Annotated in this window: 50 protein-coding genes and 2 pseudogenes (2 of these 52 cut by a window edge); 30 read left to right on the forward strand and 22 right to left on the reverse strand. The window is 64.4% G+C overall.

Annotated elements, in window-relative coordinates; all coding sequences use genetic code 11:
- The 3 genes in view from K4A76_RS21660 to K4A76_RS21670 are tightly spaced (at most 47 nt apart) and all read right to left on the reverse strand, a layout consistent with a single transcriptional unit that may run on beyond the window.
- Positions 1-215 carry the 5' end (the start) of a chemotaxis protein CheW gene (locus K4A76_RS21660; protein WP_274411121.1) on the reverse strand. Its footprint begins 340 nt before the window's first position, so 215 of the gene's 555 nt are visible here — the first part of the coding sequence; it begins with the start codon at positions 213-215; its stop codon lies off the left edge, out of view.
- Positions 212-577 carry a twitching motility response regulator PilH gene (pilH, locus tag K4A76_RS21665; protein ID WP_054904977.1) on the reverse strand — a complete coding sequence of 122 codons (366 nt, stop codon included), beginning with the start codon at positions 575-577 and terminating at the stop codon, positions 212-214. The genes K4A76_RS21660 and pilH overlap by 4 nt, the downstream gene beginning before the upstream one ends.
- Before the next feature lie 47 nt (positions 578-624).
- Positions 625-1,026: a response regulator gene (locus K4A76_RS21670; protein ID WP_009682818.1), complete on the reverse strand. Its 402-nt coding sequence runs from the start codon at positions 1,024-1,026 to the stop codon at positions 625-627.
- A 242-nt stretch (positions 1,027-1,268) separates the two neighbouring features.
- On the opposite strand from K4A76_RS21670, the gene gshB reads away from it, so the two are divergent.
- The 14 genes from gshB to K4A76_RS21740 all read left to right on the forward strand — a co-directional run bounded on the left by gshB (position 1,269) and on the right by K4A76_RS21740 (position 15,103).
- Positions 1,269-2,222: a glutathione synthase gene (gshB, locus tag K4A76_RS21675; RefSeq protein ID WP_009682817.1), complete on the forward strand. Its 954-nt coding sequence runs from the start codon at positions 1,269-1,271 to the stop codon at positions 2,220-2,222.
- Between the two features lie 91 nt (positions 2,223-2,313).
- Positions 2,314-3,219: an energy transducer TonB gene (locus tag K4A76_RS21680; RefSeq protein WP_029887365.1), complete on the forward strand. Its 906-nt coding sequence runs from the start codon at positions 2,314-2,316 to the stop codon at positions 3,217-3,219.
- Positions 3,220-3,341: 122 nt separating this feature from the next.
- A complete protein-coding gene (locus K4A76_RS21685; protein ID WP_029887678.1) occupies positions 3,342-3,911 on the forward strand; it encodes a YqgE/AlgH family protein in 570 nt (189 codons plus the stop codon).
- Entirely contained in the window at positions 3,911-4,336 is a 426-nt protein-coding gene (gene ruvX, locus K4A76_RS21690) for a Holliday junction resolvase RuvX (protein ID WP_110677457.1), read from the forward strand. The genes K4A76_RS21685 and ruvX overlap by 1 nt, the downstream gene beginning before the upstream one ends.
- 49 nt (positions 4,337-4,385) lie before the next feature.
- Entirely contained in the window at positions 4,386-4,904 is a 519-nt protein-coding gene (gene pyrR, locus K4A76_RS21695; RefSeq protein WP_054914118.1) for a bifunctional pyr operon transcriptional regulator/uracil phosphoribosyltransferase PyrR, read from the forward strand.
- Between the two features lie 12 nt (positions 4,905-4,916).
- On the forward strand, positions 4,917-5,921 hold the full coding sequence (locus K4A76_RS21700; protein ID WP_009684474.1) for an aspartate carbamoyltransferase catalytic subunit: 1,005 nt from the start codon (positions 4,917-4,919) through the stop codon (positions 5,919-5,921).
- Positions 5,918-7,189: a dihydroorotase gene (locus tag K4A76_RS21705; RefSeq protein WP_029887681.1), complete on the forward strand. Its 1,272-nt coding sequence runs from the start codon at positions 5,918-5,920 to the stop codon at positions 7,187-7,189. The genes K4A76_RS21700 and K4A76_RS21705 overlap by 4 nt, the downstream gene beginning before the upstream one ends.
- A 212-nt stretch (positions 7,190-7,401) precedes the next feature.
- On the forward strand, positions 7,402-7,932 hold the full coding sequence (gene hslV, locus K4A76_RS21710) for an ATP-dependent protease subunit HslV (RefSeq protein WP_009682353.1): 531 nt from the start codon (positions 7,402-7,404) through the stop codon (positions 7,930-7,932).
- A gap of 76 nt (positions 7,933-8,008) precedes the next feature.
- Complete coding sequence (gene hslU / locus K4A76_RS21715; protein ID WP_054913958.1) at positions 8,009-9,352, forward strand: ATP-dependent protease ATPase subunit HslU; 1,344 nt, start codon at positions 8,009-8,011, stop codon at positions 9,350-9,352.
- Positions 9,353-9,495: 143 nt separating this feature from the next.
- Positions 9,496-9,873, forward strand: coding sequence for a gamma-butyrobetaine hydroxylase-like domain-containing protein (locus K4A76_RS21720; RefSeq protein ID WP_029886361.1), 378 nt, complete (start codon positions 9,496-9,498; stop codon positions 9,871-9,873).
- Between the two features lie 267 nt (positions 9,874-10,140).
- Positions 10,141-11,820 (forward strand): class II poly(R)-hydroxyalkanoic acid synthase, encoded by a 1,680-nt coding sequence (gene phaC / locus K4A76_RS21725; protein ID WP_173891350.1) that lies wholly within the window; start codon positions 10,141-10,143, stop codon positions 11,818-11,820.
- A 62-nt stretch (positions 11,821-11,882) separates the two neighbouring features.
- Positions 11,883-12,734, forward strand: coding sequence for a poly(3-hydroxyalkanoate) depolymerase (gene phaZ, locus K4A76_RS21730; RefSeq protein ID WP_029886363.1), 852 nt, complete (start codon positions 11,883-11,885; stop codon positions 12,732-12,734).
- 58 nt (positions 12,735-12,792) lie between these two features.
- Positions 12,793-14,475: a class II poly(R)-hydroxyalkanoic acid synthase gene (phaC, locus tag K4A76_RS21735; RefSeq protein WP_110677449.1), complete on the forward strand. Its 1,683-nt coding sequence runs from the start codon at positions 12,793-12,795 to the stop codon at positions 14,473-14,475.
- A 13-nt stretch (positions 14,476-14,488) separates the two neighbouring features.
- Complete coding sequence (locus K4A76_RS21740; RefSeq protein ID WP_029886365.1) at positions 14,489-15,103, forward strand: TetR/AcrR family transcriptional regulator; 615 nt, start codon at positions 14,489-14,491, stop codon at positions 15,101-15,103.
- Positions 15,104-15,214: 111 nt separating this feature from the next.
- Here the strand turns inward: K4A76_RS21740 and K4A76_RS21745 are convergent, their stop codons facing one another.
- Together K4A76_RS21745 and K4A76_RS21750 are read right to left on the reverse strand one after the other, a co-directional pair.
- The gene (locus K4A76_RS21745; RefSeq protein ID WP_125855071.1) at positions 15,215-15,994 is read right to left on the reverse strand and encodes a phasin family protein; all 780 of its coding nucleotides are present in this window, start codon (positions 15,992-15,994) and stop codon (positions 15,215-15,217) included.
- A gap of 10 nt (positions 15,995-16,004) precedes the next feature.
- Complete coding sequence (locus tag K4A76_RS21750) at positions 16,005-16,424, reverse strand: phasin family protein (RefSeq protein ID WP_009682364.1); 420 nt, start codon at positions 16,422-16,424, stop codon at positions 16,005-16,007.
- Positions 16,425-16,601: 177 nt separating this feature from the next.
- Here K4A76_RS21750 and K4A76_RS21755 point away from each other — a divergent pair, with 177 nt between their 5' ends.
- Positions 16,602-21,290, forward strand: a complete 4,689-nt coding sequence (locus K4A76_RS21755; protein WP_274411122.1) for a DUF6543 domain-containing protein — start codon at positions 16,602-16,604, stop codon at positions 21,288-21,290.
- A 12-nt stretch (positions 21,291-21,302) separates the two neighbouring features.
- Here the strand turns inward: K4A76_RS21755 and K4A76_RS21760 are convergent, their stop codons facing one another.
- A complete protein-coding gene (locus K4A76_RS21760; protein ID WP_009682366.1) occupies positions 21,303-21,578 on the reverse strand; it encodes a polyhydroxyalkanoic acid system family protein in 276 nt (91 codons plus the stop codon).
- Between the two features lie 124 nt (positions 21,579-21,702).
- Between K4A76_RS21760 and ubiE the strand changes: the two genes are divergently transcribed.
- From ubiE to K4A76_RS24000, 13 genes and pseudogenes are all read left to right on the forward strand, one after another.
- Entirely contained in the window at positions 21,703-22,473 is a 771-nt protein-coding gene (ubiE, locus tag K4A76_RS21765; protein WP_009682367.1) for a bifunctional demethylmenaquinone methyltransferase/2-methoxy-6-polyprenyl-1,4-benzoquinol methylase UbiE, read from the forward strand.
- Positions 22,473-23,096 carry a ubiquinone biosynthesis accessory factor UbiJ gene (locus K4A76_RS21770; RefSeq protein ID WP_274411123.1) on the forward strand — a complete coding sequence of 208 codons (624 nt, stop codon included), beginning with the start codon at positions 22,473-22,475 and terminating at the stop codon, positions 23,094-23,096. Before ubiE ends, K4A76_RS21770 begins: the two co-directional genes overlap by 1 nt.
- On the forward strand, positions 23,093-24,712 hold the full coding sequence (ubiB, locus tag K4A76_RS21775; protein ID WP_029886369.1) for a ubiquinone biosynthesis regulatory protein kinase UbiB: 1,620 nt from the start codon (positions 23,093-23,095) through the stop codon (positions 24,710-24,712). Before K4A76_RS21770 ends, ubiB begins: the two co-directional genes overlap by 4 nt.
- Positions 24,713-24,784: 72 nt before the next feature.
- On the forward strand, positions 24,785-25,177 hold the full coding sequence (gene hisI, locus K4A76_RS21780; protein WP_003249284.1) for a phosphoribosyl-AMP cyclohydrolase: 393 nt from the start codon (positions 24,785-24,787) through the stop codon (positions 25,175-25,177).
- 1 nt (position 25,178) lies between these two features.
- Positions 25,179-25,514 (forward strand): phosphoribosyl-ATP diphosphatase, encoded by a 336-nt coding sequence (locus K4A76_RS21785; RefSeq protein WP_009684306.1) that lies wholly within the window; start codon positions 25,179-25,181, stop codon positions 25,512-25,514.
- Between the two features lie 61 nt (positions 25,515-25,575).
- On the forward strand, positions 25,576-25,848 hold the full coding sequence (locus tag K4A76_RS21790; RefSeq protein ID WP_029886370.1) for a twin-arginine translocase TatA/TatE family subunit: 273 nt from the start codon (positions 25,576-25,578) through the stop codon (positions 25,846-25,848).
- 3 nt (positions 25,849-25,851) lie between these two features.
- The gene (gene tatB, locus K4A76_RS21795; RefSeq protein WP_110677441.1) at positions 25,852-26,229 is read left to right on the forward strand and encodes a Sec-independent protein translocase protein TatB; all 378 of its coding nucleotides are present in this window, start codon (positions 25,852-25,854) and stop codon (positions 26,227-26,229) included.
- The gene (gene tatC, locus K4A76_RS21800; protein WP_009684304.1) at positions 26,226-27,014 is read left to right on the forward strand and encodes a twin-arginine translocase subunit TatC; all 789 of its coding nucleotides are present in this window, start codon (positions 26,226-26,228) and stop codon (positions 27,012-27,014) included. The genes tatB and tatC overlap by 4 nt, the downstream gene beginning before the upstream one ends.
- A complete protein-coding gene (locus K4A76_RS21805) occupies positions 27,011-27,718 on the forward strand; it encodes a 16S rRNA (uracil(1498)-N(3))-methyltransferase (protein ID WP_054912124.1) in 708 nt (235 codons plus the stop codon). The genes tatC and K4A76_RS21805 overlap by 4 nt, the downstream gene beginning before the upstream one ends.
- A gap of 217 nt (positions 27,719-27,935) precedes the next feature.
- A pseudogene (locus K4A76_RS23985) lies at positions 27,936-28,832 on the forward strand (methyl-accepting chemotaxis protein); the annotation flags it as partial.
- A gap of 198 nt (positions 28,833-29,030) precedes the next feature.
- Complete coding sequence (locus tag K4A76_RS23990; RefSeq protein ID WP_443218429.1) at positions 29,031-29,735, forward strand: methyl-accepting chemotaxis protein; 705 nt, start codon at positions 29,031-29,033, stop codon at positions 29,733-29,735.
- A gap of 192 nt (positions 29,736-29,927) precedes the next feature.
- Positions 29,928-30,968, forward strand: a pseudogene (locus tag K4A76_RS23995) (methyl-accepting chemotaxis protein); the annotation flags it as partial.
- A gap of 198 nt (positions 30,969-31,166) precedes the next feature.
- Positions 31,167-31,871: a methyl-accepting chemotaxis protein gene (locus K4A76_RS24000; RefSeq protein ID WP_370691346.1), complete on the forward strand. Its 705-nt coding sequence runs from the start codon at positions 31,167-31,169 to the stop codon at positions 31,869-31,871.
- Between the two features lie 122 nt (positions 31,872-31,993).
- Here K4A76_RS24000 and K4A76_RS21820 read toward each other — a convergent pair whose 3' ends face one another.
- From K4A76_RS21820 to pip, 7 genes are all read right to left on the reverse strand, one after another.
- Positions 31,994-32,728, reverse strand: a complete 735-nt coding sequence (locus tag K4A76_RS21820; protein WP_110677437.1) for an amino acid ABC transporter ATP-binding protein — start codon at positions 32,726-32,728, stop codon at positions 31,994-31,996.
- A complete protein-coding gene (locus K4A76_RS21825) occupies positions 32,721-33,683 on the reverse strand; it encodes an amino acid ABC transporter permease (RefSeq protein ID WP_009684299.1) in 963 nt (320 codons plus the stop codon). Before K4A76_RS21825 ends, K4A76_RS21820 begins: the two co-directional genes overlap by 8 nt.
- 111 nt (positions 33,684-33,794) lie before the next feature.
- Positions 33,795-34,592 carry a transporter substrate-binding domain-containing protein gene (locus K4A76_RS21830; RefSeq protein ID WP_033690660.1) on the reverse strand — a complete coding sequence of 266 codons (798 nt, stop codon included), beginning with the start codon at positions 34,590-34,592 and terminating at the stop codon, positions 33,795-33,797.
- 235 nt (positions 34,593-34,827) lie between these two features.
- Positions 34,828-37,401 carry a glucans biosynthesis glucosyltransferase MdoH gene (gene mdoH, locus K4A76_RS21835; protein ID WP_054912121.1) on the reverse strand — a complete coding sequence of 858 codons (2,574 nt, stop codon included), beginning with the start codon at positions 37,399-37,401 and terminating at the stop codon, positions 34,828-34,830.
- A complete protein-coding gene (locus tag K4A76_RS21840) occupies positions 37,394-39,124 on the reverse strand; it encodes a glucan biosynthesis protein G (RefSeq protein ID WP_218277982.1) in 1,731 nt (576 codons plus the stop codon). Before K4A76_RS21840 ends, mdoH begins: the two co-directional genes overlap by 8 nt.
- A 263-nt stretch (positions 39,125-39,387) precedes the next feature.
- On the reverse strand, positions 39,388-39,825 hold the full coding sequence (dtd, locus tag K4A76_RS21845) for a D-aminoacyl-tRNA deacylase (RefSeq protein ID WP_009684267.1): 438 nt from the start codon (positions 39,823-39,825) through the stop codon (positions 39,388-39,390).
- Complete coding sequence (gene pip / locus K4A76_RS21850) at positions 39,822-40,793, reverse strand: prolyl aminopeptidase (protein WP_029885408.1); 972 nt, start codon at positions 40,791-40,793, stop codon at positions 39,822-39,824. Before pip ends, dtd begins: the two co-directional genes overlap by 4 nt.
- Before the next feature lie 148 nt (positions 40,794-40,941).
- Here pip and K4A76_RS21855 point away from each other — a divergent pair, with 148 nt between their 5' ends.
- Positions 40,942-46,395 carry a dermonecrotic toxin domain-containing protein gene (locus K4A76_RS21855; protein WP_274411124.1) on the forward strand — a complete coding sequence of 1,818 codons (5,454 nt, stop codon included), beginning with the start codon at positions 40,942-40,944 and terminating at the stop codon, positions 46,393-46,395.
- 28 nt (positions 46,396-46,423) lie between these two features.
- Here the strand turns inward: K4A76_RS21855 and hutG are convergent, their stop codons facing one another.
- The 7 genes from hutG to hutC form a co-directional block, all read right to left on the reverse strand.
- Positions 46,424-47,227, reverse strand: a complete 804-nt coding sequence (gene hutG / locus K4A76_RS21860; protein WP_274411125.1) for an N-formylglutamate deformylase — start codon at positions 47,225-47,227, stop codon at positions 46,424-46,426.
- 10 nt (positions 47,228-47,237) lie between these two features.
- Positions 47,238-48,443, reverse strand: a complete 1,206-nt coding sequence (gene hutI, locus K4A76_RS21865) for an imidazolonepropionase (protein WP_274411126.1) — start codon at positions 48,441-48,443, stop codon at positions 47,238-47,240.
- A 15-nt stretch (positions 48,444-48,458) separates the two neighbouring features.
- Complete coding sequence (locus tag K4A76_RS21870; protein WP_274411127.1) at positions 48,459-49,862, reverse strand: amino acid permease; 1,404 nt, start codon at positions 49,860-49,862, stop codon at positions 48,459-48,461.
- A 135-nt stretch (positions 49,863-49,997) separates the two neighbouring features.
- Entirely contained in the window at positions 49,998-51,530 is a 1,533-nt protein-coding gene (hutH, locus tag K4A76_RS21875) for a histidine ammonia-lyase (RefSeq protein ID WP_029885413.1), read from the reverse strand.
- A 105-nt stretch (positions 51,531-51,635) separates the two neighbouring features.
- Positions 51,636-53,309, reverse strand: a complete 1,674-nt coding sequence (gene hutU, locus K4A76_RS21880; RefSeq protein WP_054905303.1) for a urocanate hydratase — start codon at positions 53,307-53,309, stop codon at positions 51,636-51,638.
- 227 nt (positions 53,310-53,536) lie between these two features.
- Positions 53,537-54,109: a HutD/Ves family protein gene (locus tag K4A76_RS21885; RefSeq protein ID WP_274411128.1), complete on the reverse strand. Its 573-nt coding sequence runs from the start codon at positions 54,107-54,109 to the stop codon at positions 53,537-53,539.
- A complete protein-coding gene (hutC, locus tag K4A76_RS21890) occupies positions 54,106-54,816 on the reverse strand; it encodes a histidine utilization repressor (RefSeq protein ID WP_154211989.1) in 711 nt (236 codons plus the stop codon). The genes K4A76_RS21885 and hutC overlap by 4 nt, the downstream gene beginning before the upstream one ends.
- A gap of 144 nt (positions 54,817-54,960) precedes the next feature.
- On the opposite strand from hutC, the gene K4A76_RS21895 reads away from it, so the two are divergent.
- Complete coding sequence (locus K4A76_RS21895; RefSeq protein ID WP_274411129.1) at positions 54,961-56,325, forward strand: formimidoylglutamate deiminase; 1,365 nt, start codon at positions 54,961-54,963, stop codon at positions 56,323-56,325.
- Between the two features lie 230 nt (positions 56,326-56,555).
- Here the strand turns inward: K4A76_RS21895 and K4A76_RS21900 are convergent, their stop codons facing one another.
- Entirely contained in the window at positions 56,556-57,128 is a 573-nt protein-coding gene (locus K4A76_RS21900; protein WP_274411130.1) for a lipocalin family protein, read from the reverse strand.
- Positions 57,125-57,363, reverse strand: partial view of an outer membrane protein assembly factor BamE domain-containing protein gene (gene bamE / locus K4A76_RS21905; RefSeq protein WP_009681214.1) — the 3' portion only. The gene runs 16 nt beyond the window's last position; the window shows 239 of its 255 coding nt (coding positions 17-255); its start codon lies off the right edge, out of view; its stop codon occupies positions 57,125-57,127. The genes K4A76_RS21900 and bamE overlap by 4 nt, the downstream gene beginning before the upstream one ends.

Raw genomic sequence — 57,363 nt, forward strand, 5'->3', positions numbered from 1 at the left:
GGTACCCGGCTGCTACGCGGCTCGCGCAGCACCTCGGCCACCTCGCCCATGGGCGCGACGAACCATTGCCCGGCGGTGCGAAAGCCAATGCCACTCCACTCTTGCAGGCGGTTGTCTTGCGGCGGCTGGTCAGCGACCAGCAAACGGCAGCGCCGGTCGATGTCCAGCAACAACTCGAAGGCGGTCAGTGACGCGCCCTGCGGGCGGCTGGTCAAGCCCCCAGCACTTCTTTGAGCTTGGCGATCAGCGCCTCTTCGCCCACCGGTTTAGTGAGGAAGTCGCGGGCGCCCTGGCGGGTGGCCCAGATGCGGTCGGTCTCCTGGTCCTTGGTGGTGACCATGATCACCGGGATGGCACTGGTTTCCGGGTCTTTGCTGAGCTGGCGGGTGGCCTGGAAGCCGTTCATGACCGGCATGACGACGTCCATCAGCACGGCGTCCGGCTTTTCTTGCCGGGCCAGGGCCACGCCATTGGCACCGTTTTCGGCCTTGCTCACTTGATGGCCATGCTTTTCAAGAAACTCGGTCAAACGTTGCATCTCTGTCGGCGAGTCGTCGACAATCAGAACTCGGGCCATGCTGTTACCCCATCAGGAAAGTAGAACCGTGCCATGGCGGGGCGCGGTCAGGGTGCTTGTGGTTCAGGTGCCGCAAACCCGGGCACATGGGCACGGATTGCGTCGAGCAGTTCTTCCTTGCTGAACGGCTTGGTCAGAAACTGATCAGAGCCGACTACCCGGCCGCGGGCCTTGTCGAACAGCCCGTCGCGCGACGACAACAGGATCACCGGGGTGTCCTTGAAGGCGCTGTTGTGCTTGATGATGGCGCAGGTCTGGTAGCCGTCCAGGCGCGGCATCAACACGTCGACGAAGATGATGCCGGGGCGGTGATCGACGATCTTGGCCAGGGCATCGAAGCCATCGCTGGCGGTGATCACCTCGCAGCCGGCTTCACCGAGCAACATCTGCGCAGTGCGGCGGATCGTGCGCGAGTCGTCGATCACCATCACCTTCAGGGGTTGTTCCATAGACGCCTACCCGTGGGAATTGAGCTGCAAGTTGCAAGCGGCAAGTTACAACAAAAGCCCAGCCGGCACGCGGCTGCTTTTCTCTTGAGGCTTGGAGCCAAGGGCTTGCAGCTGCATTTTTAACACACTCCGGGTGGCCGTTCCATCTGCTCCGCCCCTTGACCAGCGGCGTTCACAGCGCCACCCTGAGCCACTTTTCTTTCGACCCATCGCGGCAACGCGCCGCCAAGAGGAACCACCCCATGAGCGTTCGCCTCGGCATTGTCATGGACCCGATCGCGTCCATCTCCTACAAAAAGGACAGCTCGCTGGCCATGCTGCTGGCCGCCCAGGCACGCGGCTGGAGCCTGTTCTACATGGAGCAGCGCGACCTGTACCAGGGCGAAGGCAAAGCCCGTGCGCGCATGCGCCCACTGAACGTTTTCGCCGACCCGGCCCGCTGGTTCGAGCTGGGCGAAGAACAGGACAGCCCCCTGGCCGAGCTGGACGTGATCCTGATGCGCAAGGACCCGCCGTTCGACATGGAGTTCGTCTACAGCACCTACCTGCTGGAGCAAGCCGAGAACGATGGCGTGCTGGTGGTCAACCGCCCGCAAAGCCTGCGTGACTGCAACGAAAAACTGTTCGCCACGCTGTTCCCACAGTGCACGCCACCGACGCTGGTCAGCCGCCGCCCGGACATCATCCGCGAGTTTGCCGCCAAGCATGGTGACGTGATCCTCAAACCGCTGGATGGCATGGGCGGCACGTCGATCTTCCGCCACCGGGTGGGCGACCCGAACCTGTCGGTGATCCTCGAAACCCTGACCGCGCTGGGTGCCCAGCAGATCATGGCACAGGCCTACCTGCCGGCGATCAAGGACGGCGACAAGCGCATCCTGATGATCGACGGCGAGCCGGTCGACTACTGCCTGGCGCGCATTCCGGCCAGCGGCGAAACCCGTGGCAACCTGGCTGCCGGTGGCCGCGGCGAGGCGCGCCCGCTGAGCGACCGGGACCGCTGGATTGCAGCCCAGGTGGGGCCAACCCTGCGCGAGAAAGGCCTGTTGTTCGTGGGCCTCGACGTGATCGGCGATTACCTCACCGAGATCAACGTCACCAGCCCGACCTGCATTCGCGAAATCGACAACGCCTACAACACCGATATCGGCGGCAAGCTGATGGATGCCATTGATCGCCAGTTGCAGGCGCGCTGACCGCCGACGCACGGCATTTACCCGGAGTGGGGTATGATGCGGGTCCCATTTGCCTGGCCTGCTGCCCCGCCCTGCGGTTGCTGGATACCCGATGACGCTGCCCGCTGACATCCCTTCCGACCTGCTGCCCCCACGCGTTCGCCCTGTGGACCGGCTCGGTTTCACGCTGTTCCTGGCTGCGCTGGTGCACCTGGCGCTGATCCTCGGCGTCGGTTTCACCGTGGTCAAGCCTGCCGAAATCCGCCATACCATGGACATTACCCTGGCCACCTTCAAAAGCGAAAAACCGCCGGAGAAAGCTGATTTTCAGGCCCAGGACAACCAGCAAGGCAGCGGCACCCTCGACAAGAAGGCGGTGCCCAAGACCACCGAACTGGCGCCGTTCCAGGACAGCAAGATCAACAAGATCACCCCCCCGCCGGCAGCCAAGCCGGAAGTAGTGCCGCCACCAACCCCGCAGAAGTCGGCGGTGGTGACCACCGCGCCCAAGGCGCATAAGGTCGAGCCCAAGCCCAAGCCCAGCAAGGCGCAACCCAAGCCAGCCGCGCCCGCCCCGGACTTCGACAGCTCGCAGCTGTCCAGCCAGATCGCCAGCCTGGAGGCAGAGCTGTCCAACGAACAGCAACTGTACGCCAAGCGCCCGCGCATCCACCGCCTGAACGCTGCCTCGACCATGCGCGACAAGGGCGCCTGGTACAAGGAAGAGTGGCGCAAGAAAGTAGAGCGGGTGGGCAACCTCAACTACCCCGACGAGGCGCGCCGGCAGCAGATCTACGGCAACCTGCGCATGATGGTCTCGATCAACCGCGACGGATCGCTGTACGAAGTGCTGGTACTGGAGTCGTCCGGGCAGCCGGTGCTGGACCAGGCAGCGCAGCGTATCGTGCGGCTGGCGGCGCCGTTCGCACCGTTTACCGGGGACCTGGCCGAATTCGACCGGCTGGAGATCATCCGCACCTGGCGCTTTGCCCGTGGGGACCGTTTGTCCAGTAACTGAACCAGGGCCGCTGCGCGCCCCTGTGGGCGCCGGCTTGCCGGCCACGGGGTGCGTAGCAGCCCTCAAATCAGGCATACCGAGAACCTTGTCAGCCTCGCCACCTGGCGCCACACTACTACCCCATGAAAACCCTCACGCCGAGCTACCTCAAGCATCAGTTCCTGATCGCCATGCCGCACATGGCCGATCCGAACTTCGCCCAGACCCTCACGTACATTGTCGAGCACAACGCCCATGGCGCCATGGGCCTGGTGGTGAATCGGCCGCAGGAACTGAGCCTGGCCGATATTCTCGAGCAATTGCGCCCGGACGAAACGCCGCCGGACAGCACCTTGCAGGTGCCGATCTACCAGGGCGGCCCGGTGCAGACCGACCGTGGCTTCGTGCTGCACAGCAGCGAGTGCAGCTTCCAGGCGAGCGTGGCGCTGGAAGGGCTGACGCTGAGCACGTCGCAGGACATCCTGCTGGCCATTGCCGCCGGGGTCGGCCCCAAGCAAAGCCTGATCACGCTCGGCTATGCCGGTTGGGAAGCCGGCCAGCTGGAAGCGGAGCTGGCCGACAATGCCTGGCTCAACTGCCCGTTCGACCCGCAAATCATCTTTGAAATGGCCAGTGACCTGCGCCTGGAGGCCGCCGCCGCCAGCCTGGGCATCAACCTGCACCTGCTGACCAGCCAGGCGGGCCACGCCTGATGGCCGAACTACGCCTGCTGCTGGGTTTCGACTATGGCAGCAAACAGATCGGTGTGGCCGTCGGCCAGGTCATCACCGGCCAGGCCCGCGAGCTGTGCACGCTGAAGGCGCAGAACGGCGTGCCGGACTGGGCCCAGGTGGAAAAGCTGATCGGTGAATGGAAGCCAGACGCCATCGTCGTTGGCCTGCCGCTGAACATGGACGGTACGCCCAGCGAAATGAGCGCCCGCGCCGAAAAATTTGCCCGCCGCCTCAATGGCCGCTTCAACCTGCCCGTGCACACCCACGACGAGCGCCTGACCACCTTCGAGGCCAAAGGCGAGCGCATGGCCCGTGGCGGCCAGCGCGGCAGCTACCGCGACAACCCGGTCGATGCCATCGCCGCGGCCCTGTTGCTGCAAGGCTGGCTGGAGGCCAATACCTGATCATCTTTGCCGCCGGCCATGCCCGGCGCACCCTTCCGAGGAGCCCGCAATGAGCCTACCCAACCCCGCCGAGCTGGTCCGGCAGATGGCTGTCGACCTTCGCGCCCACCTGGCCCGCCGCTGCATCAGCGGGCCGCGTTACATCGGTATTCGTACAGGTGGTGTCTGGGTTGCCCAGGCCCTGCAGGAGGCCATGGGCGACGAGAGTGCCATGGGTACCCTGGACGTCTCGTTCTACCGCGATGACTTCAGCCAGAATGGCCTGCACCCGCAGGTACGCCCGTCCGAGCTGCCGTTCGAAGTCGAAGGCCAGCACCTGGTGCTGGTGGATGACGTGCTGATGAGCGGCCGCACCATCCGCGCGGCGCTCAACGAACTGTTCGATTATGGCCGCCCGGCCAGCGTCACCCTGGTCTGCCTGGTGGACCTGGATGCCGGCGAACTGCCAATCCGCCCGAATGTGGTCGGCGCCACCCTGTCGCTAGCCCCCGATGAACGGGTAAAATTGACCGGGCCCGCACCGCTCGCCCTCGAGCGCCAGGACCTCGCCTCCGCTTCCGCCCTTTAAGAGTCCCCCGCGATGACGCCAATCGACGCCAAGCGCCCGCTGCAGCTCAATGACCAGGGCCAGCTGCGCCACTTCCTCTCGCTTGACGGTTTGCCCCGCGAACTGCTCACCGAGATCCTCGACACCGCCGACTCCTTCCTGGAAGTCGGTGCCCGGGCCGTGAAAAAAGTCCCTTTGCTGCGCGGCAAGACCGTGTGCAACGTGTTCTTCGAGAACTCGACCCGTACCCGCACCACCTTCGAGCTGGCAGCCCAGCGCCTGTCTGCCGACGTGATCAGCCTGAATGTGTCGACGTCCTCGACCAGCAAGGGCGAGACCTTGTTCGACACCCTGCGCAACCTCGAAGCCATGGCCGCCGACATGTTCGTCGTGCGCCACTCCGACTCGGGGGCTGCGCATTTCATCGCCGAGCACGTGTGCCCGCACGTTGCCGTGATCAACGGTGGTGACGGCCGCCATGCGCACCCGACCCAGGGCATGCTCGACATGCTGACCATCCGTCGCCACAAAGGCAGCTTCGAGAACCTGTCGGTAGCGATCGTCGGCGATATCCTGCACTCCCGGGTAGCCCGCTCCGACATGTTGGCGCTCAAGGCCCTGGGTTGCCCGGACATTCGCGTGATCGGGCCGAAAACCCTGATCCCGGTCGGTATCGAGCAGTACGGCGTGAAGGTCTACACCGACCTCGCCGAGGGCCTGAAGGACGTCGACGTGGTGATCATGCTGCGCCTGCAGCGTGAGCGCATGGCCGGTGGCCTGCTGCCCAGCGAAGGCGAGTTCTACCGGCTGTTCGGCCTGACCACCGCCCGCCTGGCCGGGGCCAAGCCGGATGCCATCGTCATGCACCCAGGCCCGATCAACCGGGGCGTGGAGATTGAGTCGGCGGTGGCCGACGGCAAGCATTCGGTGATCCTCAACCAGGTTACCTACGGCATCGCCGTACGCATGGCAGTGCTGTCCATGGCCATGAGCGGGCAGAACGCGCAACGTCAATTCGACCAGGAGAACGCCCAGTGACTATCAGCATTCTTGGCGCCCGGGTCATCGACCCCAACAGCGGCCTGGACCAGGTGACCGACCTGCACCTGGACGGTGGCCGCATTGCTGCAATCGGCGCCGCCCCGGCCGGTTTCAGCGCCAGCCGCACGATCCAGGCGCAAGGCCTGGTTGCCGCGCCTGGCCTGGTCGACCTTGGCGTGTCCCTGCGCGAACCGGGCTTTAGCCGCAAAGGCAACATCGCCAGCGAAACCCGCGCAGCCGTGGCCGGCGGCGTGACCAGCCTGTGCTGCCCACCGCAAACCAAGCCGGTGCTGGACACCTCGGCCGTGGCCGAGCTGATTCTCGACCGTGCCCGCGAAGCGGCCAACAGCAAGGTCTACCCGATCGGCGCCCTGACCAAGGGCCTGGAAGGCGAGCAACTGGCGGAACTGGTGGCCCTGCGTGACACCGGTTGCGTGGCATTCGGCAACGGCCTGAAGGAAATCCCCAACAACCGTACCCTGGCCCGCGCCCTGGAGTATGCCGCCACCTTCGACCTGACCGTGGTGTTCCATTCCCAAGACCGCGATCTGGCCCAGGGCGGCCTGGCCCACGAAGGCGCCATGGCCAGTTTCCTTGGCTTGCCGGGCATTCCGGAAAGCGCCGAAACCGTTGCCTTGGCGCGCAACCTCCTGCTGGTCGAGCAGAGTGGCGTGCGCGCGCACTTCAGCCAGATCACCAGCGCCCGTGGCGCGCGCCTGATCGCCCAGGCCCAGGCACTTGGCCTGCCGGTAACCGCTGACGTGGCGCTGTACCAGCTGATTCTCACCGACGAGTCGCTACGCGAGTTCTCCAGCCTGTACCACGTGCAGCCACCGCTGCGTACTGCTGCTGACCGTGACGGCCTGCGTGAAGCGGTGAAGTCAGGCGTGATCCAGGCGATTTCCAGCCACCACCAGCCGCACGAACGCGATGCCAAGCTGGCCCCGTTCGGTGCTACCGAGCCGGGTATCAGCAGCGTCGAGCTGCTGCTGCCGCTGGCCATGACCCTAGTGCAGGACGGCCTGCTCGACCTGCCCACCTTGCTCGCCCGCCTGAGCAGCGGCCCGGCTGCTGCCCTGCGCCTGCCTGCGGGTGAGCTGAAGGCAGGCGGCGCGGCCGACCTGGTGCTGTTCGACCCGCAAGCCTCGACCGTTGCCGGCGAGCAATGGCTGTCGCGGGGTGAGAACTGCCCGTTCATCGGCCACTGCCTGCCGGGTGCGGTGCGCTATACCTTGGTCGATGGGCACGTTTGCCACGAGGCCTGAGTAACCCTTTTCGCGGGCACGCCCGCTCCCACAGGATCACCACCATCTCGAAGCATGTGGTAACCCTGTGGGAGCGGGCGTGCCCGCGAATGCCCTCACACGGCGCCCCCGGCCTGGCGCGACCATTCATCCCCCACGGTTGAAATCCTTCCCCCCACCCCCATATGAGTCTGCATCAGGCACTTTCGCCCCGCTGCGTGGAGACTCTCCCCTTGACCACCATCGTTTCTGTCCGCCGTAACGGCAAAGTCGTCATGGGCGGCGACGGCCAGGTATCCCTCGGCAACACGGTAATGAAAGGCAACGCCAAGAAAGTGCGCCGCCTGTACCACGGCCAGGTCATCGCCGGCTTCGCCGGTGCCACCGCCGACGCTTTCACCCTGTTCGAGCGCTTTGAAGGGCAGTTGGAGAAACACCAGGGCCACCTGATCCGTGCCGCCGTCGAGCTGGCCAAGGAATGGCGTACCGACCGTTCCCTGAGCCGCCTGGAAGCCATGCTGGCCGTGGCCAACAAGGATGCCTCGCTGATCATCACCGGCAACGGCGACGTGGTCGAACCCGAAGATGGCCTGATCGCCATGGGTTCCGGTGGTGCCTACGCCCAGGCTGCCGCCCGCGCACTGCTGAACAAGACCGACCTCTCGGCCCGTGAAATCGCCGAGACCGCCCTGAACATCGCCGGCGACATCTGCGTGTTCACCAACCATAACCTGACCATCGAGGAGCAGGACCTGGCCGACTGACTCAGCTGTTCTGGCGCCCCATCCCGGTGATGGGGCTTTTCCACGCTGACTCATCTGCCCAAGGACCCAATTGATCATGTCCATGACCCCCCGCGAGATCGTCCACGAACTCAACCGCCACATCATCGGCCAGGACGACGCCAAGCGCGCCGTGGCCATTGCCCTGCGCAACCGCTGGCGGCGGATGCAGCTGCCGGCTGAGCTGCGCGCCGAAGTGACGCCGAAGAACATCCTGATGATCGGCCCGACCGGTGTCGGCAAGACCGAAATCGCCCGCCGCCTGGCCAAGCTGGCCAACGCCCCGTTCCTCAAGGTCGAAGCCACCAAGTTCACCGAGGTCGGCTACGTCGGCCGTGACGTCGAGTCGATCATCCGCGACCTGGCCGATGCCGCACTGAAGATGCTGCGCGAGCAGGAGATCATCCGCGTGCGCCACCGCGCCGAAGACGCCGCCGAAGACCGTATCCTCGATGCCCTGCTGCCACAGGCGCGGGTGACCAGCTTCAGCGAGGAAGCCGCGCAGACCAGTAGCGACTCCAACACCCGCCAGCTGTTCCGCAAGCGCCTGCGCGAAGGCCAGCTGGATGACAAGGAAATCGAGATCGAAGTCGCCGATGCCGTAGGTGTCGAAATTGCCGCGCCGCCCGGCATGGAAGAAATGACCAACCAGCTGCAAAGCCTGTTCGCCAACATGGGCAAGGGCAAGCGCAAGGCGCGCAAGCTGAAGGTCAAAGAAGCGCTGAAGATGGTCCGCGATGAAGAAGCGGGCCGCCTGGTCAACGAGGAAGAGCTCAAGGCCAAGGCCCTGGAAGCGGTCGAGCAGCACGGTATCGTGTTCATCGACGAAATCGACAAGGTCGCCAAGCGCGGCAATGTGGGCGGTGCCGATGTGTCCCGTGAAGGCGTGCAGCGCGACCTGCTGCCGCTGATCGAAGGCTGCACCGTCAACACCAAGCTGGGTATGGTCAAGACCGACCACATCCTGTTCATTGCCTCGGGCGCGTTCCACCTGAGCAAGCCCAGCGACCTGGTACCCGAGCTGCAAGGCCGCCTGCCGATCCGTGTAGAGCTCAAGGCACTGACCCCGGAAGACTTCGAGCGTATTCTGCGCGAGCCGCACGCGTCGTTGACCGAACAGTACCAGGCGCTGCTGAAAACCGAAGGCCTGAACATCGAGTTCGTCGCCGACGGCATCAAGCGCCTGGCCGAAATTGCCTATCAGGTCAACGAGAAGACCGAGAACATCGGTGCCCGTCGCCTGCATACCCTGCTGGAGCGCCTGCTTGAAGAGGTGTCGTTCAGTGCCGGTGACCTGGCCAGCGCCCATGACGAAACGCCGATCCAGATCGACGCGGCCTATGTGAACAGCCACCTGGGTGAGCTGGCGCAGAACGAAGACCTGTCGCGTTACATCCTGTAAGCGGCAAGCTGCAAGCGACGAGCTGTTCGACGTCGCTTGCAGTACCGCAAAACATGGCCGTTACATGTCTTGGCCATCTCCTCTTGCAGCTTGAGGCTCGAAGCTTGAAGCTTGAGTCTTGTCGCCAAGAAGAGATTCAGCCCATGGCCCGCATGCCCACCGCCATCAACCTGCACAAAGCCTCGAAAACCCTCAGCCTTACCTATGCGCCCGGTGAGGTATACACCCTGCCCGCCGAGTTCCTGCGCGTGCACTCCCCCTCCGCCGAGGTCCAGGGCCACGGCAACCCCATTCTGCAATTCGGCAAGCTCAACGTCGGCCTCAGCGGCATCGAGCCAGCCGGCCAATATGCACTGAAACTGACCTTCGACGACGGCCATGACAGCGGCCTGTTCACCTGGGAATACCTGGAACAGCTGTGCCTGCGCCAAAACGAGCTGTGGGCCGAATACCTCGACGAGCTGCACAAGGCCGGCAAGTCCCGCGACCCGGCGGAGTCGGTCGTCAAATTCATGCTCTAGCGCAAGGGCTGCAAGGTTTAGAGCGCATTTTCTAGTTTCATCTGTTTGAATGATGGGCAGACGGCCCAGTGACGGGCTGTCTTGCGCATTACATGAAAGTCGGGTAACCAATGTGAGTGGCAAGTTCCCTGCATCACGCTGCAGGTATACAGAACCCCGCAGCACCGCTGTTCCTTATCACTGGTCACCCGAGTAGCAGTACCGGGCTCAGGGCTGTGCCCTCGTCACAGCAACCGGTACTCGTCTCAGGACAACGGAGCGTCGTAGATGAGTAACAAGAACAACGATGAGCTGCAGCGGCAGGCCTCGGAAAACACCCTGGGGCTGAACCCGATCATCGGCATTCGCCGCAAAGACCTGTTGAGTTCGGCACGTACCGTATTGCGCCAGGCCGTGCGCCAACCGCTGCACAGCGCAAAGCACGTGGCCCATTTTGGCCTGGAACTGAAAAACGTCCTGCTGGGCAAGTCCAGCCTGGCCCCGGAAAGCGACGACCGACGCTTCAACGACCCGGCCTGGAGCAGCAACCCGCTTTACCGCCGCTACCTGCAGACGTATCTGGCCTGGCGCAACGAACTGCAGGACTGGATCGGCAGCAGTGACCTGTCACCTCAGGACATCAGCCGCGGCCAGTTCGTCATCAACCTGATGACCGAAGCCATGGCGCCGACCAACACCTTGTCCAACCCGGCGGCGGTCAAGCGCTTCTTCGAGACCGGTGGCAAGAGCCTGCTCGACGGCCTGTCCAACCTGGCCAAGGACATGGTCAACAACGGCGGCATGCCTAGCCAGGTGAACATGGACGCCTTCGAGGTGGGCAAGAACCTGGGCACCAGCGAAGGTGCGGTGGTGTACCGCAATGATGTGCTGGAACTGATCCAGTACAGCCCGATCACCGAGCAGGTGCACGCCCGGCCACTGCTGGTGGTGCCGCCGCAGATCAACAAGTTCTACGTATTCGACCTGAGCCCGGAAAAGAGCCTGGCACGTTTTTGCCTGCGCTCGCAGCAGCAAACCTTCATCATCAGCTGGCGCAACCCGACCAAGGCCCAGCGTGAATGGGGCTTGTCCACCTACATCGACGCACTCAAGGAAGCCGTCGACGCCGTATTGGCGATTACCGGCAGCAAGGACCTGAACATGCTCGGTGCCTGCTCGGGCGGCATCACCTGCACGGCACTGGTAGGGCACTACGCAGCCCTCGGCGAGCACAAGGTCAATGCCCTGACCCTGCTGGTCAGCGTGCTGGACACCACGATGGATACCCAGGTGGCGCTGTTCGTCGACGAGCAGACCCTGGAAGCCGCCAAGCGCCACTCCTACCAGGCCGGTGTGCTGGAAGGCAGCGAGATGGCCAAGGTGTTCGCCTGGATGCGCCCCAACGATCTGATCTGGAACTACTGGGTGAACAACTACCTGCTCGGCAACGAGCCGCCGGTGTTCGACATCCTGTTCTGGAACAACGACACCACGCGCCTGCCCGCCGCCTTCCATGGCGACCTGATCGAAATGTTCAAGACCAACCCGCTGACGCGCCCCAACGCCCTGGAAGTGTGCGGCACCCCCATCGACCTGAAAAACGTGCAGTGCGACATTTTCAGCGTGGCGGGTACCGCTGACCACATTACCCCGTGGCAATCGTGCTACCGCTCGGCCCACCTGTTCGGGGGCAAGATCGAGTTCGTGCTGTCCAACAGCGGGCATATCCAGAGCATTCTCAACCCGCCGGGCAACCCCAAGGCACGCTTCATGACCGGTGACGACCGCCCGGGTGATCCGCTGGCCTGGCAGGAAAATGCCACCAAGCATGCCGACTCCTGGTGGCTGCACTGGCAAGGCTGGCTGGCCGAGCGCGCAGGCGAACTGAAAAAAGCGCCGACCCGCCTGGGCAACCGTGCCTATGCTGCGGGCGAGGCGGCCCCAGGCACCTACGTTCACGAGCGTTGAGTGGCAGCGCCGTGGCGGCCCGCAGGGCGCCACGGTGTTCATTTCACCCAAGAGTCACGCGCATGACGCAACCGTATATCTTCCGGACCGTCGAGCTGGACAACCAGTCCATCCGCACCGCCGTCCGCCCCGGCAAGCCGCACTTGACGCCGCTGCTGATCTTCAATGGCATCGGCGCCAACCTGGAGCTGGTATTCCCGTTCATCGAAGCACTGGACCCGGACCTGGAAGTGATCGCTTTCGACGTACCCGGTGTCGGCGGCTCGTCCACCCCGCGCCACCCGTATCGCTTCCCCGGGCTGGCCAAGCTGACGGCACGGATGCTCGATTACCTCGATTACGGCCAGGTCAATGTGATTGGGGTGTCCTGGGGCGGCGCCCTGGCCCAACAGTTCGCCCACGACTACCCCGAACGCTGCAGGAAGCTGATACTCGCCGCCACTGCCGCCGGTGCGGTGATGGTACCCGGCAAGCCCAAGGTGCTGTGGATGATGGCCAGCCCCAGGCGCTATGTGCAGCCGTCCCATGTCTTGCGCATTGCCCCGCTGATCTACGGTGGCGGTTTTCGCCGGGACCCGGAGCTGGCCATGCACCACGCAGCCAAGGTGCGCTCCGGCGGCAAGATGGGCTACTACTGGCAGCTGTTCGCCGGCCTGGGCTGGACTAGCATTCACTGGCTGCACAAGATCCAGCAGCCGACCCTGGTGCTGGCGGGCGACGACGACCCGCTGATCCCGCTGGTCAACATGCGCCTGCTGGCCTGGCGGATTCCCAACGCCGAGCTACATATTATCGACGACGGCCATTTGTTCCTGATTACCCGAGCCGAGGCTGTCGCGCCAATCATCATGAAGTTCCTGCAGCAAGAACGTCAGCGCGCCGTGATGCACCCGCGCCCGGCCTCGGGAGGGTAAGCGCCAGCACCGCGAAAGGGGCTACAACGCGCAATGGGTCAGACAAGGGAGTGTTGCCATGACAGACAAACCGGCCAAAGGATCGCAAACGCTCCCTGCCGGCAGAATGACCGTGCAGCATGCCATGCTCGGCCTGCGCGGCCGCGACCTGCTGGCCACGCTACGCAATGTCGGCCGCCACGGGCTGCGCCACCCGTTGCATACCGCCCATCACCTGCTGGCCCTTGGCGGGCAACTGGGGCGGGTGATGCTGGGCGATTCACCGCTTCAACCCAACCCGCGTGACAACCGGTTCAGCGACCCTGCATGGAGCCTGAACCCGTTCTACCGCCGAGGCCTGCAAGCCTACCTGGCCTGGCAGCAGCAGACCCGCCAGTGGATCGACGAAAGCCATCTGCATGACGATGACCGGGCCCGCGCCCACGTTCTGTTCAACCTGCTCAACGATGCGCTGGCTCCCAGCAACTCGCTGCTCAACCCGCTGGCCGTGAAGGAACTGTTCAACACCGGTGGCCAGAGCCTGGTGCGCGGCCTGGCCCACCTGCTCGAAGACCTGCGCCACAACGATGGCCTGCCGCGCCAGGTCGATGAGCGGGCCTTCGACGTGGGCCGCAACCTGGCCGCCACCCCTGGGGCCGTGGTATTTCGCAACGAGCTGCTGGAGCTGATCCAGTACCGGCCGATGAGTGAAAAACAGCACAGCCGCCCGCTGTTGGTGGTGCCGCCGCAGATCAACAAGTTCTATATCTTTGACCTGAGCACGAACAACAGCTTCGTCCAGTACATGCTCAAGAACAACTTGCAGGTATTCATGGTCAGCTGGCGCAACCCGGACCCGCGCCACCGTGAATGGGGCCTGTCCAGCTACGTGCAGGCGCTGGAAGAAGCCCTGGATGCCTGCCGCCGCATCAGCGGCAGCCGCGACCCCAACCTCATGGGCGCTTGCGCCGGCGGCCTGACCATGGCCGCCTTGCAAGGCCACCTGCAAGCCAGGAACCAGTTGCGCCGGGTGCGCAGTGCCACCTACCTGGTCAGCCTGCTGGACAGCAAGTTCGACAGCCCGGCCAGCCTGTTCGCCGACGAGCAGACCCTTCAGGCAGCCAAACGCCGCTCTCACCAGCGCGGCGTGCTGGACGGCGCCGAAGTGGCGCGGGTGTTTGCCTGGATGCGCCCCAACGACCTGATCTGGAACTACTGGGTCAACAACTACCTGCTCGGCAAGACACCGCCTGCGTTCGACATTCTCTACTGGAACGCCGACAACACGCGCCTGCCTGCCGCATTGCATGGCGACCTGCTGGATTTCTTCAAGCTCAACCCGTTGACCTACCCGGCCGGGCTGGAGGTCTGCGGCACGCCAATCGACCTGCAACAGGTCAGCGTGGACAGTTTTACCGTTGCCGGCAGCAACGACCACATCACCCCTTGGGACGCGGTGTACCGGTCGGCCTTGCTGCTGGGCGGTGAGCGCCGCTTCGTGCTGGCCAACAGCGGGCATATCCAGAGCATCATCAACCCGCCAGGCAACCCCAAGGCCTATTACCTGACCAACCCCAGCCTGAGCAGTGACCCGCGCGCCTGGTTCCACGAGGCTACGCGCAGCGAGGGTAGCTGGTGGCCGTTGTGGCTGGCGTGGATCACCCAGCGCTCCGGGCCGCTCAAGGCGCCACGCAACGACCTGGGCAACGCCACCCACCCGCCCCTGGCCCCTGCGCCCGGCACCTATGTGCTGACCCGATGAGCAGACCGACCGGATGAAAACCCGCGATCGTATCCTTGAGTGCGCCCTGCAGCTGTTCAACCAGCAGGGCGAGCCGAACGTATCGACCCTGGAGATTGCCAACGAGCTGGGTATCAGCCCGGGCAACCTCTACTACCACTTCCACGGCAAGGAGCCCCTGGTACTGGGGTTGTTCGAGCGCTTCGAGGAAGCGCTGATGCCGCTGCTGGACCCGCCGCTGGAAGTGCGCCTGGATGCCGAGGACTACTGGCTGTTCCTGCACCTGATCGTCGAGCACATGGCGCAGTACCGGTTTCTGTTCCAGGACCTGTCGAACCTGACTGGGCGCCTGCCCAAGCTGGCCCGCGGCATGCGCAGCCTGATCAACGCCCTGAAGCGCACGCTGGCGGCACTGCTGGCCAGCCTCAAGGGCCAGGGCCTGGTACAGAGTGACACCCAGGCCTTGGGGCAACTGGTGGAACAGATCACCCTGACGCTGCTGTTCTCGCTGGATTACCAGCGGGTGCTGGGGCGCGAAGGGGACGTGGGAATCGTGGTGTACCAGGTGATGATGCTGGTGGCGCCGCACCTGCAGGCTCAGGCCCGGGGGGCAGCCGAGCAGTTGGCGATGAAGTATCTGGAGGACTAGCCCTGCAGGGGCTGTGCTGCTGCCGCCAACGCATTCGCGGGTGAACCCGCGCCTACAGGGTTGTGCTGAACCTGTAGGCGCGGGGCCACCCGCGAAGAGGGCGTTGCGGTATCAGATCAGGGTACCGGTCCCGTTGGCCGCCGACGGCGTGTTGCTGGCCGGGGCTGCAGCCGGGGCCGGGGCATCGGTTGCGGCAGGTGCAGCGCTGGCCGCCGGCTTGGCCGGTGCTTTCTTCGCTGCAGGCTTCCTGGCTGCTGCCGGTTTGGCTGCTGCCGGCTTTGCCGCAGGCTTGGCGGCGGGTTTCGCTGCTGCCGCCTTGCTTGCAGGTTTGGCAGCCGCAGGTTTTGCCGCGGCCGCCTTGGCTGCAGGTTTCGCCGCAGCGGTTTTGGCTGCGGGTTTGGCCGCTGCCGCCTTGGCCAGTGGCTTGGCTGCCGCCTTGCTGGCTGCCGGCTTGGCTGCGGCCCCACGCGACGAAACCGGCGCCACCGAGGCACCGGTCAGCTTCTCGATCTGCTTGGTCAGGCTGTCTACCTGTTGGTGCAGGGCCTTGATTTCGTTGCGGCTCGGTACACCCAGGCGCGAGATGGCGCTGTTCAGACGTTTATCGAAAGCCTCTTCGAGTTCGCTCCACTTGCCCAGCGCCCGGTCCTTCACGCCAGACACCCGCGAAGTGGTCGAAGACTTGGCGCTTTCGGCCACATCTTCGGCGCTCTTCTTGGCCTGCTTTTCGGCCTTCTCGCCATCTTTCACCAGCGAGTCGAAAAGCTTGGGGCCGTCCTGGTCGATCTTCGAATAGATACCCAGCCCCGCCAGCCAGATCTTGCGGGAGTACTTTTCGATCCCGCCGACCCAGGAGCTGCCTGCTTTGTCGGTATTCTTCTTGCCAGCCATCCTGCTCTCCTTATGGTTTGTGCGCGACGCGCTCAAGCAGCTCGTGCAGCTGTTCAAGCTTGATCGACAGCGCCTCAACGTCATGTTTAGACGGTATGCCAAGGCGATTCAAGGCGCGCCCTACCCGTGCGTCGAAAGCTTTTTCGATCTTGTCGAGTTGAATTTCTACCTTGCCACGTACGCGGCTCACTTCCTGGGCGGCGTCATCGATCTGCTGGTTGGCGGCGTCCAGCTCTTTATCGATGCGCTTCTTGCCCCGCTTCTCGACACCTTCGCCGGCCTTGACCAGCGCCTGGAAATAGTCGGCGCCTTCGTGGCCGACACGCGCATAGGCGCCGATGCCCGCCAGCCAGATCTTGCGTGCGTAACCCCGCACCTCACCCAGCGTGCCCGGCGCGTCCGCCTTTTTCTTCACATTCACTTTGGCCATGCTCTGTACCTCATGCTCATGAGTGGAGGAGGAACCGCCCATGGAGGGTGGGCTTGAGCATAAGGTAGAGGCAGGAATTAGAATCTTCACCCTAAGATCGGCGCACTGCTTTATCTACCACAGACGCAGCAGCCTGCTGCTCCAGCATTCGGCTCCCTTCAACCGGAGCCTCCTGCCATGCCATCGTCATCGCCCCTCTCGTTCAGGCAGCTTGTAGCCACCCAGTTCGCCAATCGCCCGCGCTTGCGCGAAGTCATCGCCCGCGCAGGCTTCGAGGTCATCGCGGCACGCTACCCGTGGACGCGCAGCCAGCACCCACAGCTGCAATCGATCCAGGGCTTCAGCATCCTGCGCGGGGTGAATGGGCAGCCGCCGACAGCGTCAGGCCAGCTGGTCGATACCCTGCTGACACATTTTTTCAATGGCCAGCCCATGGCGCTGCAGCCGACCGACCAGCTGAGCCTGAACCCACCGCTGGTCTTTCGCCCGCAAGACAGCGCCCCGGCCATCGACCTGCGCATGGAAGACCTGAACACCGACTTCGACAACATGCTTTCTACCCTCAGCGAGACCTTCCAGCGGGCGCAGGTCAGCTTCTGGAATGGCTGCGAGAAAGACTCGGACGTGACCCGCCTGCAATGGCTGCAGCAAGTGCTCAAGGCCGCCCTGCTCGGTACGCTTGAGCGCCAGGGCCTGGACCATGACCAGAAAGCCCTGCTGTACCCGCTGCTGGCCCAAAGCCACGCCGCGGCACAGGTGCAAGCGCTGCAGGTTTCCCTTGCCAGCCCTGGGGACACCCTGCAATGGGTGCTGCCGGACCTGCTGGTCACGGGCAGGCAAGGTACCCGTGAGCTCATTCTGTGGTGCCAGCCTTCGGGCACCGTGCGCAGCTTCGATGATCTGGCTGCTTTTTCCCGGGCCCTGCGCGAAGCGCTCGGCGAGCAGCATGCGTTCGACTCTATGTCCTGGGCCTGCACGCCCTTGCGCGAGGACCCGTTCGCCTATCAGGCCCGGCAACTGCTCAATGGCCTGCTGCAAAGAATCGATCGGCTGCAGCTTCGCCCAGGCGACCAGGCTAGCGACCTGGATGAGCGCTTCTACACCCTCAGCGACCCTTCATGGGTATTCCCGGCAAGTTTTGTGCTTCAGCCATCGACCCCGGCCATAGGGTTTCCGGACTGGCTCGGCAACGCCAGCCTGACTGATCGCTTCGAGTACCACACGGCGTTGCTGGCGCTGTCGGCCAGGCAGATGCTGGCCCAGGGTGGTTCGTCCCTGGACGGCATCGAGGACCTGCAGCAGTACGCGGTTCGCCGCTTGCGGGAACACATGCGCAATGACCACCCTGCGCAGGTCCCGTACGACCCTGATCAGCTGCTGATCAGCCTTGCCCAGGTGGTGCAGGTTTCCTCCACCGGCCCGGCGCGGCTTGAGTACCTGAGAACCATCAGCCTGACAGAACTGGCCATCACCCGGCTGCCGCCAGGCGGCGAGCAGGTCGCAGCGGCGATCCAACGCGCCGACCAGCAGCCACTGGATAGCTGGATGAACCTCGATTACGTCGCCGCCCTGGTCGACAGCGTGGATATCGGCGGCCAGTACCCGCTATTCGTTCACGACCAGTTGCAACGTGGCAACGACGCCGACCAACGGCGCCAACGCTTTGCCGAAGAATGGCGCACAAGCCTGCTGCTGAGCGCGCTGCAGGCCAAGATCATGGCCCAGCTGGACGAGCGCACCTGGCAGGTCATCGCCGATTTTTGCCGGCGGCAACCCCATGCCAGCGGCACGCTGAAGCTGGCGCCGCTGGCATTCAACAGCGTGCCCGGCGGCCCGAAGAGCAACCCGGTGCATGGCATGTTCGTCATCGAAGTACCCACCACCGGGGCCTGGCTACTGTACCGGCCGATGCACACCCGGCAGCCCATCAGGCAGTTCGACAGCCGCCAACAACTGATCACCTGCATCCGAACCGAACACGCCCTGCAGCAGGACATCCTCATCTGGCTGGATGACGACGCCCGCCCCATTTACGCCGATGGCGGCTTTGTTCACCCCCACCTGCATTCCGGGCTGGCCGAGGTGGCCCATCTGCTGGCGCCCGGGGCTGCCTTGGTGGGGCTTGCCATCGAGCGCCTGAGGGTGCCGGTCACACTGGCTTTCAGCCCCTGGGCCGACGACCTGGACAGCCGTATTTACCAAGCCCGGGCCGAGGTTCTGCTGTTGCTGGCCTCACGGCAGAGCGTGTCCAACCAACAACTGCGCTGGGCGCTGGTCGAGCAGTTCGCCTGGGTGGCGTTCAATACGGTCACGCCGCTGCTGCGTGGCGCGGCAGGCATGCTGGCCTGGCTGGTGACCGCCCTGCTCGGCATCCGGCATGACCTCAACGCGTTGACCGCCGGCAGCGACCAGGAAAAATGGCTCGCTGGCGCAGATATCCTGCTGAACCTGGCCATGCTGCTGGCCCACGGCCCTGCCATTGCCCGCACACCGCCGGAACCCGCATATCAGGCCCCGCCGCGTCGGGCGCCGGCCGTGCTGGCCGATCGGTTACCGGAACAGCAAACCTGGACAGCCCTCGCCGAGCCAGCCCAGCCGACAGCGCTGAATGTCAGCCAATGGGGCCATGACCAACGGCTCGGCAACCTGCCGCGCGACGCCCGCGCCGCCCTCGAACGCCTGCGCGCCGCGGTCAGCCTGAGTGGGCTGCAACCGGTGGCCAGCGGGCGCATGCGCGGTTTGTATGCACTGGATGGGCGCTACTACGTGCAGTTGCAGAACGTGCCTTACGAAGTGGTCGAGAGCTGGAGCGGCATGCGCATCATGGGGCCGCCGCTGAGCCAGAGCGAATGGTCGCAGTCATGGGGGGCGGAGCCTGACGGCTATTACCTCCCCAGCCGCGAACGCAGCCGTGGCCCTTGGCTGAAACGCTGGAACGGTGAATGGATGCTGGACCTGCACCTTGCCGGGGGCATGCCGAAAAGCGCCCGAGCACTGATCAACGAAAAAACCGAGGCATTCAACACCCTGCTGGCGACCCGTGTCGCCAATGATCAAAAGCTCAACAACACGGAAACCTTCATCGGTGTCTACCTGAAGCGGGTGGAACCCTACGACCAGGCACTCGAGGCATTCCTGAAGTCGCTCGATGAGCACCCCGGCGCTTCGCTCGACAATTTGCCGGAGCACCTGCAGGAGCGCCTGCGCGCCCTGCAGGCGCTTCGCCAGGAGACGCGCGCCAACCTCGATGTGTTGGCACTCACCTATGAGAAACAGGCCACGCTGATCAGGGAGCAGATACAACTCTACACCCGCATGGGCGAACCGAAGTACCTCAGGTTCGACCCGCAAGCCACCGCTTCATTTGTCCGTGGCCAATGGTGGGAGCAGTTGCTGCAAACTGACCTGCAGCAGTTCCGCCGCCTGCTCGACATGAATGACTACGAGGTGCTCAAGAGCCAGTCCCGTCGCCTGGTGCAACTGCCGTTCGGCCAGGAGCAGGCAGAGCTGTACCTGGACTACAGCAAGAACATCGAAGCCGCACTGGCTGTGCACAGGCGTATCCTCTGCGTCAGCCAACGCCTGGACCAGAATCTCGCCGAGGCCTTGCAAGATGGGCAGATCCAGTTCCCCGGCAAACGCAAGAAGCTCGACGGCATCATCAGCACCCGGCAGTACTCGACCCTCATTACCCGCGCCCAGATCATCAGTGACCTGCATCAACTCGTCGTCCGCAGAGACCGGCTCAGCGCAGACGATTTCGAAAGTACCCTGCTCGCCCAGCAAACCCTGCGCAGCAAGCATTTCCACGAGGCACTGCTGAGCCACGACAGCCTGGCTGCCGCCGGCCTGACGCCCGAACAGCAAAAGGCGCCCCTGGAGAGCGCCGTTCGCGAATACAAGCTGGCCCTGAGCAATGCCCAATACCTGCTTTCACGCAACATGCCTGCGATGGACAGCAGCCAACTCCAGGCCTACATCGCCGAGCTCAATATACTGATAAGCCTGGGCGAGGATGACATGGCCAACCTGGCGGCCGCGACCGATCGCCAGGATGCAGTACCCGAGCAACCGCTGACCCACAGGGTGCGGGCCGTCCGACGCAAGGTGATCCGCACGGCGCGAGGCAGGTCGCTGGTGGTGGAGGAAACCGGGGAGGCCGGCGAAACCGTGCAGATCGACCCGATGACCCAGCAAACGGTTGCACGCTACCAGCAGCAAGGCGATCACTGGGACACCATTGCCCCCGCCACGCCGGCCCCTGACTACGCGCGCCTGCGGCGCATCGGCAATGATCTGCTGAGCCAGCAGGCGGCCAGGCTCAACCACGCCGCGCGCCACCTGGATGGGCCCAACAGCCTGGCCGACCTGCTGGATTTCTACTTGCAGGACCTGGCGGAAATCGCCGGTAACCTGCGCAGCGGCCCCGACCGGGAGCAACCCCTGGCCAGCAGGATCGAACAGGCCATTACCGAAGTGCGCGCTGAAAAGCAGCGCCTCTTGACCAGCGCCTACCTTGGCACCCGCTACCCGGACAGCAAAGCCCTGCGCTTTCTGGTAGAGGCCCGCGAGGTCGAAATCACCCCGAACAGGGCGCGCAAACAGCTCAAGGCCAATGACTTTCTGGATGTGTACGACATCTATCGCCTGCAACCCAGGCAGAAGCTCTGGGAGGCGCACTTTCACTACACCACCGCCACCGCCAATGCCCGGCGCTTTGCCAAAGGCCATTTGAAGTTCCCGGAGGCCATGGGCCGCGACGAACGCTTGCAACGGGCACAGGCTTCGGCGGAGCGTTGCCAGGTGTACCGGGGTGACCTGCGTCTGGACCAGATCGAAGGCCTGATCCCGTTCCCCGCCAGCTGAATAAAGCGGGCGTCAGGCCAGTGCCTTGTCCAGCGCCCGCTCGATCTCGCCCTTGATGGTGCCGCTCATCATCGACAGCATCATGCCCAGTTTCAGCTCCACGCGGATGCTGTCTTCGCCGATCTGCACGCTACCCTTCGCGCCGCTGCGGGCCACATCGACCCGGTCACCGTTCCAGGTGGCCTGGAGGTCGTACTCGCGGCTGAGCTTGTCGACCAGCGCCTGGGCCTTGGCACGGGCGGCGTCACGGCCGAGGGAGTGTTTGCGTTCGACGCTGATCTGGGTCATGCGGGTGTTCCTGAAGATGTAGACATAATCGGCATTATGCCCGCCCCCGGCCACAGGCACACCCTGCCAAGACAAATCCGCCCGTTCGCCCTAGAATGGCGGTAATTTTTTCCGGTGAAGCGATATGAACGACCAGCGCAAAGGCGACCACGCCGAACCCACCACCCATTTCGGCTACCAGGACGTCCCTGAAAGCCAGAAAGCCAAGAAAGTTGCCGAGGTATTCCATTCGGTAGCTGCCAAGTACGACCTGATGAACGACGTGCTCTCCGGCGGCATGCACCGCCTGTGGAAGCGCTTCACCATCGAGCTCTCGGGTGTGCGCAGCGGCAACCGCGTGCTGGACATCGCCGGTGGTACCGGCGACCTTGCCGCCAAGTTCTCGCGCCTGGTCGGCCCGACCGGGCAAGTGGTACTGGCCGACATCAACGACTCGATGCTCAAGGTTGGCCGTGACCGCCTGCTGGACCGCGGCGTGGCCGGCAACATCGAATTCGTGCAGGCCGACGCGGAAAAGCTGCCGTTCCCAGACAACCACTTCGATTGCGTGACCATCGCCTTCGGCCTGCGCAACGTCACCCACAAGGATGCAGCCATCCGCTCGATGCTGCGTGTACTCAAGCCTGGCGGCCGCTTGCTGATCCTGGAGTTCTCCAAGCCGACCAACAAGCTCATGTCCAAGGCCTACGATGCCTACTCGTTCGCCTTCATGCCACTGGCCGGCAAGCTGATCACCAACGACTCCGAAAGCTACCGTTACCTCGCCGAGTCGATCCGCATGCATCCCGACCAGGAAACCCTGAAAAGCATGATGGTCGAGGCCGGCTTCGACCGCGTCACCTACCACAACATGACCAGCGGCATTGTTGCCGTACACCGGGGAATCAAGCCCTGATGCTGCTGGCCGGGCTGCTCGCCAGTGTCGAACAGGGCCTGAACCGCGTCCTGCGCATGGACAGCACGGCCCTGCCGCGGCTGGGCGCGCTGGCGGGCAAGGTCATCGAGATAGACTGCCGCCAACCGGCCTTGCAGGTGTTCATCCTGCCCGATGAAGAGGGCCTGATGCTCGCCGTCCACTGGGAAGGCGAGGTCGACTGCAGCCTGCGCGCCCCGGCCGGCAGCCTGGCGCAACTGGCCATGGCCAAGGACAAGACTGGCGTGTTGCACAGCCCACAGGTCGAACTGCACGGCGACAGCGCCGTGCTGCTCGACCTGTTCGGTGTGCTGCAGGACCTGGAACTGGACTGGGAGCACGAGTTGCAACGCTGGCTCGGCCCGGTGGCCACGGCCCTGCTGGCCGGCCATATCCGCCTGCGCGCGCGCTGGACCCGCCAGGGCCTGGCGCGCTTCAGCCAGAATTTGTCCGAATACCTGGCCGAAGAGTCGCGCACGCTGGTCGGCAAGCGCGAAGCCGAGGCTGCCTTCAGCGAACTCGATGCCCTGAAACTCGACACTGAACGCCTTGAGGCGCGCCTCAAGCGCCTTTCCCGATCCCTTGATTCCAGCGATAACGCATGAAGCTGCTCGCCGTCCGCCGCCTTTTCCGCATTCAGCGTGTGGTCATCCGCTACCGCCTGGATGACCTGCTGTTCGATCAACCCCTGCTGCCCTGGTGGCTGGCCAGCCTGCGCCTGCTGATGCCGTGGCGCTGGCTGCCACGCAAGCCGTCCGAGCTCAACCGTGGCGCACGTCTGCGCCTGGCGCTGCAGGACCTGGGGCCGATCTTCATCAAGTTCGGCCAGTTACTGTCCACCCGCCGCGACCTGCTGCCCCCCGACATCGCCGACGAACTGATGCTGCTGCAGGACCGCGTGCCGCCATTCGACCCGAAACACGCCGTGGCGTTGATCGAAGCGCAACTGGGTGCCAAGGTGGGCGAGCTGTTCAGCCGCTTCGACGTCGAGCCGCTGGCCTCGGCCTCGGTCGCCCAGGTGCACGCCGCGCGCCTGAAAACGGGCGAAGAGGTGGTGGTCAAGGTGGTACGCCCCGGCCTCAAGCCGGTCATCGCCCAGGACCTGGCCTGGCTGTTCCTGATTGCCAAGGCCGCCGAGCGCGCCTCGGCCGATGCCCGCCGCCTGCACCCGGTGGACATCGTCGGCGACTACGAAAAAACCATCTACGACGAACTCGACCTGCTGCGCGAAGCGGCCAATGCCAGCCAGCTGCGGCGTAACTTCGAAGGGTCCGAGCTGATGTACGTGCCCCAGGTGTACTGGGACCTGTGCCGCCCCAAGGTGCTGGTCATGGAGCGCATCTATGGCGTACCCGTGACCGACATGGCTACCCTGGCCGACCAGCGCACCGACATGAAGCTGCTGGCCGAACGGGGTGTGGAGGTGTTCTTCACCCAGGTGTTCCGCGACAGTTTCTTCCATGCCGACATGCACCCGGGCAACATCTTCGTCAGCACGGTCAAACCGTGGAGCCCGCAATACATCGCCATCGACTGCGGGATCGTCGGCAGCCTCACCGCCGAAGACCAGGACTACCTGGCGCGCAACCTGTTTGCCTTCTTCAAGCGCGACTACCGGCGTGTGGCCGAGCTGCACATCGATTCGGGCTGGGTCCCGGCGCATACCAAGGTCAACGAATTCGAAGCCGCGATCCGCACCGTGTGCGAACCGATCTTCGAAAAACCGTTAAAGGATATTTCCTTCGGCCAGGTGCTGATGCGCCTGTTCCAGACCGCACGGCGCTTCAACATGGAAGTGCAGCCGCAGTTGGTTCTGCTGCAAAAAACTTTGCTCAACATCGAAGGCCTCGGCCGCCAGCTGTACCCCGACCTGGACCTGTGGAGTACCGCCAAGCCCTACCTGGAACGCTGGATGCGCGAGCGCTACAGCCCCAAGGCCATGTTCGGCAACCTGCACAGCCAGGTCGAGCAGTTGCCGCACCTGGCCGGTATGACCCGCGACCTGCTCGAACGCCTGTCGCAACCGCATTTGCATGATCCGCAACTGCCAGAGCGCCGCAAGGGCGACCGCTGGGCGCTGCGCCTGCTCGGGGCCGGCCTGCTGGGCGGGGGCGCGGTACTGGCCGCGGGTGCTGCCGAGGCCGCCAGCCTGGCCGCGCCTGCAGCCTGGCCCGCCTGGCTGATGCTGGCCGCCGGCCTTTACCTGATCGTGCGCCAATAGCCAGCCGCGCCTGTGGCTGGCACACTAGCGCAAATGGCCCGGTACAGGAGCGGGCTCGCTTTGGAGTCGACGATGAAAGACTGGCTGGACGAGATCAAGTGGAACAGCGATGGCCTGGTGCCAGCGATCGCCCAGGACCACAAGACCGGACGGGTGCTGATGATGGCCTGGATGAACCGCGAATCGCTGGCGCTCACGGCCGCCGAGCAACGCGCCATCTACTGGTCGCGCTCGCGTGGCAAGCTGTGGCGCAAGGGCGAAGAGTCCGGGCATGTGCAGAAGCTGCATGAACTGCGCCTGGACTGCGACGCCGACGTCATCATCCTGATGGTCGAGCAACTGGGCCATATCGCCTGCCATACCGGCCGGGAAAGCTGCTTCTATCGCGTCTACGAAGACGGCCAGTGGAAAATCGTCGACCCGGTCCTCAAGGACCCGGATGCCATCTACAGCGCAGGACACTGACATGAGCGACACCCTCAACCGCCTGGCCGCCGTGCTTGAAGAACGCAAGCAAGCGGCGCCCGACAGCTCCTATGTGGCCAGCCTGTACCACAAGGGCCTGAACAAGATTCTTGAAAAGCTCGGCGAAGAGTCGGTCGAAACCATCATCGCCGCCAAGGACGCCGCGCACAGCAAGGATTACAGCGATGTCATCTACGAAACCGCCGACCTGTGGTTTCATAGCCTGGTAATGCTCAGCGCGCTGGGCCAGCATCCGCAAGCGGTGCTGGACGAACTGGAGCGCCGCTTCGGGCTGTCCGGGCATGATGAGAAGGCTGCGCGAACGCCTTCTGCCTGATGCATTTGCGGGGGGCGCCGGGCGCCCCTGAAGCTTCACTGACATTTTTCAGGAGTACGAAATGGGTATCTTTGACTGGAAACACTGGATCGTCCTGCTGGTGGTCGTGGTGCTGGTATTCGGCACAAAGAAGCTGAAGAACTTCGGCAGTGACCTGGGCGAGTCGATCAAGGGCTTCCGCAAGGCCATGAACGATGAAGAGCACAAGCCGGCCGAGCAAACCCCGCCGCCTGCCCAGCCTGTGCCGCCAGTGCAGAACACCGCCCAGCCACAGCCAGGCCACACCATCGAGGGCCAGGCACAGCCGGTCCAAGAGCCACAGCGGAAAGACTGACCCATGTTCGGCATCAGTTTCAGCGAGCTGCTGCTCGTCGGCCTGGTCGCCCTGCTGGTGCTCGGCCCCGAGCGCCTGCCAGGCGCCGCCCGCACCGCAGGTTTGTGGATCGGGCGGCTCAAGCGCAGCTTCAACAGCATCAAGATGGAAGTGGAGCGTGAAATCGGCGCCGACGACATCCGCCGCCAGCTGCACAACGAGCACATCCTGCAGATGGAAGAGGAAGCCAAGCGCATCCTCAACCCGCTGACGCCACCGGCACAGCCGCCCGTGACCACCGCCACCGTGCAGCCACCCGCCGGGGTCGCAGCCAAGCCAGTGGAAACACCGGCCACCCCGGGCACAACCACTGAACCGCCTCAACCGCCGCGAGCCCCATGAGCGAGAATCCGGAACACGACCAGCCAATGCCGCTGGTTTCGCACCTGACCGAACTGCGCACCCGCCTGCTGCGCTGCGTTGCGGTCATTTTCCTGATCTTTGCCGGGCTGTTCTCCTTCGCCCAGCAGATCTACACCCTGGTCTCCGCCCCCCTGCGTGATCACTTGCCGGCCAATGCAACGATGATCGCCACCGACGTGGCCTCGCCGTTCCTCACGCCGTTCAAGCTGACCATGATCGTGTCGCTGTTCCTGGCCATCCCCTTCATCCTCCAGCAGATCTGGGGCTTCATCGCGCCGGGGCTGTACCGCCACGAAAAGCGCATCGCGATCCCGCTGCTGGTGTCGAGCATCCTGCTGTTCTATGCCGGTATGGCGTTCGCCTATTTCCTGGTGTTCCCGCTGATGTTCAAGTTCTTCGCGGCAGCCACCCCGGCAGGCGTGGCCATGATGACCGACATCGCCAACTACCTCGATTTCGTGATGACGTTGTTCTTCGCCTTTGGCGTGGCCTTCGAGATCCCGGTGGCGGTGGTGCTGCTGGTGTGGATCGGCGTGGTCGACGTGAAGTACCTGAAGAAGATCCGCCCTTACGTGATCATCGGCTGCTTCGTGGTCGGCATGATCCTCACGCCACCGGACATCTTCTCGCAGACCCTGCTGGCCGTACCCATGTGGTTGTTGTTCGAAGTCGGCGTGCTGTGCGGCAGCCTGGTGCGCAAGCGCAGTGCCCACGACGAAACTGCCGACGATTCCAACGACCAGCCACCAGCGACTCAACCGTGAACCTGCTGCTGCTTGAACAGGCCGACTTCGTTTCGGCCGACCGCGTGGTGCTGGCTGACCGGCGCTTCACCCACATGCAGGAAATCCACCGCGTGGCGGTCGGCGACCAGCTGCGGGTGGGCCGCGTCAACGGCTTGATGGGCAAGGCCACGGTGCTGCGCCTGGCACCGCACCAGGCCGAGCTGGAGGTGGCCTTCGACCAGCAACCGCCGGCCAAACTGCCGCTGACCCTGGTGCTGGCTGTACCCCGCCCGAAGATGCTGCGCCGGCTGTTCCAGACCGTGGCTACCCTGGGTGTACCGCGGTTGATCCTGCTGAACAGCTACAAGGTCGAAAAAAGCTTCTGGCAAACGCCGTTCCTGCAGCCGGAAAACATTCGGGACAACCTGATCCTCGGCCTGGAACAGGCCCGCGATACGGTACTGCCCGAGGTGATCATCGAGAAGCGCTTCAAGCCGTTCGTCGAAGACCGCCTGCCCGCGATCGCTGCTGGTACCCTGGGCCTGGTCGGTCACCCCGGCCCGTACCCTGCTTGCCCGCGCGCCGTGGACCAGCCCGTGACCCTGGCCATCGGCCCCGAAGGTGGCTGGATTCCTTACGAAATCGACCTGCTGGGCAAGGCAGGCCTGGCGCCCGTGCAGCTGGGTGAGCGCATTCTGCGCGTCGAAACGGCCGTCACTGCGCTGCTTTCGCGCATTTTCTGACGCAAACGCCACCTAATCGCCCATCAAGTTTCCCCTTCCCGGGCCGATGGCCTTGGCAACACAACAAAGTTTCGTGCTGCCAAGCCGACCGGGAGTCTACATGTATCAATGGTTAGCCCAATCGCTGGGCAATATGAGCGTGAACCGCAAACTGGGAATGGGTTTCGGCCTGGTCCTGCTATTGACCGTGGCCATCACCCTGACCGGCTGGCACGGCATGGACAGCATCATCGGCCGTGGCGACAAGCTGGGGAACATCTCGGTCATTCAGCAGCACACTCAGGAACTGCGTATCGCCCGCCAGCGTTATCAACGCGAGCGTGACGATGCCTCGATCGCAGACGTGGAAAAAGCCCTGGCTACGCTGGACCGCCAGGTGCAAGTGATGCTCGGCCAGATCGAGCAGCCCGCCGACCACCAGCGCCTGGAGCAGCAGCGCGAGGCCGTGCGCGGCTACCAGCAGGCCTTGGGCGAGCTGAAACAGGCCGGCCAACGCCGCGAGGCAAGCCGCGCAGTGCTCGGCGATAGCGCCGACAAGGCCGTGGAACTGCTGAACCGGGTGCAACAGCGCCTGCGCCAGGGCGGCGACATAAGCCAATACCAGTCCGCCGTGGAGGTCAACGCCCTGCTGCAGCAAGCCCGCTTCCAGGTACGCGGTTATACCTACAGCGGCAATGCCGAGTACCAGCAAACCGCCTTCAAAGCCATCGACCAGGCCTTGCTCGAACTGCGCGCGCTGCCGGCCAAGGTACCGGCCGACTATGCCGCCAGCCTGGACGACGCTACCACTGCCATGGGCGGCTACCGGGATGCGGTCAACCAGTTCGGCGCAGCCCAGACTGCCAGCGATCAAGCCTTGCAACGCATGGTCGAGCTCGGCGCCGCGCTGCTGCAGACCAGCGAGGCGATGACCACCTCCCAGACCGCCGTACGGGATAGCGCTGCCGCCCAGGCCAAGACCCTGCTGCTGATCGCCACCGTGCTGGCGCTGGCCCTTGGCCTGCTGGCAGCCTGGGCGATTACCCGGCAGATCGTCGTGCCCCTGCGCCAGACCCTGAGCGCCGCCGAGCGGGTAGCCAGCGGCGACCTCAGCCACAACCTGCCGGTAGACCGCCGTGACGAGCTGGGCCAGTTGCAAGCCAGCATGCAGCGCATGACCCAAGGCTTGCGCGAGCTGATCGGTGGCATCGGCGATGGGGTAACGCAGATCGCCAGTGCGGCCGAGCAACTGTCGGCGGTGACCGAGCAGACCAGCGCCGGGGTCAACAACCAGAAGGTCGAGACCGATCAGGTGGCGACTGCCATGAACCAGATGACGGCGACCGTGCACGACGTGGCACGCAATGCCGAGCAAGCCTCGGAAGCGGCCTTGATGGCCGACCAGCAGGCCCGTGAAGGTGACCGGGTGGTGGGCGAAGCGGTGGCGCAGATCGAGCGCCTGGCCGGCGAAGTGATCAACTCCAGCGAAGCCATGAACCAGCTCAAGGCCGAGAGCGACAAGATCGGCAGCGTGCTCGACGTGATCAAGTCGGTGGCTCAACAGACCAACTTGCTGGCGCTCAACGCAGCGATTGAGGCTGCCCGTGCAGGCGAAGCCGGGCGCGGCTTTGCCGTGGTGGCCGACGAGGTGCGCAGCCTGGCCCAGCGCACCCAGCAGTCGACCGAAGAAATCGAAGAACTGATTGCCGGCTTGCAAAGCGGAACCCAGCGGGTGGCCAGCGTGATGGACAGCAGCCGCCAACTGACTGACAGCAGCGTCGAGCTGACCCGCCGCGCCGGCAGCTCGCTGGAAACCATCACCCGTACCGTGTCGTCGATCCAGGCGATGAACCAGCAGATCGCCACCGCGGCAGAAGAGCAAACTGCCGTGGCCGAAGAGATCAACCGCAGCGTGATGAATGTGCGGGACATTTCCGACCAGACCTCGGCGGCCAGTGAGGAGACGGCCAGCTCCAGCGTGGAGCTGGCGCGGCTGGGCACCCATTTGCAAGGGTTGGTGGGGCGCTTCAGGCTCTGATCGGGTGTGCCTGGCCTCTTCGCGTCAGTTCGGCGCGGAGCGGCCAGGCACAGGCGACACATTTCCTACTAGCCGCAGCGAAATTTCCTACCTGATTATCAGGTCAAGTCCTACAGCTCCGCTGCCGATGGGCAAAGGTGTCATGCCGGCAATACGCCTGCATGCCCTCCCCCTTTCGCACGGAGACTCACCATGCTCGGCTACCTCAACCGCAAGCTCGGCAACATCAGCGTGGCTGCCAAGCTGGCCCTCGGCTTCGCTGTGGTCCTGCTGCTTACCCTGGCCACCACCATCAGCGGCTGGCGTGCGTTGGACGACGCCATCGTCCGCTCGCAACAGCTCAGCGAAATCGGCCGGATCAACGACCTGACCAAAGACCTGCGCGCAGAGCGCATCACCTTCCGCGTGCTCAACGACGACGCCAGCAAGGCCACTATCGGCAACATCCTCGACCAGCTCAACAGCATGCTCAGCACCCTGCAGCAGCGTAGCAACGTCGATGAGTCGCGCCAGATGCTGACCGATAAGCTGACCCTGCTGCAGCGCCTGCGCGATGACTTCACCGAGTTGCAGCGCACCGTCGCCAACCGGGTGGCCTTGCGCCAGGCAATGCAGGAGCAGGAGCAGAAGCTCAACGATGCCATCGACGAGCTGCAGACCCAGGCGTTGCTGAACATGCCGGCCCACAGCCAGCAAAATGGTGCCCTGGCGCAAATGGACACCCTCAGCCGGCAAGTGGACGGTGCCAACCAGCAAAGCCTGGTACCCGCCTACACGTTCGTCCCGGTCGAGGACTTTGCCAAAGTCGGCGACAGCGCCCTGGACGCAGCCCAGGCCAGCCTCGAGCAACTGCTCAAAGGCCTGGCGCCGCTTGGCCTGCCACGCGCTGTCAGCGAACAGCCCGGTGTCGAGCTGGCCAAATACCGCGCCAGCCTGGACCAATACCGGCGCGCCGCCGTGCGGGTCGAGCAATTGCAGAACAACATGGAGCGAATGGGCAACGAGTTGCGCGCGCTCAGCCTGGAACTGGGTAAACGCAAGATCGAGCAACGTGACCGCGAAGCCCTGGCCGCCCGCTCGCTGCTCACCAGCGTTGCCTTACTGGCATTGGTGGCGGGAGCCCTGGCTGCCTGGCTGATCACCTTGCAGATTACCCAGCCCTTGCGCCAGACCCTGGCATTGGCGGCGCGCATCGCCAAGGGCGACCTGAGCCAAGTCGACACCGTGCAGCGCCGTGACGAAATGGGCCAGTTGCAGACCAGCATGCGGGAGATGACCTTGAGCCTGCGCGAACTGATCGGGGGCATCGACCAGGGCGTCGGCCAGCTGTCGCAGGCGGCCTCGCAGCTGGCGACCAGCAGCGAAGACACCAAGCTGCGCATCAACCAGCAGCGCGAGGAAACCGATCAGGTTGCCACCGCCATGAACCAGATGAGCGCCACGGTTCAGGAAGTGGCACAAAACGCCGAGCAGGCCTCGCAGGCCGCCACCAGCGCCGACCAGCAGGCTCAGGTGGGCGACCAGGTGGTGGCCGAAGCCATCGGCCGCATCGAGCAACTGGCCGGGCAGATGGACCATTGCCTGGCGGCCATGCATCACCTGGCGGGCGAAAGCCAGCGGATTGGCAGCATTCTCGATGTCATCAAGTCGGTCTCCGAGCAGACCAACCTGCTGGCCCTGAACGCCGCCATCGAAGCGGCGCGGGCCGGTGAAGCCGGGCGCGGTTTCGCCGTGGTGGCCGACGAGGTACGCGGCCTGGCCCAGCGCACCTCCACGGCAACCGAAGAGATCGGCCAGTTGATCGACAGCCTGCACAGCGGCACCGACGAGGTCACCCGCTTGCTGGACAACAGCAAGCAGCTGACCGAACAAAGTGTGGAGCTGAGCCGCAGGGCCGGCGATGCCTTGGGCCAGATCACCAACACGGTGTCGAACATCCAGGGCATGAACCAGCAGATCGCCACGGCCAGCGAAGAACAGAGCGTGGTGGCCGAGCAGATCAACCGGAGCGTGCTGAATGTGCGGGATGTGTCGGACCAGACCAGTGCGGCCAGTGAGCAGACAGCGATGTCGAGCGGCGAGCTGGAACAGCTGGGGCAGCAGCTGCGGGGGATGGTCGGGCGGTTCAATATCTGACGCCGCGACGCAGACATCGCAGTGGATGGCACCGGCATTGCCGGTGTTCGCGGCTAAAGCCGCTCCTACACCGACCACGTTGCGTGTAGGAGCGGCTTCAGCCGCGAAGAGGCCGGCGCAGGTTAAAGCACCTGACGCAGGAAGGCCTGCGCGCGCGGGTCTTTCGGTGCAGCGAAGAACGCGGCTGGCGCCGAGTCTTCCAGCAGCTTGCCGTGATCGAAGAACAGCACCCGGTCAGCCACTTCGCGGGCAAAGCCCATTTCGTGGGTGACGCAGACCATGGTCATGCCTTCCTGGGCCAGGGTCTTCATCACGTCCAGCACCTCGCCGACCATTTCAGGGTCCAGCGCAGAAGTCGGTTCATCGAACAGCATGACCTTGGGCTCCATGCACAAGGCGCGGGCAATCGCTACACGCTGCTGCTGACCGCCGGAAAGCCGTGACGGGTATTCGTTGGCCTTCTGTGCAATACCGACCTTCTCCAGCAACGCCCGGGCCTTGGCCTCGCGGTCCGCCTTGTTGCGCTTGCGCACCACCTTCTGCGCCAGGCACAGGTTTTCCAGCACGGTCATGTGCGGGAACAGGTTGAAATGCTGGAACACCATGCCGACTTCGCGGCGGTAAGCGTTGATGTCGGTCTTCGGGTCAGCCAGTTGCAGGCCGTCGATGGCGACATGGCCCTGGTCGAAGTGCTCCAGCCCGTTAAGGCAACGCAGGAAGGTGGATTTGCCCGAGCCCGACGGGCCCAGTACCACCACCACTTCGCCCTTGGCCACCTGGGTGGTGACGTTATCCACAGCCCGGACCACCTGGCCGCGGGTGTCGAAAACTTTCAGCAGGTCACGGACTTCAATCACTTTGCGCAAGCCTCCGCTCGAGCCGGCTGGCAATGTGCGACAGCGGCAGGTTGATCAGCAGGTACAGGCCTGCCACGCAGAACCAGATCTCGAAGGTGGAGAACGAGGTGGTAATGGCCTCGCGGCCGCTCTTGGTCAGTTCGGTAATGGCGATCACCGACACCAGCGAGGTGTCCTTGACCAGGCTGATGAACTGGCCGGCCAAGGGCGGCAGTACGCGTTTGAAAGCCTGGGGCAGGATCACGTGGCGCATCGACTGGCCGGCGTTCAGGCCCAGCGAGCGCGCAGCTTCGTTCTGGCCTTTGGCGATCGACTGCACCCCGGCCCGCACGATTTCTGCCACGTAGGCGCCCGTGAACAACGCCAGTGCAGCCACCCCGGCAAATTCGCGGGACAGGTTGAGCACCGTACCGATGAAGAAGTAGAAGATGAATATCTGCACCAGCAACGGGGTGCCACGCACCAGTTCGACGTACACCGTCGACAGGTCGCGCAGGGTCGGGTTGGTCGACAACCGGCACAGGCCGGCGAACAGGCCGATCACCAGGCCCAAGGCGCCGGACACGACCGAGATCCATAGCGTGGTCCACAGGCCCCAGGCCAGCGGCCCGGCGGCCCAGTGGCGGGTCACACCGATCTGGTCGCCCTCGGCAACATCGTCGCCGCGGCTCAGTTGCAGGCTGTCCGCGTCCACATCCAGCACCTGCTCGGCGCCGCTTTCGTCCTTCAGCGTCACGCGGGCGTTATCGCCGGAAATGACGATTCCCTGCACGGTGCCGTAATCGGCTGCACGCTGGGTTTCCTCGGCCTTGTAGGCGAAGTACTGCGGAACGCGGTTCCAGCGCCACTCGTAGGAAATCATCGAGGTGGCCATGTACAGGCTGAACGCCAGGCCCACCAGGACCAGCGCGGTCAGCCCGTGCCAGGGCCACTGGGCTTTCTTGTGTTTGATCACGTGGGTACTCCAGAAAGCGTCAAGCCGCAAGCTCCAAGCTGCAAGCACAAGCGGACCGTACACCGACCCGCTTGTTCTTGCAGCTTGAAGCTTGCGGCTTGAAGCCAGCTTTTATTCCATTTCCTTCAGCCAGTCCTTGTTCTTGAACCACTTGTCGTGAATACGATCGTAGGTCCCGTCGTGCTTGATCTGGTGCAGGAAATTGTTGATGAAGTTGATGCTGTCGTAGTCGCCTTTCTTCAGGCCGAAGGCCAGCGGCTCGTAGGTGAAGGGTTCTTCGAGGAACAACAGCTTGCCGGCACCGGCCTTGTCCACCGCCACCACGTTATAGGGCGCGTCGTAGACAAAAGCGTCAGCCTTGCCGTTGACCACATCCATCACGGCTTCCTGCTCGTTGTCATAGCCATGGTACTTGGCTTTGCCGATCAGCTTCTTGGAAACCATTTCGCCGGTGGTGCCAAGCTTGGAGGTGAGGCGGTACTTCTCGTTGTTCAGGTCCTTGTACGACTTGATCTCGCCTGCCAGTTCCTTGCGGATCAGCAGGGTCTGGCCAACCACGATGAAGGGTTCGCTGAAGTTCAGGCGCAGGTTGCGTTCCTGGGTAAGGGTCATGCCGCTGCCGATCATGTCGAACTTGCCGGTCAACAGCGCCGGGATGATGCCGTCGTAAGCGGTGGACACCGCCTCGAACTTGACGCCCATCGACTTGGCCATGGCTTTGAGGATATCGACCTCGAAGCCGATGATCTCGCCACGCTTGTTGGTCATCTGGAACGGCATGTAGGTCGGGTCCATGCCCACCCGCAAGGTGCCGCGCTTGACCGCATCATCGATGGCGCCGGCCTGCGCCGCTGTCACGGCGACCAGGGCGGTGACACCGACCAGCAGTCGCGAAAGGTATTTCTTGATCATCACCAAGTCCCCTAGCAAGAAAAGTAGCGAATCTTATTGTGTTGGCACGGCCGTACCGGCCGATGCTTCGTATCGGAGAGGGATGCTAACGCATGCCGGCCCGGGGACCTAGCACTGGGGGGGACTTTGTTGGCCAAAATCAGGGTTGGGCCCTTAAAGCTTCGCGGGCACGCCCGCTCCCACAGGGAAATGCGGAACCCTGTGGGAGCGGGCGTGCCCGCGAAAGGGCCGGTCAGGCGCCTGCGAGTGCCGGCTGGCCTTCATTCTCCGGATGCAACGGCAGCAGCGGCGAATGCGGGTCGTTCTTGATCGAGGCACGCCACACATCGATCCACGCCGCATTGTGCTCGGCCCATACCTGCTCGTGCAGGCGGCTCAAGGCGACCGGGTCGCTGAGCAACGCCAGGCGGGTATTGAGGTCCAGCCCTTTCGGCCCGACCTCGATGGCCTTGGCCACGCGCTCGGCACGCAGCGCCTCGATCGGCGCCGCCTGCCCGTGGCGGGCCGTGGCCATGGCGCAGGCCAGGGCGTTCTGCCGCGGGTCGACCACAGCACGCACGAAACCGTCATGCAGGGCATGCCAGCGGTTTTCGTGGGTGTACTGGTCGGTTGCCAGCAACTCCTGTGGCGTCGCGTACTCCTCGGGGATCAGGAACAGCTTCTCGTCCTTGGCCGCTAGCCCCAGGCGGGTGCGGCTGGAAATGACCGATACCGGAATCGACAGCATCAGCGAACCGACGATCGGCGCTAGCCACCACAGGAAGCTTGGGTTCAGCCATGCCACCAGCCCGGCCCAGGCAATGCCCAGCAGCGTCTGCGGGCCATGCCGGCGTAGCGCTTCGCTCCACGGTGTGGAGTCGTCGTCGCGCTGCGGCGAGTTCCAGGTCGCCGCCCAACCGAGGAACGCCGCGAGGACGAAGCGGGTATGGAAGATCATGCGCACAGGCGCCAGCAGCATGGAGAACAGCATCTCCATCAGCATCGACAAGGTGACCTTGATTCGCCCGCCGAACTCGACGGCGCCCTTGGCCCAGATCAGGATGACGCTGAGCAGCTTGGGCAGGAACAGCAGCACGATGGTGGTGGAGAACAGCGCCACGGCCTTTTCCGGGTGCCACTGTGGCCACAGCGGGTACAGCTGGTACGGCTCGATGAAGTACTGCGGCTCCATCAGCGTGTTGGTCGCCAGCAGCGCGGTCGACAGCACCAGGAACAGGAACCACAACGGTGCCGACAGGTACGACATGACCCCTGTGAGGAACACCGCACGGTGCACCGGGTGCATGCCCTTGACCAGGAACAGGCGGAAGTTCATCAGGTTGCCGTGGCACCAGCGACGGTCACGCTTGAGCTCGTCAAGCAGGTTCGGCGGTAGCTCTTCGTAACTGCCCGGCAAGTCGTAGGCGATCCACACGCCCCAGCCGGCACGGCGCATCAACGCCGCTTCGACGAAGTCGTGGGACAGGATGGCGCCGGCGAAGGCGCCCTTGCCCGGCAACGGCGCCAAGGCGCAGTGCTCGATGAACGGCTTCATGCGGATGATCGCGTTGTGGCCCCAGTAGTGCGACTCGCCCAGTTGCCAGAAATGCAGCCCGGCAGTGAACAGCGGGCCGTACACGCGGGTGGCGAACTGCTGCATGCGCGCATACAGGGTGTCCATGCCCGAGGCTTTCGGCCCGGTCTGGATGATACCGGCGTCCGGGTTGGCCTCCATCAGGCGCACCAGGCTGCTCAGGCATTCGCCACTCATGACGCTGTCGGCGTCGAGCACGACCATGTACTTGTACTCGCCACCCCAGCGACGGCAGAAGTCGTCGAGGTTGCCGCTCTTGCGCTTAACGCGCCGCCGGCGGCGGCGGTAGAAGATCCGGCCAAAGCCTTTGGTTTCACGGCACACGTCCAGCCAGGCCTGCTGTTCGGCCACGGCGATGTCGGTGTCGTTGGTGTCGCTGAGCACGAAGAAGTCGAAACGGTCGAGGTTGCCACTGGCGGCCACCGATTCGAACGTCGCCCGCAGGCCGGCGAATACCCGCGGCACGTCCTCGTTGCAGATCGGCATCACCAGCGCGGTACGCGCCTCGGGCGCAATCGGCTCGTTGCCGGCGCTGCTGCCGGAGATCTTGTACTTGTCGCGCCCGGTGAGCAGCTCCAGGAAGCCCATCAGCGCGGTCCAGAAGCCCGCCGACACCCAGCAGAACAGGATGCCGAAGAGGATCAGGATGGAAGTCTGCAAGGCATAGGGCCATACCTGCACCACCGTATCCCACAACGGCTGGTTGAGCACTTCGTCGAGGTCGACGAAAGACCAGCCCTGGTACGGCAGGATGCTCTTCATGTACCAGCCGGCAACGATGGTCTGACCGATCATCAGGGCCAGCAGGATATAACGGCGGATCGACCCGACCGTGCGCCAGCGCGCTGCCGGCAGCTCGCGCTTGGGCGGCTGCGGCGCATTGGGGCGGCCGGTCATGCGGCGCCACATGCGGACCAACAGGTTGGTGCGCCACGGCTCCGGCACGACCTTGGTACGCTTGATAGGCGGGGCAATCTTCAGGCACAGGCGGCCGCTGCCGTCGACGCCGAGCATTTCGGCCTCTTCCAGCTCGGCGGCGCTGCCTACGGTAAGGCGCGGGCCCACCGAGGCCTGCACGGCCTCGGCAGGGCTGGCGGCCGGGTTGGCCGCCAGGCGTTGGTGCAGCTCACTGAACGAGGTGCAGCTGGCCAGTTCTGCCCGCTGCTCGTCGCCAAGTGGTAGGTGGGCCAGGTACTCGCCAAGCGATTCCGGCCTTGCGCTTGAGTTACTCATCGGCAGGCAACTGATAGCTCCAGGTCTCGGTCAGCACCTTCTCGGTGGTGGCCGGGGCCCCGTTGGTGGGCGCCGCGTCGGCGGCAGGTTGTTCGGCCTTGGCGGCTTTATCCGCTTTGTCGGCCTTGGCAGGCTTGGCGGCGGCCTTGTCCTGCTTGGCGTCCTGGGCAGGCTTGGCCGGTTCGGCTGGCACATCACGCACCAGCGCGGCACGCATTTCAGTCGACTTGTTGGCCTCTTTGACCTTCAGCCGCAGAGTCAGGCGCCAGCCCTTGGTCTCTGGGTTATAGCGCAGGTTGTTCTCGACCACATCGGCGTTGTCGCCCACGCTGACCTGGCTGCGCAGCGGAGTGTCCTCAGGCAGGGCAGCCAGCGCCGGGCCGGCGAAGTCGACCACGAAGGCCACGCTACCGTCTGGCTGGCGGATCAGGTTGGACTGCTTGACGTCACCCGTGGAGCGCAGGGTCTGCTTGACCCAGCCCAGGTCAGGGGCCTGGAACTTGGGTTCGTCGATGGTGAAGTGCAGACGGTAGTCGTACTCGAACGGCTTGCCGGGTTCAGGCAGCTTTTCCGGGCTCCAGAACGCCACGATATTGTCGTTGGTCTCGTCGGCAGTCGGGATTTCGACCAGGTCGACGGTGCCCTTGCCCCAGTCACCCTTCGGCTCGATCCAGGCGCTTGGGCGCTTCTGGTAGTTGTCGTCGAGGTCTTCATAGTCACTGAAGGCACGCTGACGCTGCATCAGGCCGAAACCGCGTGGGTTTTCCACGCTGAAATTGCTTACCGACAGGTGTTTCGGATTGTTCAGCGGGCGCCAGATCCACTCGCCGTTGCCAGCGTGGATGGACAGGCCTTCGGAGTCATGCAGTGCCGGCCGGTAGTTGAGCACTTTGGACGGCTGGTTAGGGCCGAACAGGTACATGCTGGTCAGCGGGGCAATGCCCAGGCGGCTGACCTGATCACGCAGGAACACGCGGGACTGCACGTCGACCACGGTGTCGGTGCCTGGGCGCAGGATCAGTTTGTAGGCGCCGGTGGAACGCGGCGAGTCCAGCAGGGCGTAGATCACCAAATGCTTGTCAGCCGGCTTGGGCTTCTCGACCCAGAATTCGGTGAAGCGCGGGAACTCCTCGCCCGACGGCAGCGCGGTGTCGATGGCCAGGCCACGGGCCGACAGGCCGTATACATGGCCCTTGCCGACTACGCGGAAGTAGCTGGCACCCAGCAGGGTCATGATTTCGTCCTGCTTGTCTGCCTTGTTGATCGGGTACAGCACACGGAAACCGGCGTACCCCAGGTTCTTGGTGGTATCCGGGTCGTGTGGCACGTCACCGAACTCGAAACGGCTCGGGTCGTACTTGATTTCCTCGACTTTGGTCGCGGTGACTTCGTTGATTTTCACCGGTGTGTCAAAGTGCATGCCCTGGTGGTAGAAGGACAGCTTGAACGGGGTCTTGTCCTTGGCCCACTCGGCCTTTTCCTGCAGGAAGTGGATCTTCTGGTAGTCCGCGAACTTCATGTCGCGGAACACTGCCGGCAGGTTGCTTTTCGGTGCCTCGTACTTCTGGCCGGCCAGATCCTTTGCCTTGGCTGCAACATCGTCAAGATTGAATGCCCACAGCTGGCCCGCGCTCATCAGGCCAATCAGGGCCATGCTGGCCATCAGGGCCTTGCGCAACCGGATGCCGGGGATTCTTGATGCTTTTTGGGGACTAACAATCACGAGCAACCCTCGCCGAAAACAGATCATGAAACCAACGGCCAGCGACAAATGCCGGGTTGGCGAGCACTGTTCGGACCCCGAGAGGGCGTAATGATTCCCCAAACGGTTCCAGACAATGCTCGAGTCAGAGTGAAACGAACCTGCGAACGCAGGTCCATGCAGCGCGCGATTATCCAGCAGGTCGCGTGACAACGCATCAGGCTGGAACAACTATTTATCGTACAAAACCCCTTGTTTTCCTGTGAACAAGGGGTTTATTGACCTCAAATTTGTAACATAAATGTCACGGGGCCATCATTTACCAGGTGCACCTGCATATCTGCGCCAAATCGGCCGCTGGCCACAGGGGCGTATTGGCTGTTGGCCTGCTGCAAAAGATAGTCGAACAATTCGGCCCCGAGCGCCGGCGGCGCTGCCGTCGAGAAGCTCGGGCGCAGGCCGTTGCGGGTGTCTGCCGCCAAGGTGAACTGCGACACCAGCAGCAAGCCGCCGCCAACATCCTTGAGCGACTTGTTCATCTTGCCCTGCTCGTCGCTGAATACCCGGTAGTTCAACAGCTTGTGCAAAAGCTTATCGGCGTGCTCGCGGGAATCTTCAGGCTCTACGGCAACCAGCACCAGCAACCCCTGGTCGATGGCACCCACCACCTCGCCCGCAACTTCTACCCGCGCCCCACGCACCCGTTGCAGCAGGCCCCTCATGCTTCTTCCAGCGGCAGGTCGAGCAAGCGGCGTGCCATTTGGTCGGCGGCACGGACCAGTGCATCGGTAATGCCAGGCTCGGAGGCCGCATGGCCAGCGTCACGGATCACCTTCAGCTCGCTGTTCGGCCAGGCCTGGTGCAGGGCCCAGGCGTTGTCCAGCGGGCAGATCACATCGTAGCGGCCGTGCACGATCACTGCCGGCAAATGGGCGATTTTCGGCAGGTCGCGGATCAGCTGGTCCGGCTCGAGGAACGCGTTGTTCATGAAGAAGTGACATTCGATACGGGCAATCGACAGGGCCCGCTGCGGCTCGGAGAAGCGGTCGACCACCAGCGGATTGGGGCGCAGGGTGGCGGTGCGACCTTCCCAGGTAGACCAGGCCTTGGCGGCGTGCATCTGGGCGATCTGGTCATTGCCGGTAAGGCGCTTGTGGAAGGCCGCCACCAGGTCTCCACGCTCCTGCGCGGGGATCGGCGCAATGTAGTCCTGCCAGTAGTCGGGGAACAGGCGACTGGCGCCCTCCTGGTAGAACCACTGGATTTCCTGGGGCCGGCACAGGAATATGCCGCGCAGGATCAGGCCATGCACCCGCTCGGGGTGGGTCTGGGCGTACGCCAGGGCCAGGGTGGAGCCCCACGAGCCACCGAACAGCACCCATTTATCGATACCCAGGTGCTCGCGAATACGCTCCATGTCTTCGACCAGGTGCCAGGTGGTGTTGTTCTCCAGGCTGGCATGGGGCGTGGAGCGGCCACAGCCGCGCTGGTCGAAGGTGATGATGCGATACAGGTTGGGGTCAAAATAGCAGCGGCTCTGGGCGTCGCAACCAGCGCCAGGGCCACCGTGGATGAACACCACGGGCAAACCTTCCGGCGAGCCGCTTTCGTCGACATACAACACATGCGGCGCTTCCACGGCCAGATCGTGCCGGGCGTAGGGTTTGATCTGCGGGTAGAGGGTCTGCATCGCGCACTCCGTGTGAGGATATATTCGGCCGTTGGCCATCATAAACCTGAATTGCGCTTAGAGCATGTACCTAAGCGAGATCATCTTATGTGCAGGGCGCAGGCGAGCCTCCCTAGCATCGGGGAACACCCTCGAAGTGAGACTCCCCATGATCGACTCCACCAAACCTGCAGCCTGCGAGCCCGACTTCTACCACCAGTTGGTCAGCAGCAAGCTACCCGCCTGGGTGGTCGACGCCCGGCCAGAGCAGCGCCGCCAGCTGCGCCAGGCGGCCAGCCAGCGCGACCCCAGGCTGGAACGCGCATGCCTGGCACACCCAACGGTGGCCAAGGCCCTGGTGCAAACCTATGGCCAACACGTGCAAGCCGAAGCGAACCTGAGTGCCCTCCTGGCAACCCTGCCGGACCTGCAGCGCTATGCCACCGAGCTGCTGTCCACCGCGGTCAGCCAGCGCTTGGGCACCACACTCGATGTCGAGCGTACCTACCTGATGAACCTGAACAGGGCGGCCGCCCTTACCGAGGCGCTCTCCAGCCCTGGCGGCGATCCTTTCGTCACTTCGTCCCGCGCGCTGAAGCTGGCAACCCAACCCCTGCTGCACTGTGCCTTGCAGAACTTCGAGGCCTTCGAGGCCCAGCCGGACGGCTTGCGCGCCGGCGGCCACGCCTCGGCCATTCTCGATAGCAACGACGTTGGCCTGGCCTCCCAGGCGGTGCCACTGCCCATCGTCGCGGAAGCGTTCGCGGCCCTGGCACGCGAGCTGGATATCGGCGGCAAGTATCAACGGCTGCTCGACGCGCTCGACCCACCGGGCGAGCAGCCCAACGCGCCGGCCATTGCCGGCGTGTTCAAGGCTGCCGAGCGCTCCACATTCGAGTTGCAGGTTCACTACGCCTGCCTGCTGGGCCGGATCGACACGGCCCTCCATGCAACCTTGCTCAAGCTCGCCACTGAGCCAAAGGTTGAGCACGATGGCCGCCCGGTCCTGTGTTCGGGCATCGAGTTGCTGCATGTTCCGCTGACCGGGGCCATGGCGATTGGCCTCGACGCACGCCGGCCGGTGGGCGCCGGCCGATTCCCACCAGGGCCAGTGTACCCGTATGCGGGCTGGGTGGTGCTTTACCTGCCCGGCATGCCCGAGCCGTTGACCCAGCACGCCAGCAGGGCCGATGCCGAAGCGTTCCTGCGTGAACAGCTGCCTGCCTTCCGCCGCCCGGAATGCCAGCGCCTGCTACCCGATCGGCACAAGCGCCACTTCCTGGAGCGCATCGCCAACGCGCAGGTGCGTCTGCACGTGCAGCCCTTCACCCGCTCGTGCCTGGACGAGCTGGCCTGCCAGCGGCAGAAGCGGCTGAGGGATGACGGGCTGTTCCATGCGGTGCCGACAGCCATGCAAAACGGCAAGACTGCGCAACGCCACCTTGACTACTTCAAGGCCCTGGCCTTCGTCAGCCTGAACGTTGCCGCCCTGTTCATCCCCCCGCTCGGCGCCGCGATGCTTGGGGTAACGGCCCTGCAGCTGGCCAATGAAACGTTCGAGGGCATCGACAGCTGGCTTGACGGTGATCGTCAGCAGGCATTCGACTACTTGATGGACGTGATCGACAACGTCGCCATCATGGCCGCGCTCGCGGCAGCCGGCGGGGGGCAGGCTACGCCGGTGGTCGAGCGGATCCCCGTGGAGACGCCGTCATTCATCGAAGAACTGCAGCCGATCGACCTGGCCGACGGCGGGCAACGCCTGTGGCACGCGGACCTAGCGCCCTTCGCCCACGACCGGGTATTGCCGGGTGGGCTGGAGCCAGACGAATCCGGCCTGCTTCACTACGGCGGCAAAACCTGGCTGCCCGTGGAAAACCGGGTCTACTCGGTGACCCCCGCTGCGACGGGTTACCGCCTTGAACACCCGACCCGCCCGGCAGGCTACCAGCCCAAAGCGCTGCACAATGGTGCAGGGGCATGGTTGCTGGAGTCCGAGCAGCCGCAAAGCTGGGACGGCGCACGCCTGCTGCGCCGCCTGGGGCACCTGAGCGGGTCTTTCGATGAAGCGACCTTGCAGCGGATCCTGCACGTCTGCGATATCCACGAAGACACGCTGCGCCACTGCCTGGCCCACAACCGGCGGCTGCCCGCACTGCTGGAAGACACCCTGCAGCGGTTCAAGCTGGATGCCCACATCCGCCAGTTGCCAGACCAAAGCGCCTGGCATGCAGCGTTCACCACGGCGTACGCGCGCATCGCTACCCCCCTGCCGGCCAACAGCGCTGTGATCCGCCGGGTCTACCCCAGGCTGCCAGCGCCGATCATCGATGAGCTGGTGCGCAACGCAAGTGCCATTGACCTGCAAGCCCTTGGTGCCGGCAAGGTGCCTCTGCACCTGGCCGAGGAAATTCGCGCCTACCAACAACACGTGCGCCTTGCCCGCGCTTATGAGGGCCTGTACCTGGCCGGCGCGCAAAGCTGGGACAGCGACCGGCTGATCATGCAAACCCTGCCCCGCCTGCCGGGCTGGCCCGCAGACACGCGGCTGCGCCTGTTGCAGCGCAGTCACTGGCCCGACCAGGACCATGCCATCGGCGCGCAGGGCAGCAGCCCCTGGGCGACCATCACCCACTCGCCGGCCGGTTACATCGTTCACGCGCAGGGCGAGCCCGGGGCGGTGGTGCGTCGCTACCCGCAGCTCTTCAGCGCGCTGCATGCAGCCTTGCCCGAAGCCATGCAAGGCCTGGGCGTCACCAGCGGCGAGGCCCTTCAGCACCTGCTGCAACAGAGCCCGCTGTTACCCCGCCCGGCCTTGCGCGATGCGTTGGGCATGCAACCGCCCCGGCCCGGCTATCGCTCGCCGATGCGCCTTGCCGATGGCCGCGTTGGCTACCGTTTGAGCAGCGGTGATGACCAAAGCCAGGGCAGCATGCGCCAGCACCTGCTGAGCACGCTGAGGGCCACCGGCATTCCGGAACGCACCGGTAGGCCGGCCGAGCAGGTGCTGATGTCGCTTGCCGCCAACGGCCGCAACCGGCTGCAGATCCTCGAATACCTGACCACGCTGATGGAGCAACGCAACGCCTTGCAACGCAGCCTGGACGACTGGAGCGAAGCCATTTCACCGGCCTCCGACCAGGCGGCCCGCACCTATGACACCCTGCGTGAAGCGATCATGCAGCACTGGTACGACACCGCCCTGGAGGATGATGCCGCGCTCGGTGCCGAGCTGCGCGTGCAAGGCGTACCGCTGACCGACATCCCGCTGACCCTGCCCGATTTCTTCTACCGCCGCGTGCGCAGCCTGCACCTGCTCGACCTGCCAAGCGGCACCCTGGCAGGTTGGGGCCAGAGCGAGCGGCTGATGCAACGCTTGCTGCGGCTGATGCCCGGGCTGGAAGCACTGGAAATCAGCAGGCCGTACAACCCCAGGGCAACCCCCTCGCTACTGCTGCCCAGCGTGCCGACCATTGCCTCGACCCTGCCGAACCTGCGCAGGCTGGCCATGACCAACCAGAACCTGGCGTTCAGCAACAGCCACCTTGGCGAGCTGGCAGGCCATGCACGGCTTGCCCATCTGGACCTCAGTGGCAACCGGCTGCAGCAAGGCATCGACAGGGCCAGCTTCCACTGGTTTACCCTGGATTACCTGGGCTTGAACCGGATGCAACTGAGCCAATGGCCCACCGGTATCGACAGCGAGACCCTGAGCCGTATCGGGCACCTGTCGTTACAGGACAACAACCTGACGTCACTGCCCGCGTTCCTGCTGGGGGAAACGCCGCTGCAACGCGCGCCGGTAATTTCGCTGCAAGGCAACCCCATCAATGAAACGCACCTGCAACGCCTGCTGCTGAACGAACGCCCGGAAACCGCCCAGGTCACCGTGGATCAGCCCCCGGCGCTGAACCAACGGCTGGAACGCCTCCGCAGCGAGCGGCAACTCATGCGCGATGCGATCGATGGCTGGGTCCATGCCTCGAGTTCGAGCAACCCGTTGACCCAGGCGGCCCTGACCGACCGGCAGCGTATGGCAACGGCGATAAACGCATTCTGGGAGCGCCAGGAGCAGGGCCAGCAATACCTACGCCTGCAACTGGAGGACGTTGCCATCGAACACTTCCCGCGCCGACTTCCGGCGTTCTTCGGCGAGCGTGTGCATGCGATGACCCTGACCCGCCTCAGTGGCACCTCAGCACAACTCAGCGAACTGCTTGCCCGCTTTCCGAACATCACCCGCCTGACCATCGATGCCCACCAAGGTGCTACGCCTGCATTGGCATCGGCCTTGCCACGCCTGCCGCGCCTGACCTACCTGGAGTTTCGCAACATGGGCCTGGAGGTCGACCAGGCCATGCTGGAAACCTTTGCCGAGCTTGAGCACCTGACCTCGCTCGACCTGTCTGGCAACCGGGTCGGCAACATCACCCAGGTGCCTGCGCGGTTGTCCGCCAACCTGACGTCCCTCGAACTGACCAACATGAACCTGCACGCGTGGCCAGACTGGTGCGACGCACTGCTACCCCTGGAGTTGCTGGACCTCAGCTCGAACAACATCACCCAATTGCCCGAGCACATCCTCTCCAACCTGAACAACGCCATGCCGATTTCGTCGATTTCGTTGTTCGACAACCCCTTGCCCGACGCCACCATCCTGCGCGTGCGGGCCTACTCGGATAGCCAGCGCAGTTACTCGTTCGCCCTGGACATTCCAGACAACCTGATGCTGGTCAACTCGTCCAGTGAAGGCTCGCTCGACCATCCGCACTTCCCGTTGCAGGGCGATGACACCCCCAGGCTCGAAGACTGGCTGCTGGGTGACGAGGCTCAGAACGAAGCCTTGCGCAGCTGCTGGCAACAGCTGGAGGGCAGCGACCTGCTGCGGCTAGCAGGCCGTTTGCACAATGCCGCGCCGTTCGTCGACCCCACCACCCGGGGCGACTTCTGTGCGCGGGTGCGCCTGATGCTGGTGGCTGCCGCAGCCAACCAGGATGAACGGCCGATCATGGAAAGCATTGCCGCAGCGGCGCTACCCGACCCAGAGACGGGATCGCAGACGTGCCACGACGGCGCGCTTCAGGAGTTCAACAACATCGAACTTTACCTCATGGCCAACCGCCTGCTGATTGACGCTGGCGATACCCTGCACAGCCTGCACCAGCGCCTGTTACGGCTGTTCCGCGTCGACCAGCTGGAAAAGCTTGCCGCCACGCGCACCGGTTCGGGCGACCTGGTCTCGGTACGCCTGGCTTACCGTCGCGAGCTGGCCAGGGAGCTGGACCTGCCGATCGCCGACAGCATGCGTTTTCGCGGGGCCGCAAACCTGGCCCGTGGCGAGCTGTCGCGGGTACTGGAAAGCGTGCGCCAGAGCGAACACAGTGAAGTGTTCATCGATTACCTGCTGGCCAATACCGGCTGGACCCAGCGCCTGCGCGGCGAACATGCGCCGCGCTTCGCGCAGATAGAGGCTCGTTACCGCCAGCGGGTACTGGAACTGTCCGGCAGCGAGCACCCGCTGCACGAGGAAGTCGCTCTGCAGCAGGGCCTTTGGGAGGACAAGCACCAGGAAGAGCTGGCGCTGCTGCGCGAACTCACCCTCACCTTCGTGGGTAACAGCTGAGCAAACCCACGCGACGGCGCGCCGCTCATTACTTGCCGTAATGCTCCCGGCCCCACGCCAATGCGGCCTGGAGCAACGCCTTCAACACCTCGCGCGTCGGCTGGGCGCGGTCTTCGCGGTAGGTAAACGGCTCCTGCTCTTCCATGTAGGTGCTTTGCGCCAGCTCCAGCTGTACGGCATGAATGTCATGCGCCGGGTCGCCGTAATGCCGGGTGATGTGGCCGCCTTTGAAGCGCCCGTTGAGCACATGGCTGTAACCCTGGGCTTGGCTGCACACCTGCACCAGCCGCTCGGCCAGGCCCGGGTCGCAACTGGCGCCATTGAACGTGCCCAGGTTGAAGTCCGGCAGCCTGCCATCGAACAGGTGCGGGATCAGCGAACGAATCGAGTGGGCATCCCACAGCAGCGCGTAGCCGTGGGTTTCCCGCAGGCGCGCCAGCTCGTTGCGAATCGTTTGGTGATAAGGCTGCCAGATCGTCGCCAGGCAGGCCTCGCGCGCTTCGGCAGTGGGCTCCAGCCCCTGCTTGAACAAAGGCTCGCCATCGAACAGCGTGGCCGGATACAAGCCGGTTGTAGCACCGGCATATAACGGTTTGTCGTCAGCAGGGCGGTTCAAGTCGATGACGAACCGCGAATACTGCGCGGCGACCACGCTGGCCCCCAGTTCCCGGGCAAAGTCGTAGAGATGGGGTATGTGCCAATCCGTGTCGGGCAGGCTGCGCGCTTGGTCGACCAGGCCCTGGTCCACGGCCGGGGTGAGCTTGAGGCCGGCGTGGGGCATGCTGATCAGCAACGGCAAATGCCCCTGGTGGAAACTCAATACCTTGTCCATCTAGCCTCCCTCAATTGGTAATTTCATGGCCACTGCGCACCACACGCTTGGGCAGGTCGCCGCCGAGCCAGTACGCCAGGTCGGCGGGGCGCTCGACCTGCCAGGCGACGAAGTCGGCCACCTTGCCAACTTCCAGCGAGCCGTGGCTGTCACCCAGGCCCAGCGCGGTGGCGGCATGCACCGTGACGCCGGCCAGGGCTTCTTCCGGCGTCATACGGAAGCACGTGCAGCCCATGTTCAGCATCAACCGCAGCGACAACCCGGGCGAGGTACCCGGGTTGAGGTCGCTGGCAAGGGCGATCTTCACGCCATGGCGGCGCAAGGCGTTCATCGGCGGCAGTTGGGTTTCGCGCAAAAAATAAAAAGCGCCCGGCAGCAGCACCGCGACCGTGCCCGCCTTGGCCATGGCGATGGCGTCTTCTTCAGTCATGAATTCCAGGTGGTCGGCCGACAGCGCCTGGTAACGCGCAGCCAGGCTGGAGCCGTGTAGCGAAGACAACTGTTCGGCGTGCAGCTTGACCGGCACCCCCAACGCCCGCGCCTTGATGAACACGCGCTCGACCTGGGCCGGGGTGAACGCCAGGTGCTCGCAGAAGGCGTCCACTGCGTCCACCAGGCCTTCGCCGACCAGGCTTGGCAGCAGTTCGTCGCAGATGTGCGTGATGTAGTCGTCCGCCCGGCCGGCGTATTCCGGTGGCAAGGCGTGGGCAGCCAGGCAGGTGGCCCGCACCGTCAGTGGCAGGGCATCCGCCAGCCGCCTGGCCACGCGCAGCATCTTGCGTTCGTTGGCCAGGTCCAGGCCGTAGCCGGACTTGACCTCGAGGGTTGTCACGCCGTCGCGCATCAAGGCTTGAACCCGCTGGCGCGCACTGGCGAACAGTTCATCCTCGCTGGCCGCACGGGTGGCCCGCACGGTGCTGGCAATGCCCCCGCCCTGGGCGGCGATTTCGGCATAGCTGACGCCTTGCAGGCGCTGTTCGAACTCGCCACTGCGGTTGCCACCGAATACCGCGTGGGTATGGCAGTCGATCAGCCCGGGGGTGACCCAGGCGCCGCCCAGGTCCACCGTGCGCTCGGCCTCGACCGGGCCCAGCCCGGCCCGCGGGCCGATCCATTCGATCAGCCCGGCGTGGGTGACGATGGCCGCATCTTCGATAAGCGAATAACGGCCTTCGGCCATGGTTGCCGCATGGCAGTGCTGCCAGAGGGTTCTCATGCACAATCTCCTGTACTAGCGGTGTAGCTCGGCCGGCTCTGCAACTGGCTGGCCCTGCCCTGCCCGCGGCTTGCACCACAGCAGGTAGGACGCCACCAGGAACACCACCCAGACCACCCCGACGACCAACGCCGCCTGGGTATCCGGGAAGTAACCGAGCACGCCAAAGATGAACACCATGAAGGCAATGGCCATGGCCGGGCCATAGGGCCAGAACGGTACCGGGAACTTCAGCTGGGCGACCTCTTCACGGCGCAGGCTGCGGCGCATGGCCACCTGGGTAACCAGGATCATCAGCCAAACCCAGACGGTGGCGAAGGTGGCGATCGAGGCGATCAGCAGGAACACGTTCTCGGGGATAAGGTAGTTGAGCAGCACGCCGACCAGCAGTGCCGCCCCCATCACGACCACGGTCATCCACGGCACGCCGTGCCTGGACAACTTGCTGAAGCCGCGCGGCGCATGGCCTTGCTGGGCCAGGCCATACATCATGCGGCCGGCACCGAAGATGTCGCTGTTGATGGCCGAGATCGCCGCCGAGATCACCACCACGTTCAGCACCGCAGCAGCCGAGCCGATGCCCAGGTTGCTGAATATCTGCACGAACGGGCTGCCCTGGCTACCGATCTGCGGCCATGGGTACAGGCACATCAGCACGAACAAGGTGAGCACATAGAACAGCAGGATGCGCAGCGGCACCGCGTTGATCGCCTTGGGGATCACGCGCTGTGGGTCTTTGGCCTCACCGGCCGTGACACCGATGATCTCGATGCCGCCAAAGGCGAACATCACCACGGCGAACGAGGCGATCAGGCCACCGACGCCATTGGGCATGAAGCCGCCATGGTCGAACAGGTTGCTCACGCCAACGGCATGCCCGCTGCCCACCTGGCTGAAGCCGAAGGCCATGATGCCCAGGCCGGCCAGGATCATCGCCACGATGGCGCCGACCTTGAGCAACGACAGCCAGAACTCCATTTCGCCAAAGACCTTGACGTTGCACAGGTTCAGGCCGCCAATCAGGAACACGATGCCCAGCACCCAGATCCAGCGGGCGACCTCGGGGAACCAGAACCCCATGTAGATCCCGAAGGCGGTCACGTCGGCGATGGCGACGATGACCATCTCGAAGGCGTAGGTCCAGCCGAGGATGAAGCCGGCCATGGGGCCGATGTAGGTGGTGGCGTAGTGGCCGAACGAGCCGGCCACCGGGTTGTGCACGGCCATTTCGCCGAGGGCGCGCATGACCATGAACACGGCGGCGCCGCCGATCAGGTAGGCCAGCAACACGGCCGGGCCGGCCATCTGGATGGCCGAGGCAGAGCCGTAGAACAGCCCGGTGCCAATGGCCGAACCGAGGGCCATGAAACGGATGTGGCGGGCGCTTAGCCCACGCTTGAGACCTTGAGCTTGTTGCATGTCACGTCCTTGAATTGTTTTTGTGGTCGTGAGGTCGAGAGGGGGCTGCCTTGCAGCCAGATCGCCGGAAAGCCAGCCCCCTCACTGTGGGAGCCGGCTTGCCGGCGAGTGGGCCGCATGGCGGCCCCAGGGGCATTACAGACTTGGCAGCACACCGGCCGGCAGCAAACCGGTCAGGCTCCCCTTGGCCAGCAGTTCCACGGCCTTCTCGATGTCTGGCGCAAAGAAACGGTCACGGTCGTAGTGCGGCACTTCGCTGCGCAATGCCTGGCGCGCCTGCTCCAGCTTGGTGGACGTCTTCAGGCCTTTGCGCAGGTCGAGGCCCTGGCAGGCACCCAGCCATTCGATGGCCAGGACGCCTCGGGTATTCTCGGCCATTTCCCACAGGCGCTTGCCGGCAGCCGGGGCCATCGAAACGTGGTCTTCCTGGTTCGCCGAGGTGGGCAGGCTGTCGACGCTGTGCGGGTGGGACAGGGCCTTGTTCTCGCTGGCCAGCGCAGCAGCGGTCACCTGGGCAATCATGAAGCCGGAGTTGACCCCGCCGTTTTCCACCAGGAACGGCGGCAGCTGGGACATGTGCTTGTCCATCATCAGCGAAATGCGGCGCTCGCTGAGCGAGCCGATTTCGGCGATGGCCAGGGCAATGTTATCGGCGGCCATGGCCACCGGCTCGGCGTGGAAGTTGCCGCCGGAAATCACGTCCCCTTCGGCAGCGAACACCAGCGGGTTGTCGGATACGGCGTTGGCTTCGACCGCCAGCACTTCGGCGGCCTGGCGCAACTGGGTCAGGCACGCACCCATGACCTGCGGCTGGCAGCGCAACGAATACGGGTCCTGCACCTTGTCGCAGTTCTTGTGCGACAGCGACACTTCGCTGGCGTCGCCCAGCAGGTCGCGGAAGCACGCCGCGGTGTCGATCTGGCCGCGCTGGCCCCGCACTTCGTGGATACGCGCATCGAATGGCGAACGCGAACCCAGCGCGGCTTCGACGCTCAGGCCACCGCAGGCAATGGCGGCGGCGTACAGGTCTTCACCCTGGAACAGGCCGCGCAGCGCATAGGCGGTGGAAGCCTGCGTGCCGTTGAGCAGGGCCAGGCCCTCCTTGGCGGCCAGGGTCAATGGCTCGAGGCCGGCCACCGCCAAGGCTTCGGTCGCTGACAGCCACTGACCCTTGTAGCGTGCCTTGCCTTCGCCCAGCAGCACCAGCGACATGTGCGCCAAGGGGGCGAGGTCACCGGAAGCCCCGACCGACCCTTTCAGCGGGATGTGCGGGTAGACTTCGGCATTGACCAGGGCAATCAGCGCGTCGATGACCTTGCGGCGAATGCCGGAGAACCCGCGGCTGAGGCTGTTGATCTTCAGCACCATGATCAGCCGCACCAGGTCGTCATCCAGCGGCGCACCGACACCGGCAGCGTGGGACAGCACCAGCGAGCGTTGCAGGTTTTCCAGGTCGTGGCTGGCGATACGGGTCGACGCCAGCAGGCCAAAGCCGGTATTGATACCGTAGGCGGTGCGGTCTTCGGCAATGATCTGCTCAACGCAGGCCACACTGGCGTCAATGGCGGGCGCGGCGCTGGCATCCAGCTGCAAGCGCACGGGCGCGGCGTGAATGGCGCGCAGCTGGGCCAGGGTCAGGGTGCCTGGCTTGAGGGTGAATTCGGTCACGTTGCTACTCCAGTCGCTTGGAGCCACAGGCCCGTCTGTGGTGCCTGTGCGCTCCTTCTTGTTGTTCAGTATCACCCCTGGCGGGGTGCGAGCCAAAGCCGGGGGTCAGCCCGTAATCATCGGCAGGTCCAGGCCCTGCTCCCTGGCGCAGTCGATGGCGATGTCGTAGCCGGCATCGGCGTGGCGCATGACACCGGTCCCCGGGTCGTTGGTCAGCACGCGGGCGATACGCTCGGCGGCTTCATCGGTACCGTCGCAAACGATGACCATGCCCGAGTGCTGCGAGAAGCCCATGCCCACGCCGCCACCGTGGTGCAGCGAGACCCAGGTGGCGCCGCCCGCGGTATTGAGCAAGGCGTTGAGCAGCGGCCAGTCGGAGACAGCGTCCGAGCCGTCGCGCATGGCTTCGGTTTCGCGGTTGGGGCTGGCCACCGACCCGGAGTCCAGGTGGTCGCGGCCAATCACTACCGGCGCCGACAGCTCGCCGCTGCGGACCATTTCGTTGAACGCCAGGCCCAGCTTGGCACGCAGGCCCAGGCCAACCCAGCAGATACGCGCCGGCAAGCCCTGGAAGCTAATGCGCTCGCGGGCCATGTCCAGCCAGCGGTGCAGGTGGGCGTCGTCGGGGATCAGTTCCTTGACCTTGGCGTCGGTCTTGTAGATGTCGTCGGCCTCACCGGACAGCGCCGCCCAGCGGAACGGGCCAACGCCGCGGCAGAACAACGGGCGGATGTAAGCGGGTACGAAACCTGGGAAGTCGAAGGCGTTCGCTACGCCTTCTTCCTTGGCCATCTGGCGGATGTTGTTGCCGTAGTCGAACGTCGGGATGCCCTGCTTCTGGAAGTCGAGCATGGCCTGCACGTGCACGGCCATCGACTGCTTGGCGGCCTTGACCACTGCCGCAGGTTCGGTCTGCGCGCGGTCGCGGTACTGTTCCCAGGTCCAGCCGGCGGGCAGGTAACCGTTGAGTGGGTCGTGGGCGCTGGTCTGGTCGGTGACCATGTCCGGGCGCACGCCGCGCTTGACCAGTTCGGGCAGGATTTCGGCGGCGTTGCCGTGCAGGGCGATGGAGATTGCCTGGCCTTCGGCGGTGTACCTGGCGATGCGTGCCAGGGCGTCGTCGAGGTCGGTGGCCTGCTCGTCGACGTAGCGGGTTTGCAGGCGGAAGTCGATGCGGCTCTGCTGGCATTCGATGTTCAGCGAGCAAGCCCCGGCCAGGGTCGCCGCCAGTGGCTGGGCACCGCCCATGCCGCCCAGGCCGGCGGTGAGTACCCACTTGCCTTTCAGGTTGCCGCCATAGTGCTGGCGACCGGCTTCGACGAAGGTTTCATAGGTGCCCTGGACGATGCCCTGGCTACCGATGTAGATCCAGCTGCCGGCGGTCATCTGGCCATACATGGCCAGGCCTTTGGCGTCCAGCTCGTTGAAGTGCTCCCAGCTGGCCCAGTGCGGCACCAGGTTGGAGTTGGCGATCAATACACGCGGGGCGTTGCTGTGGGTCTTGAACACCCCGACCGGCTTGCCCGATTGCACCAGCAGGGTTTCGTCGTCTTCCAGGCGGGTCAGGGTTTCGACGATCTTGTCGTAGCATGCCCAGTTGCGCGCGGCGCGGCCGATGCCCCCATAAACCACCAGCTCCTTCGGGTTCTCCGCGACCTGCGGGTCGAGGTTGTTCATCAGCATGCGCAGTGGCGCTTCGGTCAGCCAGCTTTTGGCGGTGAGCTTGTTGCCACGTGGGGCACGGATTTCAACGTCACGGTATTTATTGTTGTCGGTCACGGGAAGGGTCCTCTGCGGTCGAGCGCGGGCGGGTATGTCGTGGTCGATATACAAACACACCTTTACTTGTATGTACAAGCACGGACAACCAAAATAATCGTTGCTCCCTTTTGCGGCCCATCGCGACACAAGGCCGCTCCTACAGGGGGCCGCGGTAGTCAGTGCATGCGCGGTCGCTGTAGGAGCGGCCTTGTGTCGCGATGGGCTGCAAAGCAGCCCCGGCTATCTCAAGTTGGAATGAGTTCGATCAGGCAGCACCGCCCCTGCACATCCAGCTCCAGCAACGCTTCGTTGCCCTCCAGCCGCAGGCAGTCATACAACCCCAGCCGTTGCGCCTCACGCCCAGCCAAGGCCACCTCGACCTGATTACAGGCCGCAAACAGCAACACCGTCGACGCCGAGGTGTACATTCGCTGGGTACCGTCCAGCCACTGCAACCGCGCCCGGTAACGCTGCGGCGCATAGATCAGGTTGAAATCCCGAATCGCCCCGCCCAGCAACCTGCAACTGACCTGGCTCTCGCCACTGAAGGCAAATGCATCGCAGGCCAGCAATGGCCGGCTGGCCTGGCCGTCCACCACCAGGCGCATGCCGTCGCCCTGCAGCACAGTGATGATCCGCTGGTAACCGGCAAACGTGGAAAAGCCGCCCGAGTCCTCGATATCGGCGATCGACAGGCGCCAGCCGAAGCCGTCCAGGCCTTCGCCGCTGTCGCGGGTGATTTCTTCAGTGAAACCGCCACCGTTCTTCCATGGCATGCGCGGGTAATCCTGCGCGTGCAACACCTGCAACTGGCTCATTTGCTGAAACGCCCCTCCAGGCGATGACGGGATCCGGGGTGGATCAGCCGCGCGGCAGTCACCGGCTGGCGGCCCGACCAGGTGCGGCGACGAATCAGCAGGCAAGGCTCGCCCCGCTCGATCTGCAACAGCCGGCATTCCTCCGGCTCGGCGAGGATCGCCTCGACCACGTGCTCGCCTTCGGTCAACGGCGCCACCTGGGACAGGTAGGCGTAGGGCGTCTGCCGGGTAAAATCCTGCTTGAGGTAGTCGGGGGCGATCGCCGCATTGACGTAACGGTCCTCGATCTGCACCGGCACGCCGTTCTCGAAATGCACGATCAGCGAATGAAACACCCGCTGGCCCTCGCGCATGTCCAGGGCCAACGCGCGCTCCGAGCCGGCCGCTTCCTCGGTGAGGGTGATGACCTGACACGTATGCTTGTGGCCACGGGCGGCAATTTCGTCGGCGATGTTGTTCACCTCGAACAGCGCCGACCGACCTTTGGGCTCAGCCACGAAAGTGCCCACCCCTTGCATGCGCACCAGCAGGCCTTCGGCCGTGAGTTCACGCAGGGCGCGGTTGATGGTCATGCGACTGAAGCCGAGCTCGTTGACCAGCTCGCTCTCCGAGGGGACCCGGTGATGCGGCGGCCAACTGCCGTTGTCGATCTGCTGGACGATCATCTGTTTGACCCGCGCATACAGCGGCGCCGGGCCCTCGCCCATCTGGGCAACCAGCGCGGAGACAGGAGGTGTCGGCACGGCGTTGGATCCTTGTGCGAATGTAATGGGCGGTAGCTTGCCGCAGTTTACCCGGCAGGCAAACGCCTGTATATGTATATACAAGCTAACAATAACAGGATTCGCACCATGCCCGCCTACTTCGCCGAACGTGCCCTGCTGCCCAGCGGCTGGGCCCGCCATGTCCGCATCGAGGTCGCCGGCGATGGCTACGTGGCCAGTATCGAGCCTGGGGCTGCGCCTGAGGGGGCCGAACGGCTCGCCGGGCCCTTGGTCCCCGGCATGCCCAACCTGCACTCGCATGCCTTTCAGCGCGCCATGGCAGGGCTGGCCGAGGTTGCTGGCAACCCCAACGACAGCTTCTGGACCTGGCGCGACCTGATGTACCGGCTGGTCGGCCAGATCAGCCCAGAACAACTGCAGGTCATTGCCCGGCAGCTGTACATCGAGATGCTCAAGGCCGGCTACACCGCGGTCGCCGAGTTTCACTATGTGCACCATGACCAGGCCGGCAAGCCCTACGCCGACCCCGCCGAGTTATCCCGCCGCATCAGTGCGGCCGCCGCTGACAGTGGTATCGGCCTGACCTTGTTGCCGGTGCTGTACAGCCATGCCGGGTTCGGCGGCCTGGCGCCGAACCACGGCCAGCGGCGCTTCATCAATACCACCGACCAATACCTGCAACTGCAGGCGCAGCTGGCCCCCGCGCTGGCCACACAGCCCGCGCAGCGCCTGGGCCTGTGCTTCCACTCGCTACGGGCGGTGGCGCCGGCGCAGCTCGCCGAAGTGCTGGCGGCCAGTGACACGCAAGCACCGGTGCATATCCATATCGCCGAGCAGCAGAAGGAAGTCGACGACTGCCTGGCCTGGAGCGGTCTGCGGCCCCTGCAGTGGCTGTATGAGCATGTCGACGTCGACCGGCGCTGGTGCCTGGTACACGCCACCCACGCAGCACCCGACGAAGTCTCAGCCATGGCCCGCAGCGGCGCGGTGGCAGGCCTGTGCCTGACCACTGAAGCCAACCTGGGCGACGGGATTTTCCCGGCCGTGGAGTTCCTGGCCCAGGGCGGGCGCATGGGCATTGGTTCAGACAGCCATGTATCGCTGAGCGTGGTCGAGGAATTACGCTGGCTGGAATATGGCCAGCGGCTGCGTGACCAGCGCCGCAACCGCCTGTATCGGGGTGATCAGCCAATGGTCGGGCGCACCCTGTATGACGCCGCGCTGGCGGGCGGCGCACAAGCGCTGGGGCAGCCAATCGGCGCGCTGGCCGTGGGCAAACGTGCCGACTGGCTGGTGCTCGACGGGGAGAACCCTTACCTGGCGATGGCCGAGGGTGATGCCATCCTCAACCGCTGGCTGTTTGCCGGCGGCGATCGCCAGGTGCGCGATGTGATGGTGAATGGGCAGTGGGTAGTGCGCCAGGGGCGGCACGCCCAGGAGGAACAAAGCCGGGTGGCCTTTGCCGAGGTGCTGCGGCAGTTGCTGGGGTAATGCAGGGCCGTCACCAAGCTTGAGAACTGTGGAGTACCTGAGGGAGCGGGCGTGTCGAGGCGTCGAACCGCCGCGAACAATCCACCGCGGTGGCTGGCACCGGCTACGCCGGTGTTCGCGGCGGTTCGACGCCTCGACACGCCCGCTCCCACAGGGCCCCTGCTAAATCAATAAGTTATGTAGTGTTCTATGAGAGATGGCTGCCGGCGATAAGGCCGGCAATGCTGCCATCAATGCATCTTGACGATCTGCTGGTCGGAAGCGCGCCAGATCAAGCGGCTGGTGTCATAGCCCTGCTGACGGGCCTTGGCCAGCAGGTTCTCGCGCTGCCAGGCCGGCAGGGTCGGCGTGCGTGACAGGATCCACAGGTACTTGCGGTCCGGGCTGCCGACGATAGCAGTGCGATAGTGTTCGTCAACGTACAGAATCCAGTATTCACCCCGCGCCACTCCCGGCACCAGCTTGGTGAACCAGTTATCGAACTCGACCCACAATTTATCGGTATGGCCCGGCTCCTGGATATTGGCATGCCCTTCGGCGCGCAACCATTCGTCACCCATGGTGCGGCAACGGTTGAGTACCCCGTAGCTGCCATCGGACTTGAGGTTGTAATGGGCCTCGGACTGTTCGCAGCCCTCCTGGAAGCGCATGGGCAGGCGTGCCAGCTCGTACCATTTGCCCTGGTAACGCTTGAGGTCTACGTTGCCGGCGGTTTTCGGCGCCAGCGGGTCATGCACAGAGCCCGCGCAACCGCCCAGCAGCACCGCCAGGCATACCGCCATCAGCAGGTACATACGCCTCATTTGAGGCCCTGCCCTGAGTACATCAACACTTTGTCAGCCGCATACTGCACGCTGATGAAGCTCTTCTCATCCCCCCAGGTGCAGCTGCTCATGCCCAACGCGCCGGAACATTCGGTCGGCGTGCCGAGCAGCTGCTCGACCTCGGCCTTGCTCATACCGGCCTTGATCTTGGAATAGTTTTCCTGGTTGATCTTGCTGCAGGCAGTCAGCACGACGCACAGCGACAACAGGGCGA

This window comes from Pseudomonas sp. NEEL19 (assembly GCF_028751975.1).
GTDB classification, from domain to species: domain Bacteria; phylum Pseudomonadota; class Gammaproteobacteria; order Pseudomonadales; family Pseudomonadaceae; genus Aquipseudomonas; species Aquipseudomonas juntendi.

What these genes read in the sequence shown, in the direction of transcription:
- K4A76_RS21720 (WP_029886361.1), top strand. Translation starts at nt 9,496, where the DNA reads ATGGCCCGCATGCCCACCGCCATCAACCTGCACAAAGCCTCGAAAACC.
- K4A76_RS21680 (WP_029887365.1), top strand. Translation starts at nt 2,314, where the DNA reads ATGACGCTGCCCGCTGACATCCCTTCCGACCTGCTGCCCCCACGCGTT.
- pyrR (WP_054914118.1), top strand. Translation starts at nt 4,386, where the DNA reads ATGAGCCTACCCAACCCCGCCGAGCTGGTCCGGCAGATGGCTGTCGAC.
- K4A76_RS23990 (WP_443218429.1), top strand. Translation starts at nt 29,031, where the DNA reads ATGACGGCGACCGTGCACGACGTGGCACGCAATGCCGAGCAAGCCTCG.
- mdoH (WP_054912121.1), bottom strand. Translation starts at nt 37,401, where the DNA reads ATGAGTAACTCAAGCGCAAGGCCGGAATCGCTTGGCGAGTACCTGGCC.
- K4A76_RS21755 (WP_274411122.1), top strand. Translation starts at nt 16,602, where the DNA reads ATGCCATCGTCATCGCCCCTCTCGTTCAGGCAGCTTGTAGCCACCCAG.
- phaC (WP_110677449.1), top strand. Translation starts at nt 12,793, where the DNA reads ATGACAGACAAACCGGCCAAAGGATCGCAAACGCTCCCTGCCGGCAGA.
- K4A76_RS21700 (WP_009684474.1), top strand. Translation starts at nt 4,917, where the DNA reads ATGACGCCAATCGACGCCAAGCGCCCGCTGCAGCTCAATGACCAGGGC.
- K4A76_RS24000 (WP_370691346.1), top strand. Translation starts at nt 31,167, where the DNA reads ATGAGCGCCACGGTTCAGGAAGTGGCACAAAACGCCGAGCAGGCCTCG.
- hisI (WP_003249284.1), top strand. Translation starts at nt 24,785, where the DNA reads ATGAAAGACTGGCTGGACGAGATCAAGTGGAACAGCGATGGCCTGGTG.
- K4A76_RS21745 (WP_125855071.1), bottom strand. Translation starts at nt 15,994, where the DNA reads ATGGCTGGCAAGAAGAATACCGACAAAGCAGGCAGCTCCTGGGTCGGC.
- K4A76_RS21670 (WP_009682818.1), bottom strand. Translation starts at nt 1,026, where the DNA reads ATGGAACAACCCCTGAAGGTGATGGTGATCGACGACTCGCGCACGATC.
- K4A76_RS21760 (WP_009682366.1), bottom strand. Translation starts at nt 21,578, where the DNA reads ATGACCCAGATCAGCGTCGAACGCAAACACTCCCTCGGCCGTGACGCC.
- ubiE (WP_009682367.1), top strand. Translation starts at nt 21,703, where the DNA reads ATGAACGACCAGCGCAAAGGCGACCACGCCGAACCCACCACCCATTTC.
- K4A76_RS21895 (WP_274411129.1), top strand. Translation starts at nt 54,961, where the DNA reads ATGCCCGCCTACTTCGCCGAACGTGCCCTGCTGCCCAGCGGCTGGGCC.
- pilH (WP_054904977.1), bottom strand. Translation starts at nt 577, where the DNA reads ATGGCCCGAGTTCTGATTGTCGACGACTCGCCGACAGAGATGCAACGT.
- ruvX (WP_110677457.1), top strand. Translation starts at nt 3,911, where the DNA reads ATGGCCGAACTACGCCTGCTGCTGGGTTTCGACTATGGCAGCAAACAG.
- hslU (WP_054913958.1), top strand. Translation starts at nt 8,009, where the DNA reads ATGTCCATGACCCCCCGCGAGATCGTCCACGAACTCAACCGCCACATC.
- K4A76_RS21750 (WP_009682364.1), bottom strand. Translation starts at nt 16,424, where the DNA reads ATGGCCAAAGTGAATGTGAAGAAAAAGGCGGACGCGCCGGGCACGCTG.
- gshB (WP_009682817.1), top strand. Translation starts at nt 1,269, where the DNA reads ATGAGCGTTCGCCTCGGCATTGTCATGGACCCGATCGCGTCCATCTCC.
- K4A76_RS21885 (WP_274411128.1), bottom strand. Translation starts at nt 54,109, where the DNA reads ATGAGCCAGTTGCAGGTGTTGCACGCGCAGGATTACCCGCGCATGCCA.
- hutG (WP_274411125.1), bottom strand. Translation starts at nt 47,227, where the DNA reads ATGGACAAGGTATTGAGTTTCCACCAGGGGCATTTGCCGTTGCTGATC.
- hutI (WP_274411126.1), bottom strand. Translation starts at nt 48,443, where the DNA reads ATGAGAACCCTCTGGCAGCACTGCCATGCGGCAACCATGGCCGAAGGC.
- hutC (WP_154211989.1), bottom strand. Translation starts at nt 54,816, where the DNA reads ATGGGCGAGGGCCCGGCGCCGCTGTATGCGCGGGTCAAACAGATGATC.
- K4A76_RS21855 (WP_274411124.1), top strand. Translation starts at nt 40,942, where the DNA reads ATGATCGACTCCACCAAACCTGCAGCCTGCGAGCCCGACTTCTACCAC.
- ubiB (WP_029886369.1), top strand. Translation starts at nt 23,093, where the DNA reads ATGAAGCTGCTCGCCGTCCGCCGCCTTTTCCGCATTCAGCGTGTGGTC.
- K4A76_RS21785 (WP_009684306.1), top strand. Translation starts at nt 25,179, where the DNA reads ATGAGCGACACCCTCAACCGCCTGGCCGCCGTGCTTGAAGAACGCAAG.
- K4A76_RS21900 (WP_274411130.1), bottom strand. Translation starts at nt 57,128, where the DNA reads ATGAGGCGTATGTACCTGCTGATGGCGGTATGCCTGGCGGTGCTGCTG.
- K4A76_RS21870 (WP_274411127.1), bottom strand. Translation starts at nt 49,862, where the DNA reads ATGCAACAAGCTCAAGGTCTCAAGCGTGGGCTAAGCGCCCGCCACATC.
- phaC (WP_173891350.1), top strand. Translation starts at nt 10,141, where the DNA reads ATGAGTAACAAGAACAACGATGAGCTGCAGCGGCAGGCCTCGGAAAAC.
- tatB (WP_110677441.1), top strand. Translation starts at nt 25,852, where the DNA reads ATGTTCGGCATCAGTTTCAGCGAGCTGCTGCTCGTCGGCCTGGTCGCC.
- dtd (WP_009684267.1), bottom strand. Translation starts at nt 39,825, where the DNA reads ATGAGGGGCCTGCTGCAACGGGTGCGTGGGGCGCGGGTAGAAGTTGCG.
- K4A76_RS21685 (WP_029887678.1), top strand. Translation starts at nt 3,342, where the DNA reads ATGAAAACCCTCACGCCGAGCTACCTCAAGCATCAGTTCCTGATCGCC.
- K4A76_RS21770 (WP_274411123.1), top strand. Translation starts at nt 22,473, where the DNA reads ATGCTGCTGGCCGGGCTGCTCGCCAGTGTCGAACAGGGCCTGAACCGC.
- phaZ (WP_029886363.1), top strand. Translation starts at nt 11,883, where the DNA reads ATGACGCAACCGTATATCTTCCGGACCGTCGAGCTGGACAACCAGTCC.
- tatC (WP_009684304.1), top strand. Translation starts at nt 26,226, where the DNA reads ATGAGCGAGAATCCGGAACACGACCAGCCAATGCCGCTGGTTTCGCAC.
- pip (WP_029885408.1), bottom strand. Translation starts at nt 40,793, where the DNA reads ATGCAGACCCTCTACCCGCAGATCAAACCCTACGCCCGGCACGATCTG.
- K4A76_RS21740 (WP_029886365.1), top strand. Translation starts at nt 14,489, where the DNA reads ATGAAAACCCGCGATCGTATCCTTGAGTGCGCCCTGCAGCTGTTCAAC.
- K4A76_RS21790 (WP_029886370.1), top strand. Translation starts at nt 25,576, where the DNA reads ATGGGTATCTTTGACTGGAAACACTGGATCGTCCTGCTGGTGGTCGTG.